Source organism: Tistrella mobilis, from assembly GCF_039634785.1.
GTDB lineage: Bacteria > Pseudomonadota > Alphaproteobacteria > Tistrellales > Tistrellaceae > Tistrella > Tistrella mobilis.
On the sequence record NZ_JBBIAB010000010.1, the window covers coordinates 1 to 57671 of the forward strand.

Below are 57671 nucleotides of genomic sequence, written 5' to 3' on the forward strand. Positions count from 1 at the left end.
CCAGGCCGTTCATAAACCCGGCGGGTTTCCGTCGTCCACATTCTGTCCGCTCCCGTTTCCTCTGGCGCGGCAGAGAATCACAACGGATTCACCGGATTCAATAACCTTCCGGACGGGCTCTAAAGGGTAAGTATCTGGTTAATCAGAGCACCGGCATCCGCTGGCTGATATCGGGCAACACCGAACTGGAGACGAACGAAACTATTTCGACCATCTTCTTGTCCGGAAATATTTCTTCGGAAATCAATACAGGAGATATATTTTCTATTGACTGGGATCTTTTGCCAGCATTTCGCGCATGGATACTCGATGGCGCCGTGGTGGATAGGAACAACATCACGCAGAGGCCAAAGATTCATTACGAGTATATGTCAAACGTACGTTTGAACTCAGCCACCTATGATACGGCCAATCATCGCACCGCCCTTGCCATCGCCTCCCCGACTCCTTCCTGGACCTACAATCAGATCGCCGGATATTGGCTTGTAGATGCGAATAACGAGAAGAGTTATGTGATCCGTGGCAATACCTCCGGGATGACATTCTATGTCGATCATGACCGGGCATCCGAGCTCACCGCGGCAATCTCTGACGGACACAAATTCCACATCCGGTCCGGAATCGATACGACACAGCGCATAATCGGCGGAAAAACGATGTGGGTGGCCGATGGGCGTCTTCGTCTCGGCGACTATCCCATCATCGACTGGCACAACGGAGGTGCCCCACTCTGACGTCAATCGAAATACAATTCGGGCAAGCCGAGACCTTCTAGATGTCTCTCGGCCTACCTCCACCTTACAAGAGCGGCGTCGCGATCTCGATCAAACTGCTGCACACTACAACAAAAAAAGCCGGCCCGAACCCGGACCGGCCTGCGGAAGCGCATTCATCGGAATGCGAGAAGATGGCACCCCCAACGGGAATTGAACCCGTGTCTCCGCCTTGAAAGAGCGGTGTCCTAACCTCTAGACGATAGGGGCATTGCCTGTCTTTCGTGGCCGGTGCGCGGTGCCTTCGGGCGCCGCCGCCGTCCACGGGGCGTACACATATTCGGGGTCGGGCGCTGCGTCAAGCATTTTACGACGAGAGATCGCAAGGCTTGTGCAGGGCCGCTCTGCGGCTTGCGCTCGGGCGGGGCTTGCGCCACCATTCGCCGCCCTTGCCATCCCTCTGGATCCGCGCCCGATCTTGTCCCTTCGTCGTGCCATGACCGGCGCCGTACTGGCGCTCCTGGTGCTCGCCGCATCCGCCGATGCGGCGGAGGGGCCGATGCGGGTGGTGTCGATCAATCTCTGCACCGATCAGCTGCTGCTGCGTTTGGGTGACCCCGGCCAGATCGTCGGGGTCGGCCCGTTGTCGCGCGACCCGAAGCTGTCGGTCGAGGCCGCACGTGCGGCGACCGTTCCCCAGGTGGCCGCCTCGGCCGAGACGGTGCATGCTCTGGAACCCGATCTCGTGCTGGCCGGCCGGTTCGGCGCCACCGCCGCCGCGGCCGCCCTGGAACGGCTGGGCACACGGGTCGAACGCTTCCGTCCTGCCGCCAGTGTCGACATGATCCGCGACGGCCTGCTGCGCGCAGGTCGCCTGCTGGGCCCTGCGGCGAGCGCCCGGGCCGCGGCGGAGGTCGCCCGGCTGGAGGCCCATGCCGCCGACCTTGCCGCCCGCGCCGCCACCCTGCCCCGCCGCCCGCGCGCATTGATGCTGCGCGCCGATGGCAGCATGGTCGGGCCGGGCGGTCTTGCCCATGCCATGCTGGTGATGGGCGGTTTCGACAACATCCTCGAGCATCGGTTCGACCCGGCCGGCCGCGCCCGCCGTGGCGGTGACTGGCGGGTGGAGCTGGAAGCCGCAATCCGCGCCCGGCCCGAGGCGATCCTGATCGAGAGCATGCCCGGCGCCGCGCCGGCCCTGGTCCATCGCCTGCCGCGCCATCCCGCCCTCGCCCGCCTCGCGGCGCTGGGCGACATGGCGCCCGAGATGATCCGCGTGCCGGGCAATCTTCTGGTCTGCGGGCTGCCCGACGCACTCGACATCGCCGAAGCCCTGCTGCCGGTCGCCCGGCGGCTGTCCGCCAGACCCGCGATTGCCGCCGAAGGAGACGCCTCATGAGCGGCACGGCGACCCGCCGGGTGACCTGGATCCTGCTGGCGATCCTGCCTCTGATCGTGGGCTGGGCCTCGCTCGGCTATGGGCCGTCGGGCTGGATCGCGCCCGACCCCCGGGTTCTGCTCGGCATCGATGCGCCGTCCACTGCGTCGGAAATCGTGATGCTGGAGCTGCGCCTGCCCCGCACGCTGATCGCCATGATGATCGGTGCGGTGCTGGGGGCCTGCGGGGCAGCGCTTCAGGGGCTGACCCGCAACCCGCTGGCGGAGCCATCCACCCTCGGCGCCTCGTCTACAGCGGCTCTGGGCGCCGTGACCGCGATCTATTTCGGCCATGCCGGCGTGCTCGACGGTCCCGCACCGGCCGCGGCGGGGCTTGCCGGCGCGGCGATCGGCCTGGCGCTGGTCCTGGCGCTGGGGCGCGGTGGCGGGCTGTCGCTGATTCTGGCAGGCGTGGGCGTCGGCGCCCTCGCCACCGCCTTCGTCTCGCTTGCCCTCACTTTCGCCCCCAGCCCCTATGCGACGCTGGAAATGGTCGACTGGCTGATCGGATCGGTTGCCGATCGCACGCTTGCCGATGCCGGACTGCTCGCCCCCTTTGCGGCCGTCTCTCTGCTGCTGCTCACCGGCTGCGGCGCCGGGCTCGATGCCCTGGGGCTGGGAGAGCGCACCGCCCGTTCGATGGGCGTGCGCCTTGGCCGGCTGCGCCTGCAGGTGGTGGCGGCGACCGCGATCGGGGTCGGATCGGCCACCGCCGTTGCCGGCGGCATCGGCTTCGTCGGGCTGATCGTGCCCCATGCCCTCAGACCCTTCGTCGGCCATCGCCCCGGCCGGCTGGTGCCGGCAAGCATGGCGGGCGGCGCGGTCCTGCTGCCGCTGGCCGATCTTGCCGGCCGGCTGATCGGCGACGGTACCGAAATCCGCGTCGGCGTCGCCACCGCGCTGATCGGCGCACCGGTCTTCCTGCACATCCTGCTGACCCGGGCCCGGGCGGAGCGTGGCTCATGGTGAGCGCCATGCCGACCCTCGACCTTGCGGATGTCCGCGCCGTGCTGGGCGATCGGACCATTCTGGACCGGGTTACCCTCACTTTGCCGGCCGGCGGTCTCATCGCCCTGGTCGGGCCGAACGGGGCCGGCAAATCGACCCTGCTCGCGATCCTGGCCGGGCTGCTTGCGCCGGCCACGGGCGAGGTCCGGCTGGACGGCGAGCCGCTCGCCCGCCTGGGCGACCGTGCCCGGGCGCGGGTGATGGGCTATCTGGAACAGCAGCCGGAATGCCATTGGCCGCTGAGTGTCGCGGCCCTCGCCCGCCTCGGCCGCCTGCCCCATCGCGGCGCCTTCGGCAGTCTGGATCCGCGCGCCGACGCAGCGGCGGTCGAAGCCGCCCTCGCCCGCACCGGCATGACCGGTTTCCGCGACCGGCGGATCGATCACCTGTCGGGCGGGGAGCGGATGCGCGCCCATCTCGCCCGCGTGCTCGCCGGCGAGCCGCGGGTCATCCTCGCCGACGAGCCGCTGGCCGGGCTCGACCCGGCCCATCAGCTGGAGGTCATGGCGCTGCTGCGCGACCTCGCGGCCCAGGGACGGGTCGTGGTGGTGGTTCTGCACGATCTGGCGCTTGCCGCCCGCTTCGCCGACCGCGCGATCCTGCTGGGCGAGGGCCGGGTCCTGGCCGATGGCCCGCCCGAAACAGCGCTCGACGATGCCGCCCTCGCCCGCGCCTATGGCGTTTCGGTCACGCGGGTGGAGATCGACGGCCGGCGGGTGCCATTGCCGACCACGCGCCTTTGAAGCAGGACAGTGGCGTCAGCGGGCGACCGCCACGTCGTCGATGAACATCTGAACGTCGTCGCGGCCCTGCCAGCGATCACGCCTGAGACCGCCCGCCACATGCAAAGGCATGCCGCGCGCCTGAAGCAGCGCGCTGCCGATGGCATTGTCGGCCGCACGGAAGGCCATGCCCTTCAGCCGCGAGCCATCCTCGGCGCCCATGATCACCCGGATATGCCCCTGGCCGACGACATCCGCCTTCAGGATCCGCACGCCCGACAGCGCGAAGCGCGGCTGGGCATTGCCGGTCCCGAAGGGGCCGATACGCTCCAGCACCGAGACCAGATCGGTGGTGGCCCCACCGACCGCCAGCACACCATCCAGGCCCAGCCGCGGGGCCGGCGGCTCGCCACCGGTCTGGGCGACGATGCGCTCGGCCAGGAAGCCATGCAGATCGACCAGCTGCCCCACCTCGACCGTCAGCCCGGCCGCCATGGCATGGCCGCCGCCATTGACCAGCAGCCCGGCCTGGCGCGCGGCCGTCACGGCGGACCCCAGATCGACGCCCGGCACCGAGCGGCCGGAGCCCTTGCCGATGCCGGTGGTGCCGTCGACCGCGACCACGAAGACCGGCCGATGGAAGCGTTCCTTGATCCGCCCGGCCACGATGCCGATCACGCCCGGATGCCAGCCGTCGCCCGCGACCAGGATGAAGGGCGCATCGGCCTGGCGTTCGGCGGCCTCGAGCGCCTCGGCCTCGACCGCCGCCTCGATCTCGCGGCGTTCGGTGTTCAGCCGGTCGAGTTCCATGGCGATGCCGGTGGCCTCGTCGGGATCGTCGGTGCCAAGAAGGCGCGCGCCCAGATCGGCCTGACCGACCCGGCCGCCGGCATTGATCCGCGGCCCCAGCACATAGCCGAGATGATAGGCTTCGGGTGCCTCGTCCAGGCGGGCAATATCGGCCAGCCGCGCCAGCCCGGTGTTGCGGCGCCGGGCCAATACCTTGATGCCCTGGGCGACGAAGGCCCGGTTGACGCCCGTCAGCGGCACCACGTCACACACGGTGCCGAGCGCCACGAGATCCAGCAGTCCCATCAGATCGGGCGGCTTGACGCCCAACCTGTCATACACGCCGCCGTCACGCAGGGCGCGGTTCAGCCCCACCAGCAGCAGAAACGCCACGCCCACCGCGGCCATCTGGCCATGGGGGCTGGTTTCGTCGAAACGGTTGGGGTTGACCACGGCAAGGGCCGCCGGCAGTTCCGGCTCACCGATATGATGATCGACGACCACCACGTCGAGATGGGCGGCCCGCGCGGCCTCGAGGGCGGCGAATGCCGTGGTGCCGCAATCGACCGTCACCACCACCCGCACGCCACGGGCGGCGAGCGCGGTCATGGCCGCGGCGTTGGGACCATAGCCCTCGGTCATCCGGTCGGGAATATAGACCACCACCGGCACGCCGATCCCGCGCAGAAACCGGGTGACGAGTGCGGTGGAGGTGGCGCCGTCGACATCGTAATCGCCGAAGACCGCGATCGGCTCACGGGCGGCGATCGCCGCAGCCAGACGGTCGACGGCCCGGTCCATATCGCGCAGATGCGACGGATCGGGCAGTGCGACACGCAGGCTGGGGTTCAGGAAATCGTCGGCGTCGTCCAGGCCGACCCCGCGCCCGGCCAGGACCCGCCCGACGATCTCGGGCAGGCCCAGGCGCTGGGCAAGGGCCAATCCCAGGCGCTGATCGGCGAGCCGCGTTTCCCAACGTCGTCCGCCAAGCGAGCGTTCGACGCCGAGAACCGCGGCATCACGGAGCAGAACGTCCATGGGCAGGTTCGATACTCCGGAGAGAAGGAGGATCGCTCGGAGAGAGCGGCCGGATCAGTCGAAGGCGGTCTTGCGGCCGAAATTATGCTCGGCCGAGATCACCCGGACGGTGCCGGTCTTGGACCGCATGATCAGGCTCTGGGTCGACCAGTGGTTCACGCCCACGCGATGCACGCCGCGCAGCATCGAGCCGTCGGTCACGCCGGTGGCCGAGAAGATCACGTCGCCCGAGGCCAGATCCAGCAGGTTGTAGATCCGGTTGAGGTCGGTGATGCCCAGGCGATGGGCACGGCCGCGCTCGTCGTCATTGCGGAACAGCAGCTTGCCCTGCATCTGGCCGCCGATGGCGCGCAGCGCCGCCGCCGCCAGCACGCCTTCCGGCGCACCGCCCGAGCCCATATAGATGTCGATGCCGGTATCGGGACGCGCGGTCGCGATCACGCCGGCCACGTCACCATCGCCGATCAGCTGGATGCGCACACCCGCTTCGCGAACCCTGGCGATCAGCTCGGCATGGCGCGGGCGGTTCAGGATGCAGGCGGTCAGGTCGGAAATCTCGACGCCCTTGGCCCGGGCCAGGCTCTTCAGGTTCTCTTCGACCGTGTTCTCGAGGCTCACCACACCCTCGGGCAGGCCGCCGCCGACGGCGATCTTGTCCATATAGACGTCGGGCGCGTTCAGGAACTTGCCCTCTTCGGCCATGGCCAGAACCGCGAGCGCGTTGGGGCCGCCGGTGGCGCAGATGGTGGTGCCTTCCAGCGGGTCGAGGGCGATATCGACCTTCGGACCCTTGCCGGTGCCGACCTTCTCGCCGATGTACAGCATCGGGGCTTCGTCGCGCTCGCCCTCACCGATCACAACCGTGCCATCGATCTCGAGGCTGTTCAGCGCGCGGCGCATCGCGTCCACGGCGGCCTGGTCGGCGGCCTTCTCGTCACCCTTGCCGATCATCTTGGCGCAGGCCAGCGCGGCGAATTCGGTGACACGCACGGCCTCAAGGGCCAGGTTGCGATCCATGCTGTAAGTGATCATCGCTCTCGTCTTGTAGCCGTTCAGCGTCGGTCTGAAACCCACGGGGGAAAATAACGCAACGACCGCCCGGAATCATCAGGGTTCCGGACAGCCAGATTGCGGCCGGGTCGCGCCGACGACGGATGTCATCCCACTCCGGCGATACCCTAAGCCCGAAGCGCCTCGGGCGCCAGAGGCTGAATCGGGGGATGGACACCAACCGGATGGAAAACGGGCGGGATATGCAGCCTGTCCTGCCCGTTCACCCGTTCGTCGTCTGGTTCAGAGGCTGTTTTCGATCCGGATCATCCGCGGCGGCTCGATCACCGCCGGCAGGGCGGCGATGGTGTCGAGCGCCCGGCGCAGCGCCGCCTCGGAGGTGGCATGGGTGGTCAGCACCACCGGCACCGCCTCCACCTCGCTGCGCCCGCGCTGGATCAGGCTTTCAAGCGAGACCTGCTCGGTGGCGAAGGCGCGTGCCACATCGGCCAGAACGCCCGGCTGATCCAGCACCATCAGGCGGATATAGAAGGCACCGACATGGGCATCGATCGGCGCCGCGGCCGGCGCACCCAGCGCCAGAGCCGGTACCGAGAAGGCCGGCACAGCGAAGGCCGGGCCGCCATGGCCGCGGGCAATGTCGATCAGATCGGCCACCACCGCCGAAGCCGTGGGGCCGCGGCCGGCGCCGCGACCCTGGAACATCGTGCCGCCCACGGCATCGCCTTCGGCGACCACGGCGTTGAACACGCCTTCGACATGGGCGATCGGCGCCGACAGCGGCACCATGCAGGGATGCACCCGCTGTTCAAGCCCCTGCCCGGTCATCCGCGCCACCCCCAGCAGCTTGATCCGGAAGCCCAGCTCCTCGGCAAAGCGGATGTCGTCGATGGTGACGTGGCGGATGCCCTCGACATGGATCGCATCGATATCGGGCCGGCCACCGAAGGCCAGCGCCGCCAGGATCGCCAGCTTGTGTGCGGTGTCGATGCCGTCGACGTCGAAGGTCGGATCGGCCTCGGCATAGCCCAGCGCCTGGGCCTGGGCCAGCACGTCCGAGAAGTCGCGACCGGTGGTCCGCATCTCGGTCAGGATGTAGTTGCAGGTGCCGTTCAGGATGCCGTAAACCCGGCCGACCGCATTGCCGGCCAGACCTTCGCGCAGCGCCTTCAGGATCGGAATACCGCCGGCAACCGCCGCCTCGAAGGCCAGCGCCAGACCGCTTTCCTCGGCGGCTGCCGCAAGCTCGGGGCCGTGGGCTGCGATCATGGCCTTGTTGGCCGTCACGAAGGACTTGCCGCCTGAGAAGGCGGCACGGGCAAGATCCAGCGCCGTCCCCTCTGCGCCGCCGATCAGTTCGACGACCACGTCGACGTCGTCGCGCCGGGCCAGTGCCACGGCGTCATCCTCCCAGCCCAGGCCGCCCAGATCGACGCCGCGATCCCGGCTGCGATCACGCGCCGAGACCGCGGTCACCTCGATCGGCCGTCCGGCACGGGCGGCGATCAGCGCCGCCTGGTTGCGCAGGATCTCGACGACCCCGACACCCACGGTACCGAGGCCGGCCACACCCACACGGAGCGGCACGGCATGCCCGGAGGCGGCGGAGAGGGGACTGGCGTTCATCGGACTTCCTCGAGTGCTTCGGCAGGTTTCAGGGCCTGTTCTTCACGGTATTCCTTGAAGAACCGCTTGATGTTGCGCACCGCCTGACGGATGCGGTGCTTGTTCTCGACCATGGCGATGCGGACATAGCCGTCGCCATATTCACCGAAGCCGATGCCCGGAGACACCGCGACATCGGCGCGGGCGAGCAGCAGCTTGGAAAATTCGAGCGAGCCCAGATGCTTGAACTCGTCGGGGATCGGCGCCCAGCAGAACATCGAGGCCTTCGGCGTCGGCACCGGCCAGCCGATGCCGTGCAGGCCTTCGACCAGCACGTCGCGACGCTCGCGATAGAGCGTCCGCATCTCCTCGACGCAGTCTTGCGGACCGTTCAGCGCCGCGGCACCCGCCACCTGAACCGGGGTGAACTGGCCATAGTCGAGATAGGACTTGATCTTGGCCAGCGCCTGGATGAGACGCCGGTTGCCGGCGGCAAAGCCCACGCGCCAGCCGGCCATGTTGTAGGTCTTGCTGAGGCTGGTGAACTCCACCGCCAGATCGCGCGCACCCGGCACCGACAGGATCGAGGGCGGCGGCACGCCGTCGAAATAGACCTCGGCATAGGCGAGGTCCGAAAGGATGTACATCTCGTGGCGGCGGGCGAAGGCGACCAGCTTTTCATACTGGGCGACGTCGATCACCTCGGAGGTCGGATTGCCCGGATAGTTCAGCACCATCGCCACCGGCTTGGGCGAGGTGTGGCGCACGGCATATTCCAGCTCGGCCAGGAAATCATAGCCGGGGCCATGGGGCACATGGCGGATATTGGCGCCGGCGATCACGAAGCCGTAGGGATGGATCGGATAGCTCGGATTGGGGACCAGGATCACGTCGCCCGGCGTGGTGATCGCCGAGGCGAGATTGGCGAGCCCTTCTTTCGAGCCGATGGTCACCACGACCTCGGTCTCAGGGTCGATCTCGACCCCGAAACGGCGGCGATAATAGCTCGACGCTGCCCGGCGGAGGCCCGGAATGCCGCGCGACTGGGAATAGCGATGCGTCTTCGGATCGCGCACCGCCTCGACCAGCTTGTCGACGATATGGGCCGGCGTCGGGGTGTCGGGATTGCCCATGCCGAGATCGATGATGTCGCGGCCGGCGGCGCGCAGCCGGGCCTTCATCTGGTTGACTTCGGCGAAGACATACGGCGGCAGCCGCCGGATCCGCGCGAATTCGTCTGCCATGGGACCACTTCCCGTCGATCGTCTCGCAGCTTGGAGACCAGGTGAAGCAGGTGGCGGAACTTCCGTCGCCCGCAAGGGAGGTTCGAACGTCTCCGGGCGCGGGATGCGTCGGCGCCGGGGCGCCGCCCCCGCACGGCGCCCGTCGTCCGCTACAGGGGAAAATTTTCGCTTTTTAGCGGATGCCCCCGGTGGGTGCGATGAAAATTTCAAAATCCGGGGCCATCGAGCCTGCCGGCGCCTGGATCCGCGCGATCCGGGTGGCGGGCGCCCCCATCTCGGCGAGACGACGGGATGCGGCCTCCAGCCGCGCGGTGGCCAGTGCCGTTCCCTGATCGGTTCCGGCGACGAGCGCCAGGCTTTCGTCCCGCGCTGCGGCGATCCGCCAGGCGGCGCGCAGTTCGGCCGCCGCGGCATCGTCGATCGCGGCACTGCCGGGGGCGAAACCGATCCGGCCCACCGAAAGCCCGGGCCGCGGCGCCTCGGGGCGGCTCGCCGCCGCAGCAGCGGCGGCCGCAGCCTCGGCAATCGCCTGGCCGGCGCGGGCCTGGTCACTCGCCAGGCCCTGGCGGATTTCGGCCCGTTCGGCAAGCGGGGTCACCGGCGGCGCCTTCTCGGGCACCGAATTCAGGGTCGGGAACGGGGCCGCCGCAAATTCCGCGCGGGCAGCCCGGATATCGGGATCGGTGCCGGCGCCGGGCCCTTCGGCACAGGCGCCGAGGGCGAGCGCGAACACGACGGCCACGGCCATGCCGCCGCCCGCGCGTCCCGCGAAATTCCGTCGCATCCCCACCGAGGCAGCGTTGAGCCCCGCCGCCTGCACCCGTATCATGGCCTTCACCTCGACCTCGCAGTACCACCGATCGCCGACTGTGGCGGCGCAACTATAAGGGACGTAAGGATGGCCGAGCAAGGAGCCGACCGGGGAAGCAGCACCGGCAGCCGTGACGACGCCGACGCCTTCGCACGCAACATGCGCGAGGTTGCCGAGCGCAGCCAGCAGATCATCCGCGATTTTCTGTCGCGGAACGAAGGCCTGGACACGTCCGCTCCCGCCGATCCCCTGAACCTCACCACCGCTTTCACCCATCTCACCGAGCGCATGATGGAGAACCCGGCCCGTCTGGTCGAGGCCCAGGCTGCGCTCTGGCAGGATTATCTCAATCTCTGGCAGTCCACCGCCAGCCGCATGGCCGGTGGCGAGGCGAAGCCGGTCATTGCACCCGAGCCGTCCGACAAGCGGTTCAAGGACAAGGACTGGAGCGAGAACCAGCTCTTCGACTTCATCAAGCAGTCCTACCTGCTCACCGCCCGCTGGATTCTGAACACCGTGCACGGTGTTCAGGGCATGGACCCCGACGAAGCCCGCAAGATCGACTTCTACACCCGTCAGTTCGTCGATGCGATGGCGCCGTCGAATTTCGTCACCACCAACCCCGAAGTGCTGCGGGCGACGATCGAGAGCAAGGGCGAGAATCTGGTCCGCGGTCTCAACAACATGATCCGCGACATGGAGAAGGGCGGCGGTGAGCTGCGCATCTCCATGACCGACGAGAAGGCTTTCGAGCTGGGCCGCAACGTCGCGACCGCACCGGGCAAGGTGGTGTTCCAGAACGGGCTGATGCAGATCCTGCAATACACGCCCACCACCGAGACCGTGCACAAGCGGCCGCTGCTGATCGTGCCGCCATGGATCAACAAGTTCTACATCCTCGACCTTCAGCCCAAGAACTCGTTCATCCGCTTTGCGGTCGAACAGGGCCACACCGTCTTCGTGGTCTCGTGGGTGAACCCTGACGAGGAGATGGCGAAGAAGACCTTCGAAGACTACATGGTGGAAGGTCTGATCACCGCCCTCGACAAGGTGACCGAAGAAAGCGGCGTGGCCGAGGTCAACGTCATCGGCTACTGCATCGGCGGCACGCTGCTCGCCACCACGCTGTCCTATCTGAAGGCGCAGGGCGACAAGCGGGTCAAGAGCGCCACCTTCTTCACCACCCTCACCGACTTCCGTGATGCCGGCGACATCAAGGTCTTCGTCGACGAAACTCAGATCGGCAACCTGGAAAAGGTCATGTCGAAGAAGGGTTATCTCGAAGGCCGGAAGATGGCGACCGCGTTCAACATGCTCCGGTCCAACGACCTGATCTGGAGCTTCGTGGTCAACAACTATCTTCTGGGCAAGGATCCCTTCCCCTTCGACCTGCTCTACTGGAACAGCGACGCCACCCGCATGCCGGCGGCGATGCACAGCTTTTATCTGCGGCATATGTACCGCGAGAACAAGCTGGTGGAGCCGGGCGGCATCACCATGCGCGGCGTGCCCATCGACCTCAGGCAGATCGACATCCCGGTCTACATCCTGTCGGCGCAGCAGGACCATATCGCGCCGTGGAAATCGACCTATCGCGCCACCCAGCTCTATTCGGGCAACACCCGCTTCGTGCTGGGCGCCTCGGGCCATATCGCCGGCGTGATCAACCCGCCGGCGGCCAACAAGTACAACTACTGGACCAACAAGGATCTGCCTGCCGATCCGGAGGCCTGGTTTGCCGGCGCCGAGAAACATGCCGGCTCGTGGTGGGTCGACTGGGCGAAATGGATCAAGCGCCTGGGCGGCGCGCAGGTGCCGGCCCGGACCCCGGGCGAGGTTCTGGGGGTGATCGAGGACGCCCCCGGCAGCTATGTGAAGATGCGTGACTGACCAGAGCCTCTGACGAAGATCCCGGCGGTTTCTCCCCAGGGAGGAACCGCCGGTTCGGTTTCAGGCGGTGACGGTCTCCAGAAAGGCCCTGGCCGCCCGCCCCAGATAGCGCTCGCGATGCAACAGCAGGTGAAAGGCCCGCTGCGGCAGGTCGAGTACGGGGCTGCGCAGGCTTCCCAGCGCCAGCCCGCCCGCGACCACCAGAGCGGAGAGCGCGGTCGCCCCCGCCCCGGCCTCCACCGCTGCCCGCACCGATTCGTTCGAGGGCAGCTCCAGCACCACATTCAGGGTGTCGGGATCCACGCCCAGGCCGGCGAGCGCCCCCTCGAACTCGGCACGAGTGCCGGACCCGCGTTCGCGCAGCACCCAGGGGGTTTCCGCCAGCTGGCCGGGGGCCACATGGGGCAGCGCCGCCCAGGGATGGCCTGCCCCCACCACCAGCATCAGCCGGTCGCCGGGCAGAAGCCGTTCCGACAGCGACGGATCCTCGACCGGTCCCTCGACGAAGCCCAGATCGGCGGTTCCGGCCCTGACCGCCGCCGCGACCTCGGCGGTGTTGCCGATTGCGATCTCGACGGTGACCGCCGGGAAATCGGCCATGAAGCCGATCAGCCGCGTGGGCAGCCAGTAATTGGCGACCGTCTGGCTGGCGTGAATGCGCAGCCGGCCCCGCGGATTGCCGGCAAGATCCGCCAGTGCCTGTTCGGCAGCCGCAGCCCGGGCCAGCACTGCGCGGGCCTCTTCCAGGAAGATCCGGCCGGTCTCCGCCAGTTCGATGCCGCGCCCGACCCGGTGGAACAACGCCACCCCGTGACGGGCCTCCAGCGCCGCAATCGCCGCAGAAACCGTCGACTGGGTCAGGTTCAGCGCCCGCGCAGCCCGGGTCACATGGGCATGCTCGGCGACCGCGACGAAGATTCTGAGCTGTTCCAGGGTCATGATGCCGCCGTCATCCGGCCATGAAAGGGTATCGGCGCCGGACGCAAGAGCGGCGCCCGCAGGGGCGCCGTCATCAGATCGGATCTGGAAACATCGGGCGGGGTCATCCGGACATCATGCCGCCACGCCGCATCCTGGGGCAACGGCTTCGACATAGGATGGCCCGCCGGATCAGCCGAGCACCGAGACCACGGCCAGCGGCACGGCGCCGACCACCAGGGTGAGCATCAGGCCCAGGATCACCGGGCGGATGCCGCGGGCCTTCACCTTGCCGAGATCGGTGCCGAAGCCGATCGCCGCCAGCGCCACCGTCAGCATGATCGGGGTCGCCGCCGCAGAGACATGGCGAACCTCTTCCGGCACCACCCCCAGGCTGTTCAGCCCGGCAAGCACCACGAAGCCGACCGCGAACCAGGGAACCGGCACCTTGGCCGCGGCTGCCTCGGCATCCTCGATCGCATGGTCACCGCGGCGGGCGGCACGGTCCGCCGCCCAGACCAGCAGGCCGACCACCGGGGCGAGCATGGCGACACGGGCGAGCTTGGCAATCACCGACACCTCACCGGCCGCCGTGCCGTGCTGGAAGCCGGCCGCCACCACCTGCGCCACCTCGTGCACCGAGGCACCGATCCAGAGGCCGTAGGAGCGATCGTCGAGGCCGAGCGCGGTGCCCAGCAGCGGCCAGAGGGCCATCACCGCCGTTCCGAACAGCGTGACCACGCCCACCGCATAGGCGATCTCGTCATCGCGGGCCCGCACGGCCGAGCCCACGGCCGCCGCAGCCGAGGCACCGCAGATCGCGGTGCCGCCGCCGATCACCGTGGCCAGTCGCGGCTCCACCCCGACCAGCCGGCCCAGCGGCCGGGCCAGCGACAGGGTCACGCCCAGGGCCGCCAGCGCGGCCAGAATGCCATCGAGGCCAAGCCCCAGAATGTCGCCGGCGGTGACCTGCAGCCCGAGCAGCGCCACGCCAAGGCGCATCAGCGGCTTGGAGGCGACCGCCAGACCGGGGGCCGCCACGGCAGGCGCCCGACCGATCACCGCCCGCAGGACAAGCCCCAGTCCGATCGCGACCAGCACCGGGCTCACCGCCTGCATGCCCGAGGCGCGAACCATCAGGATCGCCGCGCCGCCGATCACGCCGGCCAGCGCCAGCCCCGGCAGTTTCGCTGCAAGCCGTGGCAGGGCTCCTGCGGTTTCAGTGGTGGGAAGGCTCGCCATGGCGTGATCTCCGGTCCGTCCTGCCCGGGGGTGATTTTTGCACCTCCCGGGGTGTGGTTCATGACCGAAAGATGACCGTTGGCGACCGTTCGCTCCAATGAATTATATAGCTTGTTCTGATCGATTTTACCGAATGATCAGGATACCGGCACCACGGCGGCGCCGAGCACCTCGCGGGCGATCTCCTGGTGGCTGGCGGCAAGCCCCGAATAATGACGGGCCGTGGCGGCAAGCCGGGGCATGCCCTCCTCGCCCAGATCGCGCAGCTTCTTGGCCGGTACGCCGCCCCAGAGCTCGCCGGTCGCGACCCGCTTGTCATTGCCGACCAGTGCCCCCGCGCCGACGATGGCGCCCCCTTCGACCACGGCGCCGTCCAGCACGGTGGCGCTCATCCCCACGAAGGCGCCGCTCATCAGGGTGCAGGCATGGATCATCGCGCGATGGCCGATGGTGACGTCGTCGCCGATCAGCGTCGGATGCGCCAGACGGCTGACATGGACGATGGTGCCGTCCTGAAGATTGGTGCCGCGGCCGATATGGATATGGTTCACATCGCCGCGCAGCACGCAGCCATACCAGATGCTGCTCTCGGGCCCGATCTCCACCTGGCCCACCACCACCGCACCCGGCGCCACGTAACAACTGGCGTCGATCTTCGGCCAGATGCCGTCGAAGGGCAGGATGATCGCGCCGGGGAAGCGCGCGGCAAGTTCCGCCGACGGCACCGGATCGGCCGGCGGCGTGATGGTGAGTTCGGTCGAAGACATGACGTCAGTCCCTTGTTCTTCTTCTGAAAAGGCTGGCGAATCGCCCTCAGGCGACGTGATCCAGCCGCCCCTGATCCAGCCGCACCCGACGGTCCATGCGGGCGGCGAGTTCGGGATTGTGGGTGGCGATCAGCGCCGCCACGCCCTGATCCCGTGCCGCGGAAACCAGCAGGCCGAACACCCGTTCCGCCGTTTCGGGATCCAGATTGCCGGTCGGCTCGTCGGCCAGCAGCAGCCGGGGCCGGTTGGCCAGCGCGCGGGCGATCGCCACCCGCTGCTGCTCGCCGCCCGACAGCCGCGCCGGGCGATGATCGGCGCGGGCAGACAGCCCCATCAGCTCCAGCAGCTCGGCCGCGCGGGCACGGGCCCTGGACCGCCCCTGCCCCGCCAGCAGCTGCGGCATCATCACATTCTCGATCGCCGAGAATTCGGGCAGCAGGTGATGGAACTGATAGACGAAGCCGATGGTCGCGCGGCGCAGCCGGGTGCGCACCCCGTCATCGGCACGGCCGGCATCGGTGCCGTCGATCACCACCCGGCCGCCATCGGGCCGCTCCAGCAGGCCGGCAGCGTGCAGCAGGGTCGACTTGCCGGCACCCGAGGGGCCGATCAGACCGACCATCTCGCCCGGATGCAGGCGGAAATCGATGCCGCGCAGCACCTCCAGCACCTGGCCGCCCTGTTCGAAACGGCGGACCAGGCGTTCCAGGATCAGGACCGGCTCACTCATAGCGCAGCGCCTCCACGGGATCGAGGCGGGCAGCGCGCCACGCCGGATAAAGCGTCGCCAGGAAAGACAGCACCAGCGACAGGCCGACCACGCTCACCACATCCGACCAGACCACATCCGCCGGCAGTTTCGACAGGAAGTAGATCTCGGCCGAAAACAGCTGCGTGCCGGTCAGGGCCTGCAGCGCCTGGCGGATGCTTTCGATATTGGTGGCGAAGGCAAGCCCCAGCACGAAGCCGATGAAGGTGCCGACGATGCCGATCGAGGCGCCGGTCATCATGAAGATCCTGAGGATCATGCCCCGTGTGGCCCCCATGGTGCGCAGGATGGCGATGTCCCGCGACTTGTCCTTCACCAGCATCACCATGCCCGAGATGATGTTGAAGGCAGCGATCAGAATGATCAGGGTCAGGATCAGGAACATCACATTGCGCTCGACGTCGAGCGCGCCCACCAGCGTCGAATTGGTCTGCTGCCAGTCGGTCAGCACCACGCCGCGATCGGCGATGATCGACCCGATCTCGCCGCGGATCGCCTTGACGTTCTGCGGGTCGGTGACGTCCACCTCGATCGCGGTCGCCGCATCACCGGTCTGGAAGAAGGCCTGGGCGGTATCGAAGGGCATGAAGACCAGCGAGCTGTCGAATTCGAACATGCCCACTTCAAACAGGCCGACCACCGGAAAACTCACCTGCCGGGGCATGCCGCCGAACGGCGTCGCCACGGTGCGTGGCGAGATCAGGTTCAGTTCGTCGCCGAGCCGGAGCCCCAGGCGCTGGGCCATGCGGGTGCCGATCAGCACGCCCTTGCCCTGGAAATCGTCCAGACTGCCGGCGCGGATATTGTTCGCGATCAGGGTCTTGCGCTCAAGGCTTTCGCGGGTGAAGCCGCGGACCAGCGCGCCGCGGGCATCGTCGGGCCCGCTCGCCAGCACCTGGCCTTCGACCATCGGCAGGGCGCGGACGACCACCTGGGCCTTTTCCAGGTCGGCGGCGATTCCGCCATAATCCTGGATGCCGCGCCCCGAGGCACTGAACACGGTCATATGACCGTTGAGGCCCAGGATCCGGTCGACCAGCTGGTCGCGGAATCCCTTCATCACCGCCAGCACCACGATCAGCGTGCCCACGCCGAGCGCAATGCCCAGAAGCGAAAAGCCGGCGATGACCGAGATGAACCCTTCCTTCCGCCGGGCTCTGAGATAGCGGAAGGCGAGAAGACGCTCGACTGTCCTGAACATGCGGGTTCCGTTGGCCAGAGGATCGAGGGGATGGGGAGGATGCGTGCGGGCCGACTTTAGGCACAGCCCGGCCATGGTGCAACCAAATGCCCCGTCATGCAGAGCGGATCACGACATCGTCACGGGATCGGGGCCGGAAACCGGTCCATGATCCCGGGATCCCCTGCGAGCGGAGCGGGTGACGATGCCACAGGATCCTCGGCTTGAAGCCCTGCAGAACGGGCTGCTGCACAGGATAGAGAGCTATGTGCCGGTGCGCGGACGGCCGGCACCGCCGCGCCCGGCCCTGATCGAGGCGTTCCGGCGCTATCCTCGCCACCTCTTTTTGCCGCGCTACCGGCCGGCGGATCAGCCTGAGGGACCGGCACGCGCTCCGGGTGACGCCGACTTTCCAGAGGGCGCCTATCACGACCGCCCGCTCTGTTACGTCGACGAGCACGGTATCTCCCTGCCCGCCTCCTGCTCCGAGCCGGGCTTCATTTTCCATCTGGCCGAGTTGCTGGACGTCCGGCCCGGTCATCGGGTGCTGGAGATCGGCTGCGGCACCGGCTGGCTGCTCGCGATCCTCGCTCATGCCGCCGGGCGGAATGGAAAGGTGGTGGGCGTGGAGATCAACCCCGCTCTGCAGGCCCTGGCCGCCCGCAACCTTGCCGCGGCGGGAGCAACCAATGCGATCGCCGTGGCAGGTGACGGCCTGACCGCTGCCGGCCCGGGACCCTTCGACCGGATGATCATGACCGCCTCGGCCTGGCAGCTGCCGACCAGGATTCTAAGCCTGCTCACGGAAGACGGGCTTGCCGTCCTTCCAATTCGTAACAAAGGCTTGTCCGAAGAGGTTCACGTTCTGGAGCGGCGCGGCCCGGCGCTGGTGTCGCGCCTGACACGCCTCTGCCGTTTCGTGCCGCTGACCGGCCGCGATGGCGCGGATGAAGATCTTCTGATGCCTCGTCTGGCCACCGATCCCGACATCGCCCGGCTTGGCGAAACCGGGCAGCCACGATCGCTCGACTTCGGCCAACCGACACCGGATCAGATGATGCCGCCGGCGCTCGCCTTCACCGCCTGGATGTCAAAGCTGGAGCCGCGCTTCCGCGCCTGGCGGCTCGGCTTGGGCCACGGGTCGCCATCCCTGTTCGGTGATCCGGAAAGGCATGGTTTCGGTCTGGTGGACAGGGCCGCCGGGTCCGCCGCCCTCTGGCGCGCAGGCCAGGTGATCGCCTATGGCGACGAAAGCGCGCGCGATCTGCTTTTCAGTCATCTGGCGCGATGGACGGCACAAGGCGAGCCGACGGGTTATGCTTTCGGCCTCGGCATCACTGCCGCCCGAGGGGCATCTCCGGTCTCACACCACTCTTATCGCGAGCGCCGGGGCCCGCTCGATTTCTGGTGGTGGCTGCGCCCGCCCACTGAACGGTTGTAGCCCGACATTGTTCACCGCCCCTCCCGCTCCAGCCGCGCGCAGGCTGCCGCAATCGCATTCCGGGCCGGATCGTCCAGCCGCTCCCCATTCCAGGTGACCGTGCCGTCGGCCGCGATCGTCACCTGGCCGAGATCGACCTCGGCCGCGCCCAGCGGCTGGTCCTTGAAATAGCCGAAACGCTCGAGCGGCAGCCCCAGATCGATGGTGATGCCGCGGCCGAGGGCGCGTTCGGCCGCGCGCGCCCCGTAGCCGCCGTCCAGATCGGCAGGTGCGACGGGGTTTCCATCGACGTCGACGCCCGGCTGATAGGTCACGTCGGCATCCGGCCTGTGGACGGTCAGACGGTTGCAAAAGGCCCGGTCGACCGTGACGGTCACGCCACGACCCGTGCCATCGATGCGGATCGGTGCCGTAGCATGCTCGCCAGCCGCCACCGCGCCGGTGTATAAGCCGAGAAGGACAATCGCGCCGATCCCCGCCGCACGTCCGGTCGCCCGCCGACCGGGTCCGTGACGTCCCTCCGGTCGCGGCGCCCTCGACAACGACAGAAACCGAAGCGACCCCCGGGGCCGCTGACGCAGGCCCTGTGCGGCTTGTGTGCAGCCCCGCCGCCGGAGCATCGGATCGGTCTTCCCAATCGGCATTGCCTTACCCGTCCAGGAGCTTGCGGGAATGCTCAAAACCTATTTCCAGCTCGATCAGCTCGGCACCACGGTCCGCCGGGAAGTCGTCGCAGGTGTGACGACCTTCCTGACCATGGCCTATATCATCTTCGTCAATCCGGTGATCCTCGCCAACACCGGCATGGATCAGGGCTCGGTTTTCGTCGCCACCTGTGTGGCGGCGGCGGTCGGCTCGCTGATCATGGGCCTTTATGCCAACTACCCCGTGGCTCTGGCACCGGGCATGGGTCTGAACGCCTTCTTCACTTTCACAGTCGTGATGGAGATGGGCTACACCTGGAACCAGGCTCTGGGTGCGGTGTTCATCTCGGGCGCGGTGTTCTTCATCCTGGCCCTGCTCAAGGTCCGGGAATACATCATCAACTCGATCCCGATGACGCTGAAGCTGTCGATCTCGGCAGGTATCGGCCTGTTCCTCGCGATCATCGCGCTCGAGAACGCCAAGGTCATCGTCGACCATCCGGCCACCCTGCTGACGCTGGGCGACATCGGCCAACCCACCGTGCTGCTCGCCGCCCTCGGCTTCTTCGTGATCTGCGCCCTGCACTATCGCAACATCACCGGCAGCATCATCATCGGCATTCTGCTGGTGACCATCCTGTCGATCCTGCTCGGCCTGAACCAGGCGCAGGGCATCGTCAGCGCGCCGCCGTCGATCGCGCCCACCTTCTTCGAACTCGACATTGCCGGGGCCTTCGAGGCCGGCATGTTCGGCGTGATCTTCGCCTTCCTGTTCGTCGACATGTTCGACACCGCCGGCACGCTGGTCGGTGTCGCCCATCGCGGCGGCCTGCTCGACAAGGACGGCAAGCTGCCCCGCATCGGCAAGGCCCTGCTGGCCGACAGCGGCGCCACCATGGTCGGCGCCATCTTCGGCACCTCCACCGTCACCAGCTATATCGAAAGCGCCTCGGGCATCAATGCCGGCGGCCGCAGCGGCCTGACCGCGGTGGTGGTGGCGATCCTGTTCCTGGTCGCCCTGTTCTTCTCGCCACTGGCGGGCTCGGTGCCGGCCTATGCCACTGCACCGGCCCTGCTCTTCGTGGCTCTGCTGATGGCGCGCGGCCTGGCCGAACTCGATTGGGACGACATGACCGAGGTGGCACCGGGTGTGCTGGCGGCCATCAGCATGCCGCTCACCTACTCCATCGCCAACGGTATCGCCCTCGGTTTCATCTCCTATGCCGCGATCAAGCTGCTGGCCGGCCGGGCCCGCGAGGTCTCGATCGCCGTCTGGGTGCTGGCGGTGGTCTTCGTGCTGAAGTTCGCCTTTATCGGCTGACCTGCTGATACACCGGACAAAACGGCGACGCTCCACATGGTGCGGCGCCGTTTTCATATGTCGGAACGCGAATGTGCACCGCACCATCGCACGGATCAGCACGGTTCGAAGCTTGCCCGATTTCCCCCGTTTTTGTAATGACCTGACGATTTTTGCGTTTTTTGCACCGCACACATGCAAAAAACTGGTGACGGACGTCACATTCCTGCGTACTCTCCCCTTGCCGACGTAAAGGGCACCGGCAGACAGAACCGGCCCAACGTCTAGGGAGGGTGTAACCGGCGCAAGCCGTAGGGATCGACCGCAAGAGCATCCGGTGGCCACGATGCCACCACGCCGGGTTGAACGCGCGGCGCCAGGAGCCACGGCGATCCCAGGAGAGTAAAGAGTTCAGGCGTCCCGGCAGCAACGATCGGGCGCCCACAAAACACCAATGATAACAATCAGCTACGCCGATCGGTTGCCGTCGAATCGGACGTGGTGATCAGCACCAAGCGGAATCTTCGATCAAGGCCGTGCTTGCACGGTCTTTTTTTTTGCGCAGCTACGGTCATCCTTCAGTCGCCCTCGGACCGGCTGTCGCGCGCCGCATATCGCTGGGGCGTGGTGCCCAGCATCCGCCGGAACATGGCGGTGAAGGCGCTTGGGCTGTCATAGCCGAGGCGGGCTGCAACCATGGCCACCGGCATGCCCTGCGACAGCAGCGAGACCGCCTCGACCAGGCGTGCCTGCTGGCGCCAGCGCAGGAAGCCCATGCCGGTCTCACGCGCGAAGGCGCGGGCGAGCGTCCGGGTGCTGGCACCGGCGCTTTCCGCCAGCCGTTCGAAGCCCGCATCTTCCCCCGGATCATCCAGAACCCGCCGGCACAGGCGTTGAAGCCGCGGATCGCGCGGCCAGGGCAGATGCAACGGCAGGGTGCGCGGCGCCTGCAATTCATGAAGGATCAGGGCCGCCACCGCCTCGCCGCGACTGCCATCTGCATAGTCCACGGGCTCGGCCACGGCCGCCAGGATCAGCTCGCGCAGCAGGGTCGTGACCTCGATCACGGTACAGGCATCGGGCAGCCGCTTCGCCGGCTCGGGCGCTACATAGACCGTGCGCATCGACACCGGCCCGATCATCCGCACCGAATGCTCCACCCCGGGCGGGACCCACAGCCCGCGCATCGGCGGCACCAGCCAGATGCCGTCGGCCGCGGTGATCTCCATAACCCCGGCCGCGGCATGGAGCAACTGGCCGCGCGGGTGGATATGCGGCGGAATGACCGTCCCCGGCGTCAGTTCCTTGGCCATCGCCGCCACCGGCCGGGTGACGTGCTGATAGTCGGCCGCATCGGTGCTGCGCATGCCCCTGCCCTCCCGGTCGGGCGATGACGTCCTGTCCGATTCTCGACGATCTTCGACCAGACATCGCCTATCGGTCGACCTTAGACTGAAACCAGATCGCCGGGAAGCCCGGTATCGTTGCTCCCTTGCCACCCCGCGCCGCCGGACCGCCGCCATGACCCACGCCCGCCGCGTCATCAGTTTCATCAACATCGCCCATGTGGTCGACCACATGTTCATGCTGATCTTCCCGACCGCGGTGATCGGCATGACCGCCAGTTTCGACATGTCCTATGGTGAGCTGCTTACCCTGTCGCTCGGCGGCTTCATCGCCTTCGGTGCCGGCTCGCTCCCCGCCGGCTGGCTGGGCGATGTCTGGAGCCGGCGGAACATGATGGCGGTGTTCTTCTTCGGCATCGGGACCGCGGCAATCCTGACCGGCTTCGCCTCGGGCCCCACGGGCATCGCCGCCGGGTTGACCCTGATCGGCCTGTTCGCCGCCATCTACCACCCGGTGGGCACGGCGATGCTCACCGCCCATGCCGACCGGCTGGGCCATGAAATCGGCGTCAACGGCGTGTTCGGCAATCTGGGGGTCGCCTTTGCGGCACTGATCACCGGCGGCATCACCCAGTATCTGGGGTGGCGTGCGGCATTCATCATTCCCGGCGTACTGGTGATGGCGGTCGGGGTGGCCTTCCTGCTGCTGGTGCCGGACCGGCCGGCCCCGGCCCCCAAAACCAAGGCCTCCGCCGGGCCGATTCCGCGCGGTGTGATGGTGCGCGCCTTCGCCATTCTGGCCGTGGTCACCATCGCCGGCGGGCTGGTGTTCAACGCCACCACCATCGTCATGCCGCAGCTCTTCACCGAACGGCTCGCCGATCTGGTCTCCACGCCGCTGGGCGTGGGTGCCCTCACCTGTCTGGTCTTCGTGCTCGGCGCCACCTCGCAGCTGATCGTCGGCCGGCTGATCGACCGCTACAGCCTGCGGGCGGTCTTCGTGCCGCTCGCCGCCCTGCAGGCGCCCTGCCTGCTGCTGGCCGCCACCACCGGCGGCTGGGTGCTGCTGCCGCTTGCGGTGGTGATGATGTTCGCGATCTTCGGCCAGGTGACCATCAATGACGGCATGGTCGCCCATTACACCGCCGACCGCTGGCGGGCCCGGGCCTATGCCGTGCGCTATCTGGTCTCGTTCGGAGCCAGCGCCTGCGCGGTGCCGCTGGTCGCTTTCATGCATGATCACGGCTCGGGCTTTGCAGGGCTGTTCCCGGTGCTCGCCGCTTTCGGTGGTGCGGTCTTCGCCGGCGCCCTGGTCTTCCCGGGCCGGCCCCGGCGGCAGCCGGCGATGGCCGCCGCCGAGTGATCCCGCATCGGTCGACCGGACAGCGGTTCAGCCGGCCACGTCGATAACCACCTTGCCCGTCGCCCGCCCTTCTTCCAGATGGGCCTGGGCATCGGCAGCATGGGCCAGATCGAAGCGCGCCGGATCGAGCAGCGGCCTCATCCGCCCGCTGTCGACCAGGGCCGCGATCCGGCGCATGATCTCGCCATGATGTTCACGCCCGACATCGTGCAGCACGGGGATGATCATGAACACCACATGCAGATCCAACCCCTTCAGATGCATCAGGGTCAGATCGGCCGGGAACTGCGACACGATCGTGACCACACGGCCGTTGAGCCGCGCGCCGGCGAAGGACGTCACCAGATCCTTGCCCCCGGTCGCATCCATGACCATGTCGAAGCCGCGGCCGCCGGTCAACCGGCCGACATAGGCCTCGACGCTCTCCTCGCGATAGTTCACCGTCTCGTCGGCACCCAGATCGCGGGCGATCGCCGCCTTCTCGGGCGACGAGATCGTGGTGGTGACATGGGCGCCGGCCGCCTTGGCGATCTGGATCGCGACATGCCCGACACCGCCGGCACCGCCATGGATCAGCACCCGTTCGCCCGGCTGCACCCGCGCCCGGTCGATCAGCCCTTCCCAGGCGGTGATGGAGACCAGCGGCAGGGCGGCCGCCTCGCGGAACCCCAACCCGGCCGGCATGCGGGCGATCAGCCGGGCATCGGCACGCATGTATTCGGCATAGGTGCCGTCGACGGTCTTTACACCGCCCGGCGAACCGAACACCCGGTCACCGACCGCAAAGCCCGTGACGCCCTCACCCAGCGCCACGACTTCGCCGGCCATGTCGCAGCCCTGGATGCCCGGCAGGGCCGGCGCCATCGGCGGACCGTTGCGGCGGATCTTCCAGTCGACCGGGTTGACGCTGGCGGCGTGGATCTTCACCAGCACCTCGCCGCGGCGCGGCGGCTGCACCGGCACCCGGCCGGGCTTCAGATTGTCGGGATCGCCGAAGCCGTGCAGCACGGCGGCGGACATTTCGCGCGGGATCGTGGTCATCCTGTCGGTCTCCGGAATGAGGGGCATTGTGTAGAACCGCATTGAAGCGCGGCGGGATTCATGATGGAAATGAATAGTCTCAATTCCAAGAAACACGTTTCTTCATGGATGGTGGGTGATGAGCCAGCCCGATCTGGATGTCGATCTGCTTCGCAGCTTCCTGGCGGTGGCGGAGACCGGCGGTTTCACCACGGCCGGTGAACGGCTTGGCCGCACGCAATCGGCGATCAGCGTCAAGATCCGCCGGCTGGAAGAGAGTCTGGGCCGGCGGGTCTTTGCCCGCACCAGCCGGTCTCTGGCGCTGACCGCCGACGGCGAATTGCTGCTGGGCTATGCCCGGCGCATGCTGGCGCTGCACGACGAAACCCTGCGCCGCTTTTCGGAACCCGAGGCGGAGGGGGAGCTGCGCATCGGGGTTGCGGAATACTTCGTGCCCCGCCATCTGCCGGCGGTGCTTTCGGCCTTCGCCCGTGCCCATCCGCGGGTGCGGGTAGAGGTTCGCGCCGCCATGGGCTCAAGCCTGATGGAGGCACTGGACCGGGGCACGGTGGATCTGGTGATCGCCAACCGTGATGCCGGCGTCGACCGCGGCCGGGTGCTGATGACCGAGCCGCTACGCTGGGTGGCGGCTCCCGATTTCCAGATCGATGCCGAGGCACCGCTGCCGCTCTGCACCCTGCCCGCGCCCTGCATCTTTCGCGCCCGGGCGATCGAGGCCCTCGACCAGCGGCTGCGGCGCTGGCGGGTGGTCTATACCTCGGAAAGCGTGTCCGGCGTCTCGGCCGCGGTGACGGCCGGCCTCGGCATCGGCGTGCTCTGCGACTCGACCGTACCCGCCGGGCTCAGGCTCTTGACCGACGAGCACGGCTTCCCGCCGCTGGGCGAGGTGGAACTCGCCGTCTTCGGGGAGGCCAAGGCGCCGCCGGCTCTGGCCCAGTCCTTCACCGGCTTCGTGGCCGAGCGTCTGCGCGCCCTGCTTCCCGGGCGATGTGCGGCCTAGGCCGGGGCTTGCGCAGGCCCCCGCCCTGCCCGATCATGTGTGGCGGTTTCCGCGACGGATGAGCGCTTCCCATGGTCAGCAACACCCTGCCCGACGGCCTGTTCCTGGCCTGGGCCGCGATTTTCGGCATCGGCATGCTGGGGGCGATGTCGCCCGGGCCCAATCTGATCATCACCATGCGCACCACGCTGACCCGCGGCCGCGCCCACGGTTTTGCGGTCGCAACCGGCCTCGCCTGCGGCAATGCCGTGCACGCGACCTTCGGCCTCGTCGGCATCACGGTGCTGATCGCGAGCACGCCCTGGGCCTATGACGTGCTGCGCTGGGCGGGGGCCGCCTTCCTGATCTGGATCGGCGCCAAGGCCCTGTTCTCGCGTCACTCGCCGATCGTGGCCGCGGGCATGGCAGCCGAGACCGCGGTCGAGCCGCGCAGCTACCGCGCCTCGATGATGGCCGGGCTCGCCACCAATCTGCTCAACCCCAAGGTCTCGATCTTCTTTCTGGCGCTGTTCACCCAGATCATCGACCCGGCAACGCCCGAGCCGGTGAAGATCCTCTATGGCGCGACCATGGTTGCGGTGGAACTTCTGTGGTTCGGCAGCGTCGCCTGCTTCATCGGCAGCCCCGGCATCCGCCGCCGCCTGCTCAGGGTCGGCCCCTGGATCGACCGCCTGACGGGCGGGGCACTGATGGCGCTGGGGCTGCGGCTGGCGCTGCTGCGCAGCGTCTGAGCCGGGCTACTGTACCAGTCCGGCCAGCATGCCCGACCGGATCAGCTGGTCGATGCCATAGGTGACGGCAATGGCGACCAGGCTGGTGGCGCCCGCCTTGATCCACATGCGCGGATTGCGCGGTGCGCCCGATGCCTCGGCGTGCTCATCCTTCCGGTCATGGCGCACGCCGATCGGCAGGACCATGAAGAACAACAGCCACCAGACGATGACATAGACCAGGGCGGCGGTGAACCAGCTCTGCATCGGGCGAGGGCTCCCGTATGTGCAAGGACCATGATGCACGACGCCCGCCGGACGCATCGGACCGGCGGGCGTCGCACAAAACCCGGATCTGACCGGACGACCGCTCAGACCTGCTCCAGCTCGACCAGCGTGCCGTTGGTGTCCTTGGGGTGCAGGAACAGGATCGGCTTGTCATGGGCGCCGATCTTCGGCTCGCCATCGCCCAGAACCCGCATGCCGTCGGCCTTCAGCTTGTCGCGCGCGGTATAGATGTCCTCGACCTCGTAGCACACATGGTGCACGCCGCCGGACGGGTTGCGCTCCAGGAACTTGGCCACCGGGCTGTCCTCGCCCAGCGGATGCAGCAGTTCGATCGCGGTGTTGTCGAGACGCACGAAGACGGTGGTCACGCCATGGGCCGGCTGATCCTTGGCGGCCGAAACGGTGGCGCCGAAAGTGTTCCGGTACAGGTTCGCCGCCGCCTCGATATCGGGGACGACGATGGCCACGTGGTTGAGGCGTCCGATCATCGGCTCTGTGTCTCCTCACGATGGGGCCGGAACCGCTTGCCGGCACCCGTTCTTGCTATTGATTGCACCCGGTATTCGCCCGCCCCCGGCTGCGGATATCGAGGGGGCGGACGGAAGGCCGTTGTTGCGTTGCGTCCTGTCCGGCCGCAACGCAACATAATGACCTAGATTCGCACGACATGCACGTCGATCAAGGGCTTCTTGCCACGACGGGTCCTGAGCCGGCGACGCAGGGCCAGTCGGGCGACCTCGTGGATGCGCTCGTCCTTCAGCACCTCGTCGTCATCCAGCCCGTCGATCGCCTCGGCCAGATCCTCGACCAGATCGGCGGCCAGGCTGTCCTCGTCGTCATCGGGGTCGGAGACACCCGGCAGCGCCACCCGCGGATCCGCCTTCAACTCGCCATACTGGTCGACGACCACGGTGGCGAAGGCGGCCCCTTCGTAGAGCATGCGCTTGCGGGCGCGGATCACCTCGCCATCGGCGGGCAACACCTCGGTGCCGTCGGCGATCAGATAGCCGCTGGCGATCTTCGCGATCCGCCCCGGCGTCCCCGGTGCCAGGCGAACCAGCGCACCGTTTTCCACCGTCACCGCCTCGGGCACCTGCAGGCTGCGGGCCAGCGCGACATGCTCGATCAGATGGCGGGGTTCGCCATGCACCGGCACGGCGATGCGCGGCTTCACCCAGCGATACATCCGGGCCAGCTCGTCGCGGCCGCCATGGCCCGAGACATGGATGTCGGCGTCACGCTCTGTGATCACCTCGGCGCCCTGACGGGCCAGCTGGTTCAGCAGCCGGCCGATCTTGCGCTCATTGCCGGGGATCTGGCGCGAGGACAGCAGAACGGTGTCGCCCTCGCGCAGATCCGCCGCCGGATGCTCGCCCCGGGCGATGCGGGCAAGCGCCGCATTGGGTTCCCCCTGGCAACCCGTCACCAGATAGAGCAGACGCTCGGCCGGCAGCCGGTCGGCCTCGCGATCGCTGGCAAGAAGATCGGCGATATCCAGATAGCCGGTCTCGGTCGCCGCCCGGATCATCCGGTCGAGGCCGCGGCCCAGAACCACCACCTTGCGCCCGGCATCCGCCGCGGCCTTCACCACCGTCTCGACCCGGGCGATGTTGGACGCGAAGGTGGCCACGAAGACCTGCCCCTTGCGGCCCTTGACCAGATCGCCCAGCTTGGCGCGCACATCGGCTTCCGACCCCGCATCCGCTTCGCGGAATACATTGGTCGAATCGCAGACCATGGCGAGGACGCCTTCCTCGCCGATCTCGCGCAGCCGGTCTTCGTCGGTCACGTCGCCGACCAGCGGTTCGGGATCGATCTTCCAGTCGCCGGTATGCATCACCGTGCCGAAAGGCGTGCGGATCGCGATCGCATTCGGCTCGGGGATCGAATGGGTCAGCGACACGAATTCCATGTCGAACGGCCCCAGTTGCAGGCGGCCGCCGAGCGGAATTTCGGTGATGTCGAGTTCGCGCTCCGAAACGCCGGATTCCTTCAGCTTCGCGCGCACCACGGCGGCGGCAAAAGGCGTGGCGTAGATCGGCAGCCGCAGCCGCCGCCAGAGATAGGGAACCGCGCCCAGATGGTCCTCGTGGGCGTGGGTCAGCACGATTGCCGCGATCGCGTCGCGCCGGGCTTCGAGGAATGCGATGTCGGGCAGGACGACATCGACGCCGGGCAGCCGGTCATCGGCAAAGCCCAGGCCGAAATCGACCACAACCCAACTGCCGCGGCAGCCATAGAGATTGAGATTCATCCCGATCTCATTGGCCCCGCCCAGCGGCAGAAACAGCAATTCCTCGCCCGGCTCGATCCTCACGGTCGGGGGTAGCGCGTCATCCTTCTGTCGTGTCATGCCTTCTCGGAAATGTTGAGCCGGTGGATCTCCAGCAGGCCGACCAGGGTGATATCCGGGTCGGCATGCTGGATCGCATCGGTCGCGTTGAAGAAGATGGGGGCGAGTCCGCCGGTGGCGATCACCGTCATCGGCTTGCCGTATTCATCGACGATCCGGCGTACCAGACCTTCGATCAGCCCGACATACCCCCAGAAGACGCCGGCCTGCATTGCCGGCACGGTATCCTTGCCGATGACCTTCTCCGTGCGTTCCACGGCGATTCTCGGCAGTTTCGCGGCGGCGCGGTGCAGCGCCTCCAGTGACAGGTTGATGCCCGGTGCGATCACGCCACCCTGATAGGAGCCGTCGGCGCCGACCACATCGAAGGTGGTCGCGGTGCCGAAGTCGATCACGATCAGGTCGCCGCCATAGATCTTGTGGGCGGCGATGGCGTTCACCAGGCGGTCGGCGCCCACTTCACGCGGGCGGTCCATATCGATCCGAAGCCCGAGATTGACCTCGGGGTCGCCGATCATCATCGGCTCGGAGCGAAAATACTTCAGGCACAGCTGCCGAAGCGAAAACTTGGTCTGCGGCACCACCGACGAGATGATCACCGCATGGACGTCGTCGACGGTCAGCCCCTCGAGCGCGAACAGCTGCAGCAGCCAGACGGCGTATTCATCCGCCGTGCGCCGGCCGTCGGTGCTCGCCCGCCATTGCCCGCGCCAGCCATCGCCGTCATGAACCGCAAACACCGTATTGGTGTTGCCGACATCGATGGTGAGCAGCATGGGCGTGTTCCTTCCCGTCTCATCTCGTTCATGCGCCGCCCGTTACCGGCGGTTTCGCGAACACCACCTCGCCGGCCGCCAGCCGGCGGACACTGCCATCCGGCTGTGCGAGCAGCAGCGATCCGTCGTCATCCATGCCGTCGAACCGACCGGTCACCGGCGTTGCGCCATAGCGCACGGTCGCGGTCTGTCCGATGCCATAGGCTGCCGCCAGCCAGTCTTCCCGGATGGCCGCCAGCCCGCCCCGCATCCAGGCCGAACGGCGGTTGAGGAAGGCAGGGCCGAACGCCTCGACCAGATCCCGAACCATGAGATGGTGTGCGCCGGGCTGTTCCGCCAGCACGATCGGCGGAAACACCCCATCGGTCGGCCCCGGATGCACCCGGACATTGGCGCCGATCCCTGCGATCACATAGAGACCGCGGGCATCCTCGCCACTCTCCAGCAGCGTCCCGCTCAGCTTGCCGACGCCCCCCTCGCCCGCCAGCAGCAGGTCGTTGGGCCATTTCACCGCCGGACGGACGGTGGCCTCCGCCGGCAGGATCGCCCGAACCGCATCGGCCATCGCCAGGCCCGAGACGAGAGAAAACTGCGCCGCAAGTCCGATCGGGACCTGCGGGCGCAGCAGAAGGCTCATATACAGATTGCCGACCGGCGACAGCCATTGGCGGCCCTGGCGACCACGCCCCGAGGTCTGGCGGGACGCGATGACCAGGGTGCCGTCGGGTGCACCGGCCTCGGCCAGGCGGCGCGCTTCGAGGTTGGTGCTTTCCACCTCCTCCAGCGCCACCACCGTAAAGGCCGGCGGCAGCTCCGGCGCGCCGTCCGCGACCGCGGTCACGGCATCAGCGCCGCAGCGGCCTGCCCGGCATAGTCGAGCAGCAGGCCCGGCCAGATGAAGTACAGCATCGTGAAGGCGAAGCTGACCCCCAGCGTCACGGTCAGGCCCGGGCTGACGCCACGGTCCAGCGCCTCGGCCGGCTCGTCGAAATACATCACCTTGACGACGCGCAGATAGTAGAAGGCGCTGACCACGCTCGACGCCACGCCAACCACCGCCAGAACGATGAACCCGGCATCGACCGCGGCGCGGAAGACGAACAGCTTACCGATGAAGCCCGCCAGCGGCGGAATGCCTGCCAGCGAGAACATCATCGCCCCCATCACGAAGGCGAGCACGGGCCGCGAACGCGACAGGCCGGCGAGATCCGAGATCTCTTCGACCATCCGGCCCTGGCGGCGCATGACCAGCACGATCGAGAAGGTGCCGAGCGTCATGAACAGGTAGATCGCCATATAGGCCGCGACGCCGCGGAAGCCGTCCGCCGTGCCGGCGGTGAGGCCGACCAGGGCATAGCCGACATGGCCGATCGAGCTGTAGGCGAGCAGGCGCTTGACGTTGGTCTGGCCGATGGCGGCGAAGGCCGCCAGAACCATCGAGGCGACCGAGATGAACCAGGTGATCTGCTGCCAGCTGTGGACGAGGCCACCGAAGGGCTCGGCCAGCACACGGATCAGCAGGCCCATCGCCGCGATCTTTGGCGCCATGGCGAAGAAGGCCGACACGCTGGTCGGCGCGCCTTCATAGACGTCGGGCGTCCACATGTGGAACGGCACCGCCGAGATCTTGAAGGCCAGGCCGACCAGGATGAAGACCAGACCGACCAGAACGCCGAGCGAGGGCTGGCCCTGCAGGCTCTGCGCAAGCGCCTCGAAGCTGGTCGAGCCGGCGAAGCCGTAGACCAGGCTGCAACCGTAGAGCAGCATGCCCGAGGACAGCGCGCCCAGGACGAAATACTTCAGGCCCGCCTCGGTCGACCGCACGCTGTCGCGCTTGAAGGCGGCGAGCACGTAGAGCGCCAGGCTCTGCAGCTCCAGGCCCATATAGAGCGCGATCAGGTCGTTCGACGAGATCATCATCATCATGCCGACCGTGGCGAGCACGATCAGCAGCGGATATTCGAAGCGCACCACGCCTTCGCGGGCGAGGTAGTCGCGGGCCATGACGAGAGAGAACATCGACGCGATCAGCACCAGCACCTTCATGAAGGCGCCGAAGCTGTCGGTCACGAACATGCCGTTGAAGGTCACGACCCGCCCCTCGGGGCCGGTCACGATCAGAACGGCGGCGATTGCGAAGCCGATGCCGGCCAGCCAGGACAGCAGGCCGGTGGCCTTGTCCTTACCCGCAAAGACGCCGACGACGACAAGGGCAAGGGCCAGCGCTGCGAGCCAGAGCTCGGGCAGCGCCGGGGCGAGATCGGGAAGAGGATAGGACGTCATCTTGTGCCTCGATGCCTCTCGTCAGCGCTGCGCGAGCTGGTTCACGGTGTCGAGCACCATGGCGGCCTTCTCGACCTGAACCTGGGTCAGCAGGTTGGCGACCGAGGCGCGGATCGGCTCGAGGAAGGTCTCGGGATAGATGCCCATCCAGAGGGTGAGCACCACCAGCGGCGCGAAGGCCAGGACCTCACGACGGTTCATGTCGAGGATGCCCTTCAGATCCTCGCGGACCAGCTCGCCGAACACCACCCGACGGTAGAGCCACAGCATGTAGCAGGCGCCCAGGATCACGCCGGTTGCGGCGATGAAGGCGACCCAGGTATTGGCCTGGAAGGCGCCGACCAGCACCAGGAACTCGCCCACGAAGCCCGAGGTGCCGGGCAGGCCGATCGAGGCCATGGTGAAGAACAGGAAGATCAGCGCGTAACCGGGCATCCGGTTCACCAGGCCGCCATAGCGGTCGATGTCGCGGGTGTGCATGCGGTCGTAGACAACGCCCACGCAGAGGAACAGCGCACCGGACACAAGCCCGTGGCTGAGCATCTGAATGATCGAGCCTTCGATGCCCTGGGTGTTGAAGGTGTAGATGCCGATGGTCACGAAGCCCATATGGGCGACCGAGCTGTAGGCGATCAGCTTCTTCATGTCGCCCTGCACCAGGGCCACGAGCGAGGTGTAGACCACCGCCACCATCGACAGGCCGAAGATCAGCGGCGCGAAGTACTGGCTCGCATCCGGCAGCATCGGCAGGCTGAAGCGCAGGAAGCCGTAGCCGCCGACCTTCAGCAGGATGCCCGCCAGCAGAACCGAACCGGCCGTCGGCGCCTCGACATGGGCGTCGGGCAGCCAGGTGTGCACCGGCCACATCGGCATCTTCACCGCGAACGAGGCGAACATCGCCAGCCACAGGAAGATCTGCGCCTCGCGGCCGAAGGGGGTGGCCATCAGCGTCGGGATGTCGGTGGTACCGGCCTGGAAGTACATGTAGAGCAGCGCCACCAGCATCAGCACCGAGCCGAGCATGGTGTAGAGGAAGAACTTGAAGGACGCGTAGATCCGCCGCTTGCCGCCCCAGATGCCGATGATCAGGAACAGCGGGATCAGCATCGCCTCGAAGAAGAAGTAGAAGAGGACGAAGTCGAGCGCCACGAAGGAGCCGATGATCAGCGTTTCCATGGCCAGGAACGCGATCATGTATTCCTTCACCCGCTTGGTGATCGATTCCCAGCTCGCCAGCACGCAGATCGGGATCAGCAGGGTGGTGAGCAGGACGAACCAGAGCGAGATGCCGTCGATGCCGAGATGGTAGTCGATCCCGTAGCCCGGGAACCACTCCGCCTTCTCGACGAACTGGAAGGCAGCGGTCGAGCTGTCGAAGCCCGTCCACAGCAGCAGGGAGATCAGGAAGGTGATGACGCTCGTCCACAGCGCGACGCTGCGGGCGTTGCGGGCCACGGTCGCCTCGTCACCACGGATCAGCAGGATGAACCCCGCGCCGATCAGCGGCAGGAAGACGACCGTTGAGAGAAGCGGCCAATCCGTCATCACCAGCCGGCCTCCAGACCGAAGAAGAAGTAGGACACGATCAGCGCGAGACCGATGAGCATGGCAAAGGCGTAGTGGTAGACGTAGCCGGACTGCATGCGGCCGGCACGCCGTGCCAGATCGACCGACACCGCGGCGATGCCGTCGGGGCCGAGGCCGTCGATGATCTTGCGATCACCGGCCTGCCAGAGCACACGACCGATCCAGAGCGACGGACGCACGAAGATCGCATCGTAGAGCTCGTCGAAATACCACTTGTTGAGCAGGAACTTGTGCAGACCCGAGAAGTCGCGGGCGATCTTGCCCGGCAGGTCGGGACGGCGGATGTAGAGGAACCAGGCCAGCGCGATGCCGCCCACGCTCATCACCAGCGGCAGCAGCTTCACCCAGCCGGGCACATGATGCGCCTCTTCCAGGATGTTGTGCTCACCCAGCATGGTGATGGCACCGTTCCAGAAGTGCAGCTCCGGATCCACCATCGGCAGGCCGATATAGCCGGCGACGATCGCGCCCACCGCCAGCGGGAACAACGGCGCGGTCATGACCAGCGGGCTTTCATGGACGTGATCCATGGTGTGCTTGTCGGCACGCGGCTTGCCATGGAAGGTCATGAACAGCAGGCGCCAGCTGTAGAAGGCGGTCATGAACGCCGCGGCGATGCCGAGCCAGAAGGCATAGGCGCCGACGCCGGTATGGGCTGCATAGGCGGTCTCGAGGATCATGTCCTTCGAGAAGAAGCCGGCGAAGGGCGGCAGACCGGCAAGCGCCAGAGAGCCGATCCACATGAAGGTGTAGGTGACCGGGATGAGCTTCCAGATGCCGCCCATCTTGCGCATGTCCTGTTCATCGGACATCGCGTGGATGACCGAGCCGGCCCCCAGGAAGAGCAGCGCCTTGAAGAAGGCATGGGTCATCAGGTGGAAGATCGCCGCCGGATAGGCACCGACACCCGCCGCGAAGAACATGTAGCCGAGCTGCGAGCAGGTCGAATAGGCGATGACCCGCTTGATGTCGGTCTGGGTGAGGCCGACGGTCGCCGCGAAGAAGGCGGTCGAGGCGCCGATCACCGTGATCATGTCGCTGGTGAAGCTGGTGAGTTCGAAGACCGGCGACAGGCGCGCGACCATGAACACGCCCGCGGTCACCATGGTGGCGGCATGGATGAGGGCCGAGACCGGGGTCGGGCCTTCCATCGCATCCGGCAGCCAGGTGTGCAGGCCGAGCTGCGCCGACTTGCCCATCGCGCCGATGAACAGCAGCACCGCGATGACTTCGATCGTCGGCAGGGTCATGCCGAGGAAGTCGATATTGGTGCCGGCCACCGTGCCGAGATCGGCGAAGATCGCATCGAAGCCGACCGAGCCGGTCACGAAGAACAGCGCGAAGATGCCGAGCGAGAAGCCGAAGTCGCCGACGCGGTTGACCACGAAGGCCTTCATCGCCGCCTTGTTCGCCGAGGGCCGCTTGTACCAGAAGCCGATCAGCAGATACGAGGCCAGACCGACGCCTTCCCAGCCGAAGAACATCTGGACCAGGTTGTCGGCGGTCACCAGCGTCAGCATCGCAAAGGTGAACAGCGACAGATAGGCCATGAAGCGCGGCTTGTGGGGATCATGGCTCATATACCCGATCGAGTAGATATGAACCATGAACGAGACGCCGTTGACCACGATCAGCATGACGGCGGTCAGCGAGTCGATCCGGAGCGCCCAGGAGAAGGCGAGTTCGCCCGACCGGATCCAGGTGAAGAGGTTGACGGTGGTCGCGTTGCCGCCCACGGCGACATCGAAGAAGGCGACGACGGAGAGCAGCGCGGCCAGGCCGACGGCGCCGGTGGTCACGAGCTGCGACCCCCGATCGCCGATCACACGGCCGAAGAAGCCGGCGACGATCGCCGCCGCGAGCGGAAGCAGGATCAGTGCGACGTACATCGCGGCCTCAGCCCTTCATCAGGTTGATGTCCTCGACCTCGATCGAGCCGCGGTTACGGAAGTAGACCACGAGCACGGCGAGGCCGATCGCTGCTTCGGCCGCAGCGACGGTAAGGACGAACATCGCGAAAACCTGCCCCACCAGATCCTGGAGCTGGGTCGAGAAAGCGACGAAGTTGATGTTGACCGCAAGCAGCATCAGTTCGATCGACATCAGGATCGTGATGACGTTCTTGCGGTTCAGGAAGATCCCGAAGATCCCGAGGGTGAACAGGATCGCGGCCAGGACCAGATAATGCTCGACGCCGATGCTCATCAGATGCCCTTACCCGTTGGGACCTTCTTGATCTCGACCGACTCCTCGATCGTCCGCGCACTCTGCTTGGCAGGGTCCTGACGGACGACGCCGGGACGGGTGCGCAGGGTCAGGACGATCGCACCGATCATCGCAACCAGCAGCACGAGGCCGGCAGCCTGGAAGAGATAGACGTACTTGGTGTAGACGAGCTGCCCCAGCGCCTCGACGTTCGAGACGCCCTCGGGCACGCCGACCGGTGCGGCAAAGAGCGGCTGGGCCGTATCGGACAGGCCGTAGCTGCCGCCGATGAGCACCAGTTCCGCCGCCAGCACCAGCCCGATCAGCGCGCCGACCGGCAGATATCGCTGAAAGCCTTCGCGGAGCTGGACGAAGTTGATGTCCAGCATCATCACCACGAAGAGGAAGAGCACCGCCACGGCGCCGACATAGACGACGACCAGGATCATCGCCAGGAATTCGGCACCCAGCAGCACGAACAGGCCGGCCGAGTTGAAGAAGGCCAGAATGAGGAACAACACCGAGTGAACCGGGTTTCGGGCGGTGATCACCATCACGCCCGATGCCACCGTCACCGCGGCGAAGAGGTAGAAGGCCAGCGCCTGAAGAACCATTCTCCGCCCTCGTCCGATCTCGTTTCTTGTCGCATGGCACCCGCTGCGGCGGCGGGTCCCTTCAAACCGTCCGCCGGCCCCTCATCGGGGCCGGCGATCTCTTACCGTCAACGGTAGGGGGCAACGTCGGCCAGGTTGGCCGCGATCTCCCGTTCCCACCGGTCGCCGTTCGCGAGGAGCCTGGCCTTGTCGTAGAACAGTTCCTCGCGCGTCTCGGTCGCGAACTCGAAGTTCGGACCTTCGACGATTGCATCCACCGGGCACGCCTCCTGGCAGAAGCCGCAATAGATGCACTTGGTCATGTCGATGTCGTAGCGGGTCGTGCGCCGGCTGCCGTCGGCGCGGGGTTCCGCCTCGATCGTGATCGCCAGAGCCGGGCAGATCGCCTCGCACAGCTTGCACGCGATGCAGCGCTCTTCGCCGTTGGGATACCGGCGCAGCGCATGTTCGCCGCGGAAGCGGGGGCTGATCGGGCCCTTCTCATAGGGGTAGTTCAGCGTCACCTTCGGCTTGAAGAAGTAGCGCAACGTCAGCGCCATGCCCTTCACGATCTCGGTGAGCAGGAATGCGCGTGCGGTCTGGCCGATGGATGCCATCTCAACCTCTCCTCCCCCGTCCGGGACGGTCCGGCATGGGCCGGCCCGGATGGCGGGCTTACCTTACTCCGGGAAGCGCGCTTGGCAAGCACGCTTCCCCGCATTCTGGGTCCCCTGCCCGGCTTTTGCCCGGGCAGGCTGCCTGACGGGGGCTTACTGCCCGGGCAGCCAGCCGAAACCGACCAGCACACCGGCAGTGAGCACCACCCACAGCAGCGAGAACGGCAGGAAGACCTTCCAGCCCAGACGCATCAGCTGGTCGTAGCGGTAGCGCGGGAACGTGCCACGGATCCAGATGAAGGTGAACAGCAGCAGGAAGATCTTGATCAGGAACCACACCACGCCCGGAATCCAGTTCAGCGGCGCGATGTCGAACGGGGGCAGCCAGCCGCCGAGGAACAGGATGGTGGTCATCCCGCTCATCAGGATCATGTTGGCATACTCGCCCAGGAAGAAGAGCGCGAAGGGCATCGAGGAATACTCGACGTTATAGCCCGACACGAGCTCCGCTTCCGCCTCCGGAAGGTCGAAGGGCAGACGGTTGGTTTCGGCCAGCGCCGAAATGAAGAAGACCACGAACATCGGGAAGAGCGGGATGGCGAACCACACCGTCTCCTGCGCCCGCACGATCTCCGACAGGTTCAGCGACCCGACGCACAGCAGCACCGTGATGATCACGAGGCCGATCGAGACCTCGTAAGACACCATCTGTGCCGCCGAGCGCAGCGCACCGAGGAAGGCGTAGCGCGAGTTCGACGCCCAGCCCGCGACGATGATGCCGTAGACGCCGAGCGACGAGATCGCGAACAGGTAGAGCACGCCGACATTGATGTCGGAGAGCACCCAGCCGTCGTCGAAGGGGATCACCGCCCAGGCGACAAGGCTGAGGATCAGGGTCAGCATCGGCGCGAACAGGAACAGGAACCGGTTCGAGCGCGAGGGGATGATGGTTTCCTTGGTCAGCAGCTTCAGCGCGTCGGCGAAAGGCTGAAGCATGCCGAAGGGGCCGACCACGTTCGGACCGCGGCGCATCTGGATGTAGCCGATCACCCGGCGTTCCATCAGCGTCAGATAGGCGACCGCGATCAGCAGCGGCAGCACGATGGCCAGGATCTGGGCGACGATGATCACCCCGGGCCAGACATATCCGGAAAAGAACTCAGCCATTGGTGCCGGTCGCCTTGTCCTGCTGGAGCGGGTTGCCCGCATAGATCGCGGTGCAGGTCGCCATGGTCTTCGACGCGCGCGAGATCGGGTCGGTCATGTAGTAGTTGGTGACCGGGGACGAGAGCGGCGCCTTGTCCGGTGCGCCGGTCTGACCGAAGGCACCGCCCAGACCCGCCGGCTCGATCCGGTCGATCTTCGCCAGACGGGGCGCGATCGCCGCCATCCGGGCGCGCACGCCCGAGAGGTCGTCGTAAGGCAGCGCCTTGCCCAGCACGCCCGAGAGCGCCCGGAGAATCTTCCAGTCCTCGCGCGCCTCACCCACCGGGAACACCGCGAGATGCGCGCGCTGCGGGCGGCCCTCGAGGTTCACATAGGTGGCGTTCTTCTCGGTATAGGCGGCACCCGGCAGCACCACATCGGCGCGATGGGCGCCGGCGTCGCCGTGATGGCCCTGATAGATGACGAAGGCATCGCCCAGCGCATCGGTCTGGATCTCATCGGCGCCCAGCAGGAACACCGTGTCGATCTCGCCCCGGCCGGCAGCCGCCACGATCTCGCGGGTCGAGAGGCCACCCTCGCCCGGCACCAGACCCAGCTCCATGCCGCCGACGCGGGCAGCCGCGGTCTGCAGGACGTTGAAGCCGTTCCAGCCGTCGCGAACCATGCCGCAGCGCTCGGCAACCTTGCGGGCGGCACCCAGGATGCGGGCACCGTCGGCGCGGGTCAGCGCGCCCATGCCGACCACGATCATCGGCCGCTCGGCATTGCGCAGCACTTCGGCCAGCGGATCGGCGCCAGAGGCAATCGCCTCCAGCCGGGTCGCGTCAGCGCCCAGATCCTCGATCGGCCAGGTCAGCTCCAGCTTCGGCCCGATCGACCAGCCGCGGAACCCGCCCTTGCGCCAGCGCTTGCGGAAGCGGGCGTTGACCAGCGGCGCCTCGCGGCGCGGATCGGTGCCGACCAGCAGCACCGCATCCGCCTGCTCGATGCCGGCGATGGTGCTGTTGAACAGCCAGGTGGAGCGCTGGGTCGGATCCAGCGCCGCGCCGTCCTGGCGGCAGTCGACATGAACCGTGCCGATCACGTCGCGCATCAGATCGCGGAAGGCGGTCATCGACTCGCAATCGACCAGATCGCCGACCAGGCCCGCCACCTTCTTCGGATCCCGGCCCGCCAGACGGGCCCGGATCGCCTCGAAGGCCTCGTCCCAACCGGCGGGGCGCAGGCGGCCGTTTTCGCGGATATAGGGGCGGTCCAGACGCTGGCGCTTCAGCCCGTCATAGGCGAAGCGGCTCTTGTCGCCCAGCCACTCCTCGTTCACATCCTCGTGCAGGCGCGGCAGGATGCGCAGCACCTCGCGGCCGCGGACATCGACGCGGATATTGGCGCCGACCGCGTCGAGCACGTCGATCGATTCGGTCTTCTTCAACTCCCAGGGGCGGGCATTGAAGGCATAGGGCTTGGAGGTCAGCGCGCCCACCGGGCAGAGGTCGATCATGTTGCCCGACAGCTCGGAGCTGAGGGCCTTCTCGACATAGGTGCCGATCTCCATGTGCTCGCCACGGCCGGTCGCGCCCATCTCAGGCACGCCGGCAATCTCGGTGGCGAAGCGCACGCAGCGGGTGCAGTGGATGCAGCGGGTCATCCAGGTCTGGATCAGCGGACCCAGATCCTTGTCCTTCACCGCGCGCTTCTCGTCGTCATAGCGGCTCTGGCCGCGGCCATAGGCCATGGCCTGGTCCTGCAGATCGCACTCGCCGCCCTGGTCGCAGATCGGGCAGTCGAGCGGATGATTGATCAGCAGGAACTCCATCACGCCCTCGCGGGCCTTCTTCACCCGCTCGGTGTTGGTGTGGATCACCATGCCGTCGGCGGCCGGCATGGCGCAGGACGCGATGGGCTTGGGCGCCCGCTCCTGCTCCACCAGACACATACGGCAGTTGCCGGCGATCGACAGACGCTCGTGATAGCAGAAGCGGGGGATCTCGGCGCCGGCCGCTTCGCAGGCCTGAAGCACGGTCGCCCCGGCGGGCACCTCGACTTCGAGGCCGTCGATGGTCAGTTTAGGCATCGGATCCTCCTCAGGCCGCGCGGGCCGCGTCCCGGGCGGCGCTGAGGCGCCGCTCGAGTTCCGGACGGAAGTGACGGATCAGGCCCTGCACCGGCCACGCCGCGGCATCGCCCAGCGCGCAGATGGTGTGGCCTTCGATCTGGTAGGTCACCTGCTCCAGCCGGTCGATCTCGGCGACGGTCGCCTGACCCTTGACCATGCGGTCCATGGTCCGCCAGAGCCAGCCCGTGCCTTCGCGGCACGGCGTGCACTGGCCGCAGCTCTCATGCATGTAGAACTTCGACAGCCGGGCGATGGCGCGCACCACGTCGGTGGACTTGTCCATCACGATCACCGCGGCGGTGCCGAGGCCGGACTTGACCGCACGCAGGCTGTCGAAATCCATCAGCACGTCGTCGCAGATCGACTTGGGCAGCAACGGCACCGAAGAGCCGCCGGGGATAATGGCCAGCAGGTTGTCCCAGCCGCCACGCACGCCACCGGCATGACGTTCAATGAGCTCCTTCAGCGGGATGCCCATCTCTTCTTCGATGTTGCACGGCTTGTTCACGTGGCCGGAGATCGAGAAGATCTTGGTGCCGGTGTTGTTCTCGCGGCCGAGGCCGGCGAACCAGGCGGCACTGCGGCGCAGGATGGTCGGCGCCACCGCGATGCTCTCGACGTTGTTCACCGTGGTCGGGCAACCGTAAAGGCCGGCCATGGCCGGGAACGGCGGCTTCAGGCGCGGCTGGCCCTTCTTGCCTTCCAGGCTCTCGATCAGCGCGGTTTCTTCGCCGCAGATATAGGCGCCGGCACCCAGATGGATGTAGACGTCGAAGTCATAGCCGGTGCCGCAGGCATTCTTGCCGATCAACCCGGCCTCGTAGGCTTCGTCGATCGCGGTCTGCAGCGCCTGGGCCTCGCGGAGGAATTCGCCGCGGATATAGATGTAGGCGGCGATCGCCTTCATCGCAAAACCGGCGATCAGGCAGCCCTCGACCAGCTTGTGCGGGTCGTGGCGCATGATCTCGCGATCCTTGCAGGTGCCGGGCTCGCCTTCGTCGGCGTTCACGACCAGATAGGACGGGCGCGGGTCGTTCTTCGGCATGAAGGACCACTTCACGCCGGTCGGGAAGCCCGCACCGCCACGGCCGCGCAGGCCGCTCGCCTTCATCTCCTGGACGATCCAGTCGGCGCCCTTGGCGATGATGTCCTTCGTACCGTCCCAATCGCCGCGGCGGCGGGCACCAGCCAGACGGAAATCGTCATAGCCGTGGAGATTGGTGAAGATGCGATCCTGATCACGCAGCATCGTTGCCTCCTGCGGTCCCGGGTGCGGCCTGGGTCGCCGACGGCTGCCAGCCCTCGGGCTCCGAGCCCCTGCGGCGGCCGGTCTGCGGACCGGGCTTCGGCGTCTCGCCACGCTTCAGCGCCTCGAGCACCCGCACGGTCAGCTCCGCGTCCAGATCCTCGTAGTAGTCGTCACCGATCTGCATCATCGGCGCATTGGCGCAGGCACCGAGGCATTCCACCTCGGCCAGCGTGAACAGCCCGTCTTCGGTGGTTTCGCCCACCTCGATGCCGAGATGCTTCTTGCACGCGCCCAGCACCTCGTCCGAGCCGCGCAGCCAGCACGGCGTCGTGGTGCAGACCTGGACGTGATGTCGGCCGATCGGCTTCAGATTGTACATGGTGTAGAAGGTCGCGACCTCGTACACCCGGATCGGCGGCATGCCGAGAAGATCGGCAATGTAATCCATGGCCACCCGCGGCAGCCAGCCATCGCCCTGGCGCTGGGCCAGATCGAGCAGCGGCATGACCGCGCTCTGCTGGCGGCCTTCAGGGTATTTCGCGATGATCTTCGCGGCTTGGGCGAGATTCTCTTCCGTGAAGGCGAAGCTCGCAGGTTCGACGTTGGTGTCGCTCACTGGTCCCGGTCCCCTCAACGATCGATCTCGCCGAACACGATGTCCATATTCGCCAGGATGGCGACGGCATCGGCCAGCAGATGGCCCTTCGACATGAAATCCATGGCCGCGATATGAGCGAATCCGGGCGCGCGGATCTTGCAGCGATAGGGCTTGTTGGTGCCGTCCGACACCAGATAGACGCCGAACTCGCCCTTCGGCGCCTCGGTGCCCACATAGACCTCGCCGGCCGGCACCTTGAAGCCTTCGGTGTAGAGCTTGAAGTGATGGATCAGCGCTTCCATCGACCGCTTCATGTCCGCGCGGGCCGGCGGCGCCACCTTGCGGTCCTCGGTCCGGTACGGGCCGTCGGGCATCTGCTCGATGCACTGGCGCACGATCTTGAGCGACTCGCGCACTTCCTTCATGCGGACATTGTAGCGGTCGTAGACGTCGCCGTTGCGACCGACCGGAATGTCGAAGTCCATGCGGTCATAAACGTCATAGGGCTGCGCCTTGCGCAGATCCCAGGGCACGCCCGAGCCGCGCAGCATCGGCCCGGTCAGGCCCCAGTCCAGCGCATCCTCGGCCGAGAGCACACCCACATCCACCGTGCGCTGCTTCCAGATGCGGCTGTGGCTCATCAGGTTTTCGAGGTCGTCAAAGCGCTTCGGGAACTCTTCGGTAAACTTCCAGATCTCGTCCAGAAGCCCGGCCGGCAGCTCCATCGACACACCGCCGGGGCGGAAGTAGTTCGCGTGCAGGCGTGCGCCGCAGACCTTGTCGTAGAAGCCCATGATGATCTCGCGATCCTCGAAGCCCCACAGCAGCGGCGTGGTGGCGCCAAGGTCCATCGCGAAGGTCGTCATGTTTAGCAGGTGGTTGGCGATGCGGGTCAGCTCCGCGAACATGACGCGGATATACTGGCCGCGCAGCGGCACCTCGATCCCTGCCAGCTTCTCAACCGCGAGCACATAGGCGTGCTCCTGATTCATGATCGAGACATAGTCCAGGCGGTCGAAATACGGCAGCGCCTGAAGGTAGGTCTTGTACTCGATGAGCTTCTCGGTGCCGCGATGCAGCAGGCCGACATGCGGATCGGCGCGGGTCACCACCTCGCCGTCCATCTCGAGCACGAGCCGGAGCACACCATGGGCCGCCGGATGCTGCGGCCCGAAGTTGAGCATCATCGGCTTGATGGAAGTTTCGGTCGCCGACATCACTTCGTCCCCTGCTGCGCCTTCTCGTCCCCGGGCAGGACGTATTTCGCACCGTCCCACGGGCTCAGGAAGTCGAACCGGCGGAATTCCTGGGTCAGCTGCACCGGCTCGTAGACCACGCGCTTCTCGGCCTGGTCATAGCGGACCTCGACATAGCCGGTGAGCGGGAAGTCCTTGCGCAGCGGATGCCCCTCGAAGCCGTAATCGGTGAGGATACGACGGAGATCCGGGTGATCGGCGAAGAACACGCCGTAGAGGTCCCAGGTCTCACGCTCGAACCACAGTGCCGAGTTGAACACCGGCACGGCCGACGGGACCGGGGTGTCTTCCGAGGCAGACACGGTCACGCGGATGCGCTGATTGTGCTTGAGGCTGAGCAGGTGATAGACGACGTCGAAGCGCTCTTCACGCTCCGGCCAGTCGACACCGCAGACATCGATCAGCTGCTTGAACAGGCAGTTGCTGTCGTCGCGCAGGAATGTGAGCGTCCGGATGAGCGAGGTCCGGTAGACCCGGACCGTCAGTTCACCCAATGCGACTTTCCAGCCGTCCACTCCGTCGCCGAGTGCTGATGCGACATACGCGCCCAGCTCCCGGAGTGCGTCTTCGTTGACGTTACTCACGGCATCCGCCTTCTCGTGCCTCGACACAAAACCTTGAGCACCGTCCGGTTTTCCGGTCCGGTGCCCGTCGCCGCTGTTTTCCGGCCGCGAACGCTGAAATCAGCGCTCGAGCGTACCGGTGCGACGAATCTTCTTCTGAAGCTGCAGCACGCCGTAGACCAGCGCCTCAGCCGTGGGCGGGCAGCCCGGCACGTAGATGTCGACCGGAACGATCCGGTCGCAGCCGCGGACCACCGAATAGGAGTAGTGATAGTAGCCGCCGCCATTGGCGCAGCTGCCCATCGAAATGACGTATTTCGGCTCCGGCATCTGGTCATAGACCTTGCGGAGCGCGGGCGCCATCTTGTTGGTCAGCGTGCCGGCCACGATCATCACGTCAGACTGGCGCGGGCTCGGCCGGAACAGGAAGCCGAAACGGTCCAGATCGTAGCGGGCGGCGGCGGCATGCATCATTTCCACCGCGCAGCAGGCCAGACCGAACGTCATCGGCCAGAGCGAGCCGGTGCGCGCCCAGGTGACGAGTTCGTTCAGGCGTGCGGTGATGAAGCCGTTTTCCTTCAGCTCGTCAGTCGCAGCCGCGACCACGCGCTCGGCATCGGCGCCGGCCAGGGGGCCGTGCCCCATGGCCCCGGCCGAGGCGGTGCGAGGATCGGTCACTCCCATTCCAGCGCCCCCTTCTTCCACTCGTAGATGAAGCCGATGGTCAGCACGCCCAGGAACAGCATCATGGACCAGAAGCCGAACATGCCGATGTCGCCGAGCGACACCGCCCACGGGAACAGGAAGGCGACTTCAAGGTCGAAGATGATGAACAGGATCGCGACCAGATAGAACCGCACGTCGAACTGACCGCGGCTGTCGTCGAACGCGTCGAAGCCGCATTCGTAAGCCGAGAGCTTCTCGGCTTCCGGCCGCTGGGGCGCGATGAAGTAGGAAGCGATCACGATCACCGCGGAGAGACCGGTCGCGATGCCGAGGAAGATCAGGATCGGCAGGTACTCGGCCAGCAAGGTCTGCATGGGCTAGGCTTCCCTCCTGAGGCGGATGCCGGCCGGTGCGGTCTGACCGTCACGGTCGGAACATCGCCGGCGACGCTGCGGGGCAGACCGGCAGACCGTTCCGGCGGGTGCCATGCTGCATGCGCGAAGAACGCCATACCGCCGGCCACGCCCGATGGTCCGCCACGGGTACCCCCGCGCGGCGGCCTCACTATAGGCGAACGTGCTCGCCAACAAAATCCCCATTTTCAGCCACGAATATGCCCCGGCATCGCAGTGCGGCAAGGCTTGACACGCACGTTGTCACAAGGACTTCCGGCCAAAAACGAACAGGCCCGCACCGACGAAGATCGGGCGGGCCCACGGAGTGCGCATGAACATGCGCGGGTCTTGATGAGGCGGCCCGACCCGAAGGCCGACCGTCCGAAGACGTTTCTGCATGCGTGAGCACGCGGATCATACAATGCTACCGGGACCATCTGACTGGTTCCCGGAAGATCGCTGGCGGGAGTGACGGGACTTGAACCCGCGGCCTCCGGCGTGACAGGCCGGCGCTCTAACCAACTGAGCTACACCCCCTCAGGCGATGCGCGGTGTTTATCCGGTCCCGCCCCCCTCTGTCAACGCCTTTCCGCAAGGGGGGCCGATTTCATGTCACGGCATGCTCACGCCGGTCGAAAAGCCCGCCTGCCGCATCGGGCCACGACGCTTCCCCGGCTTCAGCAAAAAGGTACTCGTCCAGCGGTGCGCCGCGCATGTCCCACCAGTACCGGCTTGCGAAGCCCGACCACTGGGCGGTGATGCGGCCCTCGTCCGTCTTGTACCAGCTGTTGCAGCCGGCGGCCCAGACGGTGCGGTCCAGGGCATCCCTGAGCTTGCGATTATAGCCGGCCATGGCCTCGGGCCGGACATCCATCACCGGCCGGCGTCTCCCCTCGCCCACCAGCCGTTGCAGGCAGCGCACCACGTAATCGGCCTGCACCTCATGCATGAAGATGATCGAGTTGTGTCCAAGGCTGGTATTCGGGCCGAAGAGCATGAAGAAGTTCGGGAAGCCTGCGACCGTCACCCCCCGATGTGCCTCGGCACCTGCAGACCATGCATCGTGGAGGTCGATCCCGCCCCGGCCGGCAATGCGCATCGGCACCAGAAACTCGGTCGTCCGGAAGCCGGTGGCCCAGATCAGAACATCGAGCGCATGACGGCCGCCCTCCTCGGTCTCCACGGCTTCCGGCGTGATCCGGGTGATGCGGCGGGCGACGACGTCGACATCGGGACGCGCCAGGGTGTCATACCAGTCGTTGGACAGCACGATCCGCTTGCAGCCCGCGGGATAATCCGGCGTCAGACACCGGCGCAGCACCGGATCAGCCACCTTGCGGGCCAGCGTCGCCAGAGCCTGACGTTCGAACCGGCGGCGCGCGAAGCCGTTGCGACCGAATACGAGAAAGTTCTTCTCCAGCGACAGGAAGATGCCGAGGCGATGGAGCCGCAAGGCTGCCGGACGTCGGCGAAACCGCGCGATTTCGGCCGCTGTATAAGCGCGGTCCGGCTTGGGCGCGATCCAGGCGGGGCTGCGCTGAAACACAGTCAGATGCCTGGCGACCGGCGCGATCTCGGGCACCAGCTGCACGGCACTGGAGCCATTGCCGACCACGCCGACACGCCGCCCCTTGAGATCGACCTCGCCCGGCCAGCAGGCCGAGTGGAATTGCAGCCCGGCAAAGCTGTCGCGACCCGGAATATCGGGCACGGCCGGGCGGTCCAGCTGGCCCACCGCCGAGATGAGCACCTCCGCCTCCATCCGGCCGCCACCGACCAGATCGATGGTCCAGAGACCACGCTGATCGTCGAAGGCAGCGGCTTCGACCGCCGTTCCGAAACGGATCAGCGGCCGCAGACCGAAGCGATCGGCCGTCTCTTCCATATAGGCCAGAATCTCGGGCTGGCGCGCATAGGTGCGGCTCCAGTCCGGTTTCAGGGCGAAGGAGAAGGAATAGAGGTGGGAGGGCACATCACAGCCGGCCCCCGGATAGGTGTTCTGGCGCCAGGTGCCCCCCAGCGCCTCCCCCTTCTCAAGGATCGTGACGGCCTGAAAACCCGCCTGACGCAGGCGGATGGCCATACACAATCCGCCGAAGCCCGCGCCGATAATGACAACGCGCAGACCGCGCGTCCGCGACGTCACCGTCCGGTCGTTCATATCCGCTCTCCCCGTCAGCGGCAGAAGCGGCCGGCCCGGCGATCATGATCCGTCGCCATGTGCAATCGGGCCGCTCTTCACCCACTATATGAAATTCAGGATACGGATTAAACGTTTTAGTTGATGAACCCGGTGTAGATTTGCCGGAAGCTTGAACGTCCGGCGGATATTGGTGGGCGATGAGGGGCTCGAACCCCCGACCTTCTCGGTGTAAGCGAGACGCTCTGACCAACTGAGCTAATCGCCCGGCGTACGGCGCCGCAGATTCTCCACCAGTGAACGACGGCCGTCCGCCCCTTCAGGTGGAGCGAACGGCCGCGTCTGATCATCTGCGGTGCCACGAACCGCATCGCGGCGCCAGAGGGTCGATCCGATCCTGCGGACCTTGTGGCGCCGCCGGCGTCCGGCGTCGTGAGGGACGGCGCCGTACGCGCAGAAATTCGATGAGGTGCCAGCCTTGCATTCGGCCCGGGCCTGGCATGGCCCTGAACGGCGCATCTATGTGTTTTTGGGCGGGTCCAGCCGCCGGGTGGTCCATGGAACAGTCCGGGCAGGATCAGCCGTTCACGGCGTCCTTCAGCCCCTTGCCGGCACGGAACTTCGGCTGCTTCGACGCCGGAATGGTGATCGCTTCACCGGTCCGCGGGTTGCGGCCTTCGCTGGCGGCGCGGGTCGCGACATTGAACGTGCCGAAGCCGACCAGGCGCACCTCGTCATCCGCAGCCAGCGCCGCAGTGATGGCATCGAACACGCCGTCGACGGCCCGGGCCGCGTCGGTCTTGGACAGCCCGGTGCTGTCGGCCACGCGCGCAACGAGATCGTTCTTGTTCACTTCTGAGGCTCCCCTTCTTGGAGTGGCGGTTCGAAAATCACACCTCGGTGATACGTCGACCAGGGGGGAGTGTAAATCCCCCGGCAGAAGCGCGTCAATCGGCCAGCCCGTCGAAAACCGCACAAATCCGCCAAAAAACAGCCCTCGCACCGCTATCGGCGCGAGGGCTTCCCGTTCTCTTCAACCAAAAGTACACGCCCTGTCCGGCAGGCGCTCAGTGCGCCCGCGCACCCGGCGCTTCGCCCTGGTCCGAGGCCTCGTCGCGGCTGCTGTCGGCCGCCTTGTCGTCGGTCCGCTCCGGCCACTCGATCGGCGTCAGGGGCTTCAGAAGGGCATGGGCCAGAACATCATCGACATGCGAGACCGGGATGATGGTCAGCCCCTTCTTCACATTGGCCGGGATATCCGCCAGATCCTTCTCGTTGTCCCGCGGGATCAGCACGGTCTTGATGCCGCCATGCAGGGCCGCCAGCAGTTTCTCCTTCAGGCCGCCGATCGGCAGCACGCGACCGCGCAGCGTAACCTCGCCGGTCATGGCGACACTGCGGTTCACCGGAATGCCGGTCAGCACCGAGACGATCGAGGTCACCATTGCGATACCGGCCGACGGACCGTCCTTCGGCGTCGCGCCCTCGGGCACGTGGATATGGATGTCGGCCTGCTCGAACACCGTCGGCCGGATGCCATAGTCCACCGCGCGCGAGCGGACATAGGACCGCGCCGCCTGGATGCTTTCCTGCATGACCTCGCCGAGCTTGCCGGTGATGGTGACTTTGCCCTTGCCGGGCATCTTCACCGCCTCGATGGTCAGCAGGTCGCCGCCGACCTCGGTCCAGGCAAGGCCGGTCACGGCGCCCACCATGTCCTCGAGCTCCGCCTCGCCGAACTTGAACCGCCGCACGCCCGCGTATTTGTCGAGGTTGGCCGAGGTGATGGACACCTGCTTACGGGTGCCCATCACCAGCTCCTTGACCGCCTTGCGCGCCAGACCGGCGATCTCGCGTTCCAGGCTGCGCACGCCGGCTTCACGGGTGTAATAGCGGATCAGATCGCGGATCGCGCCGTCGGAGATCGAGAACTCGCCCTCCTTCAGCCCCTGGGCCTTGACCTGCTTGGAGATCAGGTGGCGCCGGGTGATCTCGACCTTCTCGTCCTCGGTGTAGCCCGAGATGCGGATGATCTCCATGCGGTCGAGCAGCGGCTGCGGCATACGCAGGCTGTTGGCCGTGCAGATGAACATCACATCCGACAGGTCGTAATCGACCTCCAGATAGTGGTCGGCGAAGGTACCGTTCTGCTCGGGGTCCAGCACCTCGAGCAGGGCCGAGGACGGGTCGCCGCGGAAGTCGGCGCCGAGCTTGTCGATCTCGTCGAGCATGAACAGCGGGTTGGTCTTGCCCGCCTTCTTCATCGACTGGATGATCTTGCCCGGCAGCGAGCCGATATAGGTCCGGCGATGACCGCGGATCTCGGCCTCGTCCCGCACGCCGCCCAGGCTGACGCGCACGAATTCGCGGCCGGTCGCCCGGGCGATCGACTTGCCGAGCGAGGTTTTGCCGACACCCGGAGGGCCGACGAAGCACAGGATCGGGCCCTTGAGCTTGGCGACGCGCATCTGCACGGCCAGATGCTCGATGATCCGTTCCTTGACCTTCTCAAGGCCGTAATGATCCTGGTTCAGGACCTCTTCGGCCCATTTCAGGTCCTTCTTGACCTTGGAGCGGGTCTTCCACGGCAGGCCGGTCAGCCAGTCGAGATAGTTGCGCACCACGGTCGCCTCGGCCGACATCGGGCTCATGGTCTTGAGCTTCTTCAGCTCGGCCATGGCCTTGTCATGGGCCTCCTTGGGCATGCGCGCCTTGCGGATGCGCTCCTCGATTTCGGCGCTCTCGTCGCGGCCGTCCTCGCCCTCGCCCAGCTCCTTCTGGATCGCCTTCAGCTGCTCGTTGAGATAGTACTCGCGCTGAGTCTTCTCCATCTGGCGCTTGACGCGCGACCGGATGCGCTTCTCGACCTGCAGGACCTCGATCTCGCCCTCGATATGGGCATAGATCCGCTCCAGCCGCTCGACCACGGTCGGGGTCTCGAGCAGTTCCTGCTTCTCCGCCACCTTGAGCGACAGATGCGAGGCGATGGTGTCGGCGAGCTTCGCCGGCTCCTCGATCTGGTTCAGGGTGACCAGAACCTCGGGCGGGATCTTCTTGTTGAGCTTCACATACTGCTCGAACTCGGCCACGACCGAGCGCGACAGCGCCTCGACCTCGCGGCCGGCATCCTCGCCCTCGGCGATCGCCTGGGCTTCCGCCTGGAAATAGTCGCCGTCCGAGATGAGGCGGTCGACCCGCGCGCGGCTGGCGCCTTCGATCAGCACCTTGACGGTGCCGTCGGGCAGCTTCAGCAGCTGCAGCACGGTGCCGATGGTGCCGACCATGTAGATGTCGTCGGCGCCCGGATCCTCCTGGGCGGCATCCTTCTGCGCCAGCAGCAGGATCTGCTTGTCGCTGCGCATCACCTCCTCGAGCGCGCGCACCGACTTCTCGCGGCCGACGAAAAGCGGCACGATCATATGCGGAAAGACGACGATGTCGCGCAGCGGCAGGACCGGGTAGGTGTGCGTGCGATGAGTTTCGGTCATGGCCAGTCTCGCATTTATCGGAATCGGCACGGCGTCGGACACGCGGCCCCGGAAGGCCGACATGGCGCCTCGACGTCACATCGGCCCGATTCCTGTTGAGGCCGCGCACACGCGCCCACCGGATGCCGGCCACGCCGCCTCGTGCAGAGGCCGGCGATGGCCGGGGCATCACAGCCGGCACGGGTCAGACCGTGCCGCGGCCGAACTGTCGCAGGGATCAGGAAGCGTTGCCGCCCACGTCGCCCCGCCGGTCCGCATAGATATGGAGAGGCTTGGCCCGGCCTTCAACGACCTCCCGATTGACGACGATCTCTTCGACCCCGTCGAGGTCGGGCAGATCGAACATCGTGTCGAGCAGGATCTCTTCCATGATGGCGCGCAGGCCGCGCGCGCCGGTCTTGCGCTCGATCGCGCGCTCGGCGATGGCACCCAGCGCGTCGTCGGAGAAGGTCAGATGCACGTTCTCCAGCTCGAAGAGACGCTGATACTGCTTCAGCAGCGCGTTCTTGGGCTTGGTGAGGATCTGGACCAGTGCGTCGCGGTCCAGGTCGTGCAGCGTGGCGATCACCGGCAGACGGCCGACGAATTCGGGGATCAGGCCGAACTTCAGCAGATCCTCGGGCTCGACCTGGCGCAGCACGTCGCCCGAGCGGCGGGTTTCCACCGGCTCGACATTCGCACCGAAGCCGATCGAGGTCTTGCGGCCGCGATCATTGATGATCCGGTCGAGGCCGACGAACGCCCCGCCCACGATGAACAGGATGTTGGTCGTATCGACCTGCAGGAACTCCTGCTGCGGATGCTTACGCCCGCCCTGCGGCGGCACGGAGGCGACGGTGCCTTCCATGATCTTCAGCAGCGCCTGCTGGACGCCCTCGCCCGACACATCGCGGGTGATCGACGGGTTGTCGGATTTGCGGCTGATCTTGTCGACCTCGTCGATATAGACGATGCCGCGCTGCGCCCGCTCGACATTGTAATCGGCGGCCTGAAGCAGCTTCAGGATGATGTTCTCGACGTCCTCGCCGACATAGCCGGCTTCGGTCAGCGTGGTCGCGTCCGACATGGTGAACGGCACGTCGAGGATGCGGGCCAGGGTCTGGGCCAGCAGCGTCTTGCCGCAACCGGTCGGGCCGATCAGCAGGATGTTGGACTTGGCGAGTTCGACCTCGGCACCCTTGCCGCCCTGGTTCAGACGCTTGTAGTGATTGTACACCGCGACCGAGAGGATCCGCTTCGCCTGCTCCTGGCCGATCACATAATCGTCCAGGACGTTGAAGATGTCCTTCGGGGTCGGTCCGCGATCACGCGTCTTGACCAGCGAGGTCTTGCTCTCCTCGCGGATGATGTCCATGCAGAGCTCTACACACTCGTCGCAGATGAACACCGTTGGACCGGCGATCAGCTTCCGCACCTCGTGCTGGCTCTTGCCGCAGAACGAGCAATAAAGTGTGTTCTTGCCGTCGCCGCCGCTGGACTTGGTCATCGTGTCTCCACTCGTTGGCTCTGCCCGGCGCCCATGTTAGCCGCCGGTCGCGCCCGGGCACAAACCCTAAAAAGCGGCAGACCGACGATGAACCGTCCTGGCTTCGGGAACGCGCCCCGGGTCGTCTGCCGGTGCGGGGGTCCGGACCGGGAGACCGCAACATCTTCAGCATGCCGCGGTCAATGGAAATGTAATGCGCAGCTCGCGCTTGCCAAAGGGGGAAAAATCATCGGGCGATGCTTCCAGCCCCCACCCCGGACATGAAGAACCCGCCATCGCGTGCGCGCGGTGGCGGGTTGCATGTGGCGGAACGCCCCGACGTCATGTGGCGGAACGCCCCATCGGCAGCCGTTCCGGCCGGATGCCGCGCGGACGGACGATCACGCGCGACATCGACCGGTCGGCCGTCGGTCAGGAGGCGGTATCCTCGGCCTTCGGCCGCTGGGCCACGACCGTGTCGATCAGGCCGAAGGCCTTGGCCTCTTCGGGCGACATGAAGTTGTCGCGCTCCATGGCCCGCTCGACTTCCTCCAGCGGGCGGCCGGTGTGCTGAACGTAAATCTCGTTCAGCCGGGCACGCAGCTTCAGGATTTCACGGGCATGGATCTCGATGTCGGTCGCCTGGCCACGGAACCCGCCCGAGGGCTGATGGACCATGATCCGGGCGTTGGGCAGCGCGAAGCGCTTGCCCGGCGCGCCGCCGGCCAGCAGCAGCGAGCCCATCGATGCCGCCTGGCCGATGCACAGGGTCTGCACGTCGCAGCGGATGTACTGCATCGTGTCGTAGATCGCGAGGCCCGAGGTCACCACGCCGCCCGGCGAGTTGATGTAGAAGGAAATATCCTTCTTCGGGTTCTCGCTCTCCAGGAAGAGCAGCTGGGCGGTGATGAGGCTCGAAACATTGTCCTCGACTGGCCCGGTCAGAAAGATGATGCGCTCTTTCAGAAGACGCGAATAGATGTCATAGGCGCGCTCGCCCCGGTTGGTCTGCTCGACCACCATCGGCACCAGCGAATTCATGTAGGTATCGAGCATGTCGCTCATGCGCTTTCCGCTCCCCTCGACTGACATCACCGATCTTCACAAAGCCCCTGCCGGGCGCTTGAGACGTCACGACCGCCCTCGGGCTACGGGGGCGGTCGCGGACGGTCTCTCGGCAGGGCGGCGGATCAGGCCTCGGACTTGTCCGACGCCTCTCCGGCCTCACCGTCCTCGTCGGGATCCTTCATCAGATCCTCGGCGCTGACGACCTTCTCTTCGACCTTCGCCTGGGCGAGGATATGGTCGACGACCTTGTCCTCGAAGATCGGCGCCCGGAGCGCACGCAGCGCATCCGGATTCTTCTGGTAATACTCGATCACCCGCGCTTCCTGACCGGGGAAGCGGCGCGCCTGCTCGATCAGGGCGCGGTTGACCTCTTCGTCCGCCACCTGAACATCGTTCACGCGACCGACTTCTGCAAGGACCAGACCCAGACGAACCCGACGCAGGGCGATCGCACGATACTCCTCGCGGACCTCGTCCTCGGTCTTTTCCATGCTCTCGAAGGTCTGGCCGGTGCGGGCCATCTCGTCGGTCAGCTGCTTCCAGATGCCTTCGAATTCGGCCTCGAGCATGCCGGCGGGCACCTCGAATTCGTAGCGGCCGGCGAGCGCATCCAGCAGCGCACGCTTCAGCTTCTGGCGCGAGATCTGGTCGTAACGGCCGCGGAAGTCGTCGCGGATCGCCGCCTTCAGCGCATCCAGGTTGTCGAGGCCCAGCTTCTCGGCCAGGGCATCGTCGATACCGGCGGTCTTGGGCGCCTGGACTTCCTTGACGGTGGTCTCGAAGACGGCGGCCTTGCCGGCCAGGTGCTCCGCCCCATAGTCCTCGGGGAAGGAGACCTCGACCTTGCGCTCCTCGCCGGCCTTGGCGCCGAGCAGCTGATCCTCGAAGCCCGGGATGAAGGTGCCCGAACCCAGAGCCAGCGCATAGCCTTCGGCCTCGCCACCCTGGAAAGCCTCGCCGTCGACGAAGCCCTTGAAGTCGATGACCACCTGGTCGCCGTTCTCGGCGGCGCGATCCTCGACGGTCTCGAACTCACGATTGGCGGCGGCAATGCGCTCCAGCGCCTCGTCGACTTCCTTCTCGTCGACCTCGGCCGCCTCGCGGACCAGTTCGACATCCGAGAAATCGCCCAGCTCGAATTCCGGCATGATCTCGACGACCATGCTGTATTCAAGATCCTGGCCCTCGTCGAAGGCCGTGATCTCGATCTTCGGCTGGGTGGCCGGACGCAGATTGTTCTGGTCCAGCACGTTGCGCGAGGTCTCGTTCACCGCCTCTTCCAGCACCTCGCCCATCACCGAGGAGCCGTAGCGCTGCTTCACGACCTTGGCCGGGATCTTACCGGGACGGAAGCCGGGCATCTTGATCGTGGCCGCGATCTGGGCGATGCGGGCGTCGATCTTCTCGTCGATCGAAGCGGCCGGCACGACGACCTTGTATTCGCGCTTGAGCCCTTCGGCGTTGGTCTCGGTGATCTGCATCAAAACGGTCTCACAGGGTCGGTTGACTGCGGCAGCACCCGGTGCGTCGCGGGGAAGGAGGCGCATCCCGGGCCGGCCGGGATCGCCTCCGGACGAAACGCCGGGTGCGCGAAGAGGCGTGATCGCGGGCAGCACTGCACCACGACACGGGCGGCAGCCATGTGGCACGAAATCACCCGGTTACGCAAGTCCAATACGCTGCGAAAACCGGCGCCCGGCGGGATCATTCCCGCGGGGCGCCGCACGTCGGTTCAGGTGAAGGCATGGAGCGTGTAAGAGATGCCTGCGCTGTTCCAGCCGCCCTTGACGGTGATCTCCTTACCCGAGATCTCGACCTGATCATAACCGGCAGGCGAGATCGCCGAGACAGACATCGTGCGCCCGCGATCGCTTCCGGTCACAGCGACGACGGCCACGAATGCGGGCTCAAAGGTGAGGGACACCGTCTTCGACGTCTCTCCGTCACCATCATAGGCTGCCACCTGGCGGCTCGCACTTCCGACGACCTGATTCCAGTTCGCTGCCGGCTGTTGCGCGTCCATATATGCGGGGAGAAGGTTGTCCCGGACGACAAGACCGGCGGCAGCTGCCGTGCTGGTCGCGAAACCGATCAGCGGCTCGTTCCGCGCCATCGGCGCATTGTCGACCGAGTTCTCCGAGACGATGAGACCGGTCACAGGGCCATTGACCCGGACCACGTAGCGCGATGGTGGCGTGGGATCGCTCTCGGTGTCGTTGTTGCTCAGGCAGACATCCTTCATGACATTACCCCGGAACAGGATGTTCCGGCAGGTTCCGCTCAGGGAGAGCACATCCCGCACGACACGCTTGAAGTGGTTGCCCTCGATCGAGACGTTGCTCACGCCGGAGAGCAGCACGCCGCCGAGGATCTCGCGGGTATCGCCGGTCCCGGCCTCGGGCGTGCCGGCCGCGTTGTCCGTCATGCCGTAGAAGACGTTGCCGCCGATCCGGATGTTGTCACCGCCCGATATCGCGAACAGGAAGTTCGGAGCGATCGAGTGGATCAGCAGATTGTCGGTGAAGAGCGACTCGTTCGCCGCACCCTCGAAGATCCGGCAATTGGTGTCGATATAGTTCCCCGAGAACTGGATCCCGTGAATACGCGAGGCGTTCCAGCCGATATTGCGCACGAGATAGCCGCCCGAACCCGCGTGAAAGCGGTTGTCGCGGATCATATAGGCCCGCATGCCCCCGGCCAGCTTGTTGTCGAAGTTGGGCCCGGGGTTGAAACGCGAGGGATCCAGCGGGTCGGCATCCGGCTCCTGTTCATCCGGCCAGTCGAGCTCGATCCCATGTGTGAACGAAACCAGATTGCACTGGGTGACGTTCAGCCCCCGGCCCTTGATCCGGATCAGCGTATTGGCCCGGCCGAGCACGCATGAAGTGATCTTGAGATCGACATCGCCGTTGTTCTTGCCGTCGGGCGTCACCAGATAGTCTTCCTCGGCGAAGATGACCACCGTGCCGCTTTCGTTCTGGTCGCGACCGATCATCACGAAGTTCTCGAGATTGACCGAATGTGCCCGAACATTCATCACGATAGCGGCCGTGCTGGTCGACGCCATCTGGATCGACGCCCGTGAAGTCGTCCCCGGCCCCGTCAGGCCGAAGATGCGCTGGCCACGGGTAATCACGTCCACGGTATCGGTTACCAGATAGCGCGACACCAGCGCCACATCGCGGCCGCTGTTCAGGGCCGCCTGGACAGCGGCCGTATCATCGGCACTGCCGTTGCCCACCGCCCCGAAATCCTCGGGCGTCACGTATTCAGCAAGCTTGCTCGTCAGAGTCCGGGAGACTCCACCGAGATAAGGGGCGAGGTAAGTCACGTCATCCGAGGAGGTCGGCATTTTCCGTCTCCGTGCATCTACTGGAAAACAACGAATGCAACCGCATTCATCACCAGAGATATCGCAAAACATGCGGAGACGTGCTCATAGTGGTGCTGCAACAACGCGGCACTTCTCGAGCCTTGACATCAGATCCTGCCTATTTGCGCACCACCATCCGGCGGACGGTATCGACGACCGGCTTTTCGATCACCAGACGAAAAAAGACCGATCCGACGAGTGACAGCACAGCTGCCGCCGCCAGGAACAGAGTCCCGCCAATCGACCCGTCGGCGGCGGCCGGGGGCCAGATCGCCCGCACTGCGCCGATCGCAAAATAATGGCACAGATAAAGGGCATAGGAGGCATCACCCAGAACGCGAAGCCATCCGATCCGCCGGACATGCCCGCCCTTCTCCAGCATCACCGCCGCCAGCAGGATGACCGCTGCGGGAACCCCGGCGGTCAGCCACCGCCAGAGGTCATAGGTCGTCTGCGGGGCCGGTGTCATGAAAAGAGCAACCGATCCGGCCGTCAGCAGGATCAGACCCGCCGGACGCGACAGCCGCATCCGGCCGAGGAAGGCGACCGCGACCGCCATCCCCAGCACGAAGTCGACCAGGATCGGCGAGGTCCAGACCCGAAATGCCGCCACGCCGGGACGAAAGATCAGACCCGCCGCCACCAACCCGGCCACGATGGTGACCATCGCCGCGACGCGGCGGGAGGGCAGCACGGCCAGCACCAGAGCGAACAGCAGATAGAATTCAAGTTCGAGGTTCAGCGACCAGCCGAGCTGGAACAGCGGCAAGGCCGTGCCCGTCTCCGGATGCGTCCAGGGCAGGAATGCGAAGGATGCCGCCACATGGGCGGCGTCCAGCCCCATCGTGTGGAAGATCGACGGTGCCAGGATCGCGAGCGCCAGCACCGCCGCGGTCACGATCCAGTAAGGCGGGGCGACCCGCGTCAGCCGCCGCAGGAAGAAATCGCCCGGCCGCACATCGTCCCGCGCCGTCATGCAGGTCATGACGAAGCCGCTGATCACGAAGAACAGGTCGACGCCCTTCTGCCCGTCCAGAAAGACGGGCAGACCTCTGCCCTGCAGGTGTACGACATAGCTGTGACTGGCATGGAGCAACACGACCATCATGGCTGCCGCGATGCGCAGATACTGGACATGAAAGATGGTCGGCAGGCTGGTCATATCCGGATGCCCGGGGCGCGCCCGAAGACTGAAATCAGGGAAAGGATGGTGCGGGCGGTGGGACTCGAACCCACACACCTTCCGGCACGAGAACCTAAATCTCGCGCGTCTGCCAATTCCGCCACGCCCGCGAACCGGCGGTGGATATAGCACGCCGGCCCGCGGAGTTGCCAGTGGTCAAGATGTCCAGGGTCAAGACGTCCACCGCTTCCGGATCAGCGCAACAGCCCCCGTACGGCCGAACCGGCCCGGACCTCATGCGCGCCCCCGGTATAGG

At 66.4% G+C, this 57671-nt stretch carries 51 protein-coding genes and 4 tRNA genes (1 of these 55 running past the window's edge); 10 read left to right on the forward strand and 45 right to left on the reverse strand.

Annotated elements, in window-relative coordinates; translation table 11 throughout:
- Positions 1-218: 218 nt before the first annotated feature.
- Positions 219-734 (forward strand): hypothetical protein, encoded by a 516-nt coding sequence (locus tag WI697_RS15430; protein WP_345959058.1) that lies wholly within the window; start codon positions 219-221, stop codon positions 732-734.
- A gap of 174 nt (positions 735-908) precedes the next feature.
- Here WI697_RS15430 and WI697_RS15435 read toward each other — a convergent pair.
- A tRNA-Glu gene (locus WI697_RS15435) sits at positions 909-983 on the reverse strand.
- A gap of 208 nt (positions 984-1191) precedes the next feature.
- Between WI697_RS15435 and WI697_RS15440 the strand changes: the two genes are divergently transcribed.
- The 3 genes from WI697_RS15440 to WI697_RS15450 are packed head-to-tail and all read left to right on the forward strand — an operon-like array spanning position 1192 to position 3901.
- Positions 1192-2112: an ABC transporter substrate-binding protein gene (locus WI697_RS15440; RefSeq protein ID WP_345959059.1), complete on the forward strand. Its 921-nt coding sequence runs from the start codon at positions 1192-1194 to the stop codon at positions 2110-2112.
- Positions 2109-3119 (forward strand): FecCD family ABC transporter permease, encoded by a 1011-nt coding sequence (locus WI697_RS15445; protein ID WP_345959060.1) that lies wholly within the window; start codon positions 2109-2111, stop codon positions 3117-3119. The genes WI697_RS15440 and WI697_RS15445 overlap by 4 nt, the downstream gene beginning before the upstream one ends.
- The gene (locus tag WI697_RS15450; protein WP_345959062.1) at positions 3113-3901 is read left to right on the forward strand and encodes an ABC transporter ATP-binding protein; all 789 of its coding nucleotides are present in this window, start codon (positions 3113-3115) and stop codon (positions 3899-3901) included. Before WI697_RS15445 ends, WI697_RS15450 begins: the two co-directional genes overlap by 7 nt.
- A 15-nt stretch (positions 3902-3916) precedes the next feature.
- Here WI697_RS15450 and recJ read toward each other — a convergent pair whose 3' ends face one another.
- From recJ to WI697_RS15475, 5 genes are all read right to left on the reverse strand, one after another.
- Positions 3917-5707, reverse strand: a complete 1791-nt coding sequence (gene recJ / locus WI697_RS15455; protein ID WP_345959063.1) for a single-stranded-DNA-specific exonuclease RecJ — start codon at positions 5705-5707, stop codon at positions 3917-3919.
- A gap of 54 nt (positions 5708-5761) precedes the next feature.
- The gene (gene glpX / locus WI697_RS15460) at positions 5762-6739 is read right to left on the reverse strand and encodes a class II fructose-bisphosphatase (protein WP_345959064.1); all 978 of its coding nucleotides are present in this window, start codon (positions 6737-6739) and stop codon (positions 5762-5764) included.
- 261 nt (positions 6740-7000) lie between these two features.
- On the reverse strand, positions 7001-8344 hold the full coding sequence (locus WI697_RS15465) for a homoserine dehydrogenase (protein WP_345959065.1): 1344 nt from the start codon (positions 8342-8344) through the stop codon (positions 7001-7003).
- Positions 8341-9567, reverse strand: a complete 1227-nt coding sequence (locus tag WI697_RS15470; RefSeq protein ID WP_014745460.1) for an LL-diaminopimelate aminotransferase — start codon at positions 9565-9567, stop codon at positions 8341-8343. The genes WI697_RS15465 and WI697_RS15470 overlap by 4 nt, the downstream gene beginning before the upstream one ends.
- 172 nt (positions 9568-9739) lie before the next feature.
- Entirely contained in the window at positions 9740-10315 is a 576-nt protein-coding gene (locus WI697_RS15475; protein WP_197465013.1) for a hypothetical protein, read from the reverse strand.
- Positions 10316-10465: 150 nt separating this feature from the next.
- Between WI697_RS15475 and WI697_RS15480 the strand changes: the two genes are divergently transcribed.
- Positions 10466-12268 (forward strand): PHA/PHB synthase family protein, encoded by a 1803-nt coding sequence (locus WI697_RS15480; RefSeq protein WP_345959066.1) that lies wholly within the window; start codon positions 10466-10468, stop codon positions 12266-12268.
- 60 nt (positions 12269-12328) lie between these two features.
- On the opposite strand, the gene WI697_RS15485 is transcribed toward WI697_RS15480, so the two are convergent.
- The 5 genes from WI697_RS15485 to WI697_RS15505 form a co-directional block, all read right to left on the reverse strand.
- The gene (locus tag WI697_RS15485; RefSeq protein WP_345959067.1) at positions 12329-13207 is read right to left on the reverse strand and encodes a LysR family transcriptional regulator; all 879 of its coding nucleotides are present in this window, start codon (positions 13205-13207) and stop codon (positions 12329-12331) included.
- 171 nt (positions 13208-13378) lie between these two features.
- Positions 13379-14428, reverse strand: coding sequence for a YeiH family protein (locus WI697_RS15490; RefSeq protein WP_062761398.1), 1050 nt, complete (start codon positions 14426-14428; stop codon positions 13379-13381).
- A 137-nt stretch (positions 14429-14565) separates the two neighbouring features.
- Positions 14566-15195 carry a gamma carbonic anhydrase family protein gene (locus tag WI697_RS15495; RefSeq protein WP_345959068.1) on the reverse strand — a complete coding sequence of 210 codons (630 nt, stop codon included), beginning with the start codon at positions 15193-15195 and terminating at the stop codon, positions 14566-14568.
- 46 nt (positions 15196-15241) lie between these two features.
- Positions 15242-15925, reverse strand: a complete 684-nt coding sequence (locus WI697_RS15500) for an ABC transporter ATP-binding protein (protein ID WP_062761400.1) — start codon at positions 15923-15925, stop codon at positions 15242-15244.
- Entirely contained in the window at positions 15918-17165 is a 1248-nt protein-coding gene (locus WI697_RS15505; RefSeq protein WP_062761401.1) for a lipoprotein-releasing ABC transporter permease subunit, read from the reverse strand. The genes WI697_RS15500 and WI697_RS15505 overlap by 8 nt, the downstream gene beginning before the upstream one ends.
- A gap of 247 nt (positions 17166-17412) precedes the next feature.
- Here WI697_RS15505 and WI697_RS15510 point away from each other — a divergent pair, with 247 nt between their 5' ends.
- On the forward strand, positions 17413-18585 hold the full coding sequence (locus WI697_RS15510; protein WP_345959069.1) for a protein-L-isoaspartate O-methyltransferase family protein: 1173 nt from the start codon (positions 17413-17415) through the stop codon (positions 18583-18585).
- Between the two features lie 11 nt (positions 18586-18596).
- Here the strand turns inward: WI697_RS15510 and WI697_RS15515 are convergent, their stop codons facing one another.
- Positions 18597-18899 carry a hypothetical protein gene (locus WI697_RS15515; protein WP_156502987.1) on the reverse strand — a complete coding sequence of 101 codons (303 nt, stop codon included), beginning with the start codon at positions 18897-18899 and terminating at the stop codon, positions 18597-18599.
- Between the two features lie 358 nt (positions 18900-19257).
- Between WI697_RS15515 and WI697_RS15520 the strand changes: the two genes are divergently transcribed.
- Positions 19258-20550, forward strand: a complete 1293-nt coding sequence (locus WI697_RS15520; RefSeq protein WP_296718137.1) for an NCS2 family permease — start codon at positions 19258-19260, stop codon at positions 20548-20550.
- A gap of 557 nt (positions 20551-21107) precedes the next feature.
- Here the strand turns inward: WI697_RS15520 and WI697_RS15525 are convergent.
- Positions 21108-21896: an AraC family transcriptional regulator gene (locus WI697_RS15525; protein WP_062761405.1), complete on the reverse strand. Its 789-nt coding sequence runs from the start codon at positions 21894-21896 to the stop codon at positions 21108-21110.
- A 154-nt stretch (positions 21897-22050) separates the two neighbouring features.
- Between WI697_RS15525 and WI697_RS15530 the strand changes: the two genes are divergently transcribed.
- Positions 22051-23238, forward strand: a complete 1188-nt coding sequence (locus WI697_RS15530) for an MFS transporter (protein WP_345959070.1) — start codon at positions 22051-22053, stop codon at positions 23236-23238.
- Positions 23239-23265: 27 nt separating this feature from the next.
- On the opposite strand, the gene WI697_RS15535 is transcribed toward WI697_RS15530, so the two are convergent.
- On the reverse strand, positions 23266-24279 hold the full coding sequence (locus WI697_RS15535; RefSeq protein WP_345959071.1) for a zinc-dependent alcohol dehydrogenase family protein: 1014 nt from the start codon (positions 24277-24279) through the stop codon (positions 23266-23268).
- A 118-nt stretch (positions 24280-24397) separates the two neighbouring features.
- On the opposite strand from WI697_RS15535, the gene WI697_RS15540 reads away from it, so the two are divergent.
- Together WI697_RS15540 and WI697_RS15545 are read left to right on the forward strand one after the other, a co-directional pair.
- Positions 24398-25279, forward strand: a complete 882-nt coding sequence (locus WI697_RS15540) for a LysR substrate-binding domain-containing protein (protein WP_345959072.1) — start codon at positions 24398-24400, stop codon at positions 25277-25279.
- A 71-nt stretch (positions 25280-25350) separates the two neighbouring features.
- Positions 25351-26010: a LysE family translocator gene (locus tag WI697_RS15545; protein ID WP_345959073.1), complete on the forward strand. Its 660-nt coding sequence runs from the start codon at positions 25351-25353 to the stop codon at positions 26008-26010.
- Between the two features lie 6 nt (positions 26011-26016).
- Here the strand turns inward: WI697_RS15545 and WI697_RS15550 are convergent, their stop codons facing one another.
- The 31 genes from WI697_RS15550 to WI697_RS15700 form a co-directional block, all read right to left on the reverse strand.
- Positions 26017-26256, reverse strand: a complete 240-nt coding sequence (locus WI697_RS15550) for a DUF1467 family protein (protein ID WP_014745476.1) — start codon at positions 26254-26256, stop codon at positions 26017-26019.
- A gap of 104 nt (positions 26257-26360) precedes the next feature.
- Positions 26361-26765, reverse strand: coding sequence for a methylmalonyl-CoA epimerase (gene mce / locus WI697_RS15555; RefSeq protein WP_062761409.1), 405 nt, complete (start codon positions 26763-26765; stop codon positions 26361-26363).
- Positions 26766-26929: 164 nt separating this feature from the next.
- Entirely contained in the window at positions 26930-28630 is a 1701-nt protein-coding gene (locus tag WI697_RS15560; RefSeq protein ID WP_345959074.1) for a ribonuclease J, read from the reverse strand.
- Positions 28627-29406, reverse strand: a complete 780-nt coding sequence (locus WI697_RS15565) for a type III pantothenate kinase (RefSeq protein ID WP_014745479.1) — start codon at positions 29404-29406, stop codon at positions 28627-28629. The genes WI697_RS15560 and WI697_RS15565 overlap by 4 nt, the downstream gene beginning before the upstream one ends.
- Before the next feature lie 28 nt (positions 29407-29434).
- A complete protein-coding gene (locus WI697_RS15570; RefSeq protein WP_345959075.1) occupies positions 29435-30247 on the reverse strand; it encodes a biotin--[acetyl-CoA-carboxylase] ligase in 813 nt (270 codons plus the stop codon).
- Entirely contained in the window at positions 30244-31689 is a 1446-nt protein-coding gene (gene nuoN, locus WI697_RS15575; protein WP_345959076.1) for an NADH-quinone oxidoreductase subunit NuoN, read from the reverse strand. Before nuoN ends, WI697_RS15570 begins: the two co-directional genes overlap by 4 nt.
- A 21-nt stretch (positions 31690-31710) precedes the next feature.
- Positions 31711-33234 carry an NADH-quinone oxidoreductase subunit M gene (locus tag WI697_RS15580; RefSeq protein ID WP_014745482.1) on the reverse strand — a complete coding sequence of 508 codons (1524 nt, stop codon included), beginning with the start codon at positions 33232-33234 and terminating at the stop codon, positions 31711-31713.
- Positions 33234-35165 (reverse strand): NADH-quinone oxidoreductase subunit L, encoded by a 1932-nt coding sequence (nuoL, locus tag WI697_RS15585; RefSeq protein ID WP_345959077.1) that lies wholly within the window; start codon positions 35163-35165, stop codon positions 33234-33236. The genes WI697_RS15580 and nuoL overlap by 1 nt, the downstream gene beginning before the upstream one ends.
- Before the next feature lie 7 nt (positions 35166-35172).
- Positions 35173-35481, reverse strand: a complete 309-nt coding sequence (gene nuoK, locus WI697_RS15590) for an NADH-quinone oxidoreductase subunit NuoK (RefSeq protein WP_014745484.1) — start codon at positions 35479-35481, stop codon at positions 35173-35175.
- A complete protein-coding gene (locus WI697_RS15595) occupies positions 35481-36095 on the reverse strand; it encodes an NADH-quinone oxidoreductase subunit J (RefSeq protein ID WP_296718173.1) in 615 nt (204 codons plus the stop codon). The genes nuoK and WI697_RS15595 overlap by 1 nt, the downstream gene beginning before the upstream one ends.
- Positions 36096-36202: 107 nt before the next feature.
- On the reverse strand, positions 36203-36691 hold the full coding sequence (gene nuoI, locus WI697_RS15600) for an NADH-quinone oxidoreductase subunit NuoI (RefSeq protein WP_062761416.1): 489 nt from the start codon (positions 36689-36691) through the stop codon (positions 36203-36205).
- A 153-nt stretch (positions 36692-36844) separates the two neighbouring features.
- Positions 36845-37858, reverse strand: a complete 1014-nt coding sequence (nuoH, locus tag WI697_RS15605) for an NADH-quinone oxidoreductase subunit NuoH (protein WP_014745487.1) — start codon at positions 37856-37858, stop codon at positions 36845-36847.
- Positions 37851-39929, reverse strand: coding sequence for an NADH-quinone oxidoreductase subunit NuoG (gene nuoG, locus WI697_RS15610; protein WP_345959078.1), 2079 nt, complete (start codon positions 39927-39929; stop codon positions 37851-37853). The genes nuoH and nuoG overlap by 8 nt, the downstream gene beginning before the upstream one ends.
- Positions 39930-39939: 10 nt before the next feature.
- Positions 39940-41220 carry an NADH-quinone oxidoreductase subunit NuoF gene (nuoF, locus tag WI697_RS15615; RefSeq protein WP_062761418.1) on the reverse strand — a complete coding sequence of 427 codons (1281 nt, stop codon included), beginning with the start codon at positions 41218-41220 and terminating at the stop codon, positions 39940-39942.
- Entirely contained in the window at positions 41210-41836 is a 627-nt protein-coding gene (gene nuoE, locus WI697_RS15620; RefSeq protein WP_014745490.1) for an NADH-quinone oxidoreductase subunit NuoE, read from the reverse strand. The genes nuoF and nuoE overlap by 11 nt, the downstream gene beginning before the upstream one ends.
- Before the next feature lie 14 nt (positions 41837-41850).
- Entirely contained in the window at positions 41851-43035 is a 1185-nt protein-coding gene (locus WI697_RS15625; RefSeq protein WP_041604900.1) for an NADH-quinone oxidoreductase subunit D, read from the reverse strand.
- Positions 43035-43658: an NADH-quinone oxidoreductase subunit C gene (locus WI697_RS15630; RefSeq protein ID WP_041605923.1), complete on the reverse strand. Its 624-nt coding sequence runs from the start codon at positions 43656-43658 to the stop codon at positions 43035-43037. The genes WI697_RS15625 and WI697_RS15630 overlap by 1 nt, the downstream gene beginning before the upstream one ends.
- A 99-nt stretch (positions 43659-43757) precedes the next feature.
- Positions 43758-44282: a NuoB/complex I 20 kDa subunit family protein gene (locus WI697_RS15635; protein ID WP_086015164.1), complete on the reverse strand. Its 525-nt coding sequence runs from the start codon at positions 44280-44282 to the stop codon at positions 43758-43760.
- Positions 44283-44311: 29 nt separating this feature from the next.
- Positions 44312-44677 (reverse strand): NADH-quinone oxidoreductase subunit A, encoded by a 366-nt coding sequence (locus tag WI697_RS15640; RefSeq protein WP_062761420.1) that lies wholly within the window; start codon positions 44675-44677, stop codon positions 44312-44314.
- Between the two features lie 481 nt (positions 44678-45158).
- Positions 45159-45235: transfer RNA gene (locus WI697_RS15645), tRNA-Asp, on the reverse strand.
- A gap of 70 nt (positions 45236-45305) precedes the next feature.
- A complete protein-coding gene (locus tag WI697_RS15650; RefSeq protein WP_345959079.1) occupies positions 45306-46859 on the reverse strand; it encodes a flavin-containing monooxygenase in 1554 nt (517 codons plus the stop codon).
- 170 nt (positions 46860-47029) lie between these two features.
- Positions 47030-47106 (reverse strand) — tRNA-Val (locus tag WI697_RS15655).
- A 309-nt stretch (positions 47107-47415) separates the two neighbouring features.
- Positions 47416-47691 carry an HU family DNA-binding protein gene (locus tag WI697_RS15660; protein WP_014745496.1) on the reverse strand — a complete coding sequence of 92 codons (276 nt, stop codon included), beginning with the start codon at positions 47689-47691 and terminating at the stop codon, positions 47416-47418.
- A gap of 214 nt (positions 47692-47905) precedes the next feature.
- Positions 47906-50326 (reverse strand): endopeptidase La, encoded by a 2421-nt coding sequence (gene lon, locus WI697_RS15665; protein WP_062761132.1) that lies wholly within the window; start codon positions 50324-50326, stop codon positions 47906-47908.
- A gap of 217 nt (positions 50327-50543) precedes the next feature.
- Positions 50544-51812, reverse strand: a complete 1269-nt coding sequence (clpX, locus tag WI697_RS15670; protein ID WP_014745498.1) for an ATP-dependent Clp protease ATP-binding subunit ClpX — start codon at positions 51810-51812, stop codon at positions 50544-50546.
- Between the two features lie 411 nt (positions 51813-52223).
- Positions 52224-52856 carry an ATP-dependent Clp endopeptidase proteolytic subunit ClpP gene (gene clpP, locus WI697_RS15675; protein ID WP_014745499.1) on the reverse strand — a complete coding sequence of 211 codons (633 nt, stop codon included), beginning with the start codon at positions 52854-52856 and terminating at the stop codon, positions 52224-52226.
- A gap of 125 nt (positions 52857-52981) precedes the next feature.
- On the reverse strand, positions 52982-54340 hold the full coding sequence (tig, locus tag WI697_RS15680) for a trigger factor (protein WP_062761124.1): 1359 nt from the start codon (positions 54338-54340) through the stop codon (positions 52982-52984).
- Positions 54341-54591: 251 nt separating this feature from the next.
- Entirely contained in the window at positions 54592-56211 is a 1620-nt protein-coding gene (locus WI697_RS15685; protein WP_345959080.1) for a hypothetical protein, read from the reverse strand.
- Positions 56212-56350: 139 nt separating this feature from the next.
- Positions 56351-57394, reverse strand: a complete 1044-nt coding sequence (locus WI697_RS15690) for an acyltransferase family protein (RefSeq protein ID WP_345959081.1) — start codon at positions 57392-57394, stop codon at positions 56351-56353.
- Between the two features lie 46 nt (positions 57395-57440).
- Positions 57441-57525: transfer RNA gene (locus WI697_RS15695), tRNA-Leu, on the reverse strand.
- Between the two features lie 84 nt (positions 57526-57609).
- On the reverse strand, positions 57610-57671 hold the 3' portion of the coding sequence (locus WI697_RS15700; RefSeq protein ID WP_345959082.1) for a malonyl-CoA decarboxylase domain-containing protein. Its footprint extends 1447 nt past the window's final position; the window shows 62 of its 1509 coding nt (coding positions 1448-1509); the start codon falls outside the window, past its right edge; it ends in the stop codon at positions 57610-57612.

Bases quoted from the DNA above. Each gene is read 5' to 3' on its own strand.
- WI697_RS15530 (WP_345959070.1), top strand. From the start codon at position 22,051: ATGACCCACGCCCGCCGCGTCATCAGTTTCATCAACATCGCCCATGTG.
- WI697_RS15560 (WP_345959074.1), bottom strand. From the start codon at position 28,630: ATGACACGACAGAAGGATGACGCGCTACCCCCGACCGTGAGGATCGAG.
- WI697_RS15525 (WP_062761405.1), bottom strand. From the start codon at position 21,896: ATGCGCAGCACCGATGCGGCCGACTATCAGCACGTCACCCGGCCGGTG.
- WI697_RS15685 (WP_345959080.1), bottom strand. From the start codon at position 56,211: ATGCCGACCTCCTCGGATGACGTGACTTACCTCGCCCCTTATCTCGGT.
- WI697_RS15545 (WP_345959073.1), top strand. From the start codon at position 25,351: ATGGTCAGCAACACCCTGCCCGACGGCCTGTTCCTGGCCTGGGCCGCG.
- glpX (WP_345959064.1), bottom strand. From the start codon at position 6,739: ATGATCACTTACAGCATGGATCGCAACCTGGCCCTTGAGGCCGTGCGT.
- tig (WP_062761124.1), bottom strand. From the start codon at position 54,340: ATGCAGATCACCGAGACCAACGCCGAAGGGCTCAAGCGCGAATACAAG.
- WI697_RS15505 (WP_062761401.1), bottom strand. From the start codon at position 17,165: ATGTTCAGGACAGTCGAGCGTCTTCTCGCCTTCCGCTATCTCAGAGCC.
- WI697_RS15520 (WP_296718137.1), top strand. From the start codon at position 19,258: ATGCTCAAAACCTATTTCCAGCTCGATCAGCTCGGCACCACGGTCCGC.
- WI697_RS15535 (WP_345959071.1), bottom strand. From the start codon at position 24,279: ATGACCACGATCCCGCGCGAAATGTCCGCCGCCGTGCTGCACGGCTTC.
- WI697_RS15650 (WP_345959079.1), bottom strand. From the start codon at position 46,859: ATGAACGACCGGACGGTGACGTCGCGGACGCGCGGTCTGCGCGTTGTC.
- WI697_RS15495 (WP_345959068.1), bottom strand. From the start codon at position 15,195: ATGTCTTCGACCGAACTCACCATCACGCCGCCGGCCGATCCGGTGCCG.
- WI697_RS15485 (WP_345959067.1), bottom strand. From the start codon at position 13,207: ATGACCCTGGAACAGCTCAGAATCTTCGTCGCGGTCGCCGAGCATGCC.
- nuoF (WP_062761418.1), bottom strand. From the start codon at position 41,220: ATGCTGCGTGATCAGGATCGCATCTTCACCAATCTCCACGGCTATGAC.
- WI697_RS15450 (WP_345959062.1), top strand. From the start codon at position 3,113: ATGGTGAGCGCCATGCCGACCCTCGACCTTGCGGATGTCCGCGCCGTG.
- WI697_RS15500 (WP_062761400.1), bottom strand. From the start codon at position 15,925: ATGAGTGAGCCGGTCCTGATCCTGGAACGCCTGGTCCGCCGTTTCGAA.
- WI697_RS15475 (WP_197465013.1), bottom strand. From the start codon at position 10,315: ATGGCCGTGGCCGTCGTGTTCGCGCTCGCCCTCGGCGCCTGTGCCGAA.
- nuoK (WP_014745484.1), bottom strand. From the start codon at position 35,481: ATGAGCATCGGCGTCGAGCATTATCTGGTCCTGGCCGCGATCCTGTTC.
- WI697_RS15640 (WP_062761420.1), bottom strand. From the start codon at position 44,677: ATGCAGACCTTGCTGGCCGAGTACCTGCCGATCCTGATCTTCCTCGGC.
- WI697_RS15625 (WP_041604900.1), bottom strand. From the start codon at position 43,035: ATGTCGGCGACCGAAACTTCCATCAAGCCGATGATGCTCAACTTCGGG.
- clpP (WP_014745499.1), bottom strand. From the start codon at position 52,856: ATGAGCGACATGCTCGATACCTACATGAATTCGCTGGTGCCGATGGTG.
- WI697_RS15470 (WP_014745460.1), bottom strand. From the start codon at position 9,567: ATGGCAGACGAATTCGCGCGGATCCGGCGGCTGCCGCCGTATGTCTTC.
- nuoG (WP_345959078.1), bottom strand. From the start codon at position 39,929: ATGCCTAAACTGACCATCGACGGCCTCGAAGTCGAGGTGCCCGCCGGG.
- clpX (WP_014745498.1), bottom strand. From the start codon at position 51,812: ATGACCAAGTCCAGCGGCGGCGACGGCAAGAACACACTTTATTGCTCG.
- WI697_RS15580 (WP_014745482.1), bottom strand. From the start codon at position 33,234: ATGACGGATTGGCCGCTTCTCTCAACGGTCGTCTTCCTGCCGCTGATC.
- mce (WP_062761409.1), bottom strand. From the start codon at position 26,765: ATGATCGGACGCCTCAACCACGTGGCCATCGTCGTCCCCGATATCGAG.
- nuoL (WP_345959077.1), bottom strand. From the start codon at position 35,165: ATGTACGTCGCACTGATCCTGCTTCCGCTCGCGGCGGCGATCGTCGCC.
- WI697_RS15595 (WP_296718173.1), bottom strand. From the start codon at position 36,095: ATGGTTCTTCAGGCGCTGGCCTTCTACCTCTTCGCCGCGGTGACGGTG.
- lon (WP_062761132.1), bottom strand. From the start codon at position 50,326: ATGACCGAAACTCATCGCACGCACACCTACCCGGTCCTGCCGCTGCGC.
- WI697_RS15465 (WP_345959065.1), bottom strand. From the start codon at position 8,344: ATGAACGCCAGTCCCCTCTCCGCCGCCTCCGGGCATGCCGTGCCGCTC.
- WI697_RS15445 (WP_345959060.1), top strand. From the start codon at position 2,109: ATGAGCGGCACGGCGACCCGCCGGGTGACCTGGATCCTGCTGGCGATC.
- recJ (WP_345959063.1), bottom strand. From the start codon at position 5,707: ATGGACGTTCTGCTCCGTGATGCCGCGGTTCTCGGCGTCGAACGCTCG.
- nuoN (WP_345959076.1), bottom strand. From the start codon at position 31,689: ATGACGTCCTATCCTCTTCCCGATCTCGCCCCGGCGCTGCCCGAGCTC.
- nuoI (WP_062761416.1), bottom strand. From the start codon at position 36,691: ATGGCATCCATCGGCCAGACCGCACGCGCATTCCTGCTCACCGAGATC.
- WI697_RS15480 (WP_345959066.1), top strand. From the start codon at position 10,466: ATGGCCGAGCAAGGAGCCGACCGGGGAAGCAGCACCGGCAGCCGTGAC.
- WI697_RS15540 (WP_345959072.1), top strand. From the start codon at position 24,398: ATGAGCCAGCCCGATCTGGATGTCGATCTGCTTCGCAGCTTCCTGGCG.
- WI697_RS15550 (WP_014745476.1), bottom strand. From the start codon at position 26,256: ATGCAGAGCTGGTTCACCGCCGCCCTGGTCTATGTCATCGTCTGGTGG.
- WI697_RS15635 (WP_086015164.1), bottom strand. From the start codon at position 44,282: ATGGGGCACGGCCCCCTGGCCGGCGCCGATGCCGAGCGCGTGGTCGCG.
- nuoH (WP_014745487.1), bottom strand. From the start codon at position 37,858: ATGGCTGAGTTCTTTTCCGGATATGTCTGGCCCGGGGTGATCATCGTC.
- WI697_RS15690 (WP_345959081.1), bottom strand. From the start codon at position 57,394: ATGACCAGCCTGCCGACCATCTTTCATGTCCAGTATCTGCGCATCGCG.
- WI697_RS15490 (WP_062761398.1), bottom strand. From the start codon at position 14,428: ATGGCGAGCCTTCCCACCACTGAAACCGCAGGAGCCCTGCCACGGCTT.
- WI697_RS15565 (WP_014745479.1), bottom strand. From the start codon at position 29,406: ATGCTGCTCACCATCGATGTCGGCAACACCAATACGGTGTTTGCGGTT.